Source organism: Aeromonas sp. FDAARGOS 1405, assembly GCF_019048265.1.
GTDB classification, from domain to species: Bacteria; Pseudomonadota; Gammaproteobacteria; order Enterobacterales; family Aeromonadaceae; genus Aeromonas; species Aeromonas veronii_A.
Map to the genome: position 1 here is coordinate 2,055,001 of NZ_CP077311.1, position 55,391 is coordinate 2,110,391.

54 protein-coding genes, 2 rRNA genes and 1 riboswitch (2 of these 57 only partly in view) are annotated in these 55,391 nt (G+C 59.0%); of the genes, 29 read left to right on the forward strand and 27 right to left on the reverse strand.

Annotated features, from left to right (window positions below; genetic code table 11):
* From I6L35_RS09750 to I6L35_RS09775, 6 genes are all read left to right on the forward strand, one after another.
* Nucleotides 1-568: ribosomal RNA gene (locus I6L35_RS09750) — 23S ribosomal RNA — on the forward strand; it begins 2,322 nt to the left of the window's first position.
* A gap of 109 nt (nt 569-677) precedes the next feature.
* Nucleotides 678-792 (forward strand): 5S ribosomal RNA (rrf, locus tag I6L35_RS09755).
* A 284-nt stretch (nt 793-1,076) separates the two neighbouring features.
* Nucleotides 1,077-1,529: a pullulanase gene (locus tag I6L35_RS09760; RefSeq protein ID WP_005349109.1), complete on the forward strand. Its 453-nt coding sequence runs from the start codon at nt 1,077-1,079 to the stop codon at nt 1,527-1,529.
* Between the two features lie 211 nt (nt 1,530-1,740).
* Complete coding sequence (locus I6L35_RS09765; protein WP_216980144.1) at nt 1,741-3,888, forward strand: adenosylcobalamin-dependent ribonucleoside-diphosphate reductase; 2,148 nt, start codon at nt 1,741-1,743, stop codon at nt 3,886-3,888.
* Between the two features lie 10 nt (nt 3,889-3,898).
* On the forward strand, nt 3,899-4,582 hold the full coding sequence (locus tag I6L35_RS09770) for an NrdJb (RefSeq protein ID WP_021231985.1): 684 nt from the start codon (nt 3,899-3,901) through the stop codon (nt 4,580-4,582).
* 220 nt (nt 4,583-4,802) lie between these two features.
* Complete coding sequence (locus I6L35_RS09775; protein ID WP_005358170.1) at nt 4,803-6,173, forward strand: PhoH family protein; 1,371 nt, start codon at nt 4,803-4,805, stop codon at nt 6,171-6,173.
* 85 nt (nt 6,174-6,258) lie between these two features.
* Here the strand turns inward: I6L35_RS09775 and thiQ are convergent, their stop codons facing one another.
* Genes thiQ through thiB form a run of 3 tightly spaced genes read right to left on the reverse strand, consistent with a single transcriptional unit; the run spans nt 6,259 to nt 9,534 of the window.
* Nucleotides 6,259-6,951 carry a thiamine ABC transporter ATP-binding protein gene (thiQ, locus tag I6L35_RS09780; RefSeq protein ID WP_216980145.1) on the reverse strand — a complete coding sequence of 231 codons (693 nt, stop codon included), beginning with the start codon at nt 6,949-6,951 and terminating at the stop codon, nt 6,259-6,261.
* The gene (thiP, locus tag I6L35_RS09785) at nt 6,938-8,557 is read right to left on the reverse strand and encodes a thiamine/thiamine pyrophosphate ABC transporter permease (protein ID WP_216980266.1); all 1,620 of its coding nucleotides are present in this window, start codon (nt 8,555-8,557) and stop codon (nt 6,938-6,940) included. The genes thiQ and thiP overlap by 14 nt, the downstream gene beginning before the upstream one ends.
* Complete coding sequence (gene thiB, locus I6L35_RS09790) at nt 8,554-9,534, reverse strand: thiamine ABC transporter substrate binding subunit (RefSeq protein WP_216980146.1); 981 nt, start codon at nt 9,532-9,534, stop codon at nt 8,554-8,556. The genes thiP and thiB overlap by 4 nt, the downstream gene beginning before the upstream one ends.
* A gap of 60 nt (nt 9,535-9,594) precedes the next feature.
* A riboswitch (TPP riboswitch) is annotated at nt 9,595-9,685 on the reverse strand.
* An 89-nt stretch (nt 9,686-9,774) separates the two neighbouring features.
* Here thiB and I6L35_RS09795 point away from each other — a divergent pair.
* On the forward strand, nt 9,775-10,065 hold the full coding sequence (locus I6L35_RS09795) for a PilZ domain-containing protein (RefSeq protein WP_216952900.1): 291 nt from the start codon (nt 9,775-9,777) through the stop codon (nt 10,063-10,065).
* A 28-nt stretch (nt 10,066-10,093) separates the two neighbouring features.
* On the opposite strand, the gene I6L35_RS09800 is transcribed toward I6L35_RS09795, so the two are convergent.
* From I6L35_RS09800 to leuA, 5 genes are all read right to left on the reverse strand, one after another.
* Entirely contained in the window at nt 10,094-11,023 is a 930-nt protein-coding gene (locus tag I6L35_RS09800) for a transglutaminase domain-containing protein (protein WP_128815265.1), read from the reverse strand.
* A 117-nt stretch (nt 11,024-11,140) separates the two neighbouring features.
* Nucleotides 11,141-11,740 carry a 3-isopropylmalate dehydratase small subunit gene (gene leuD / locus I6L35_RS09805; RefSeq protein WP_100654506.1) on the reverse strand — a complete coding sequence of 200 codons (600 nt, stop codon included), beginning with the start codon at nt 11,738-11,740 and terminating at the stop codon, nt 11,141-11,143.
* Nucleotides 11,741-11,752: 12 nt separating this feature from the next.
* Nucleotides 11,753-13,150: a 3-isopropylmalate dehydratase large subunit gene (leuC, locus tag I6L35_RS09810; RefSeq protein ID WP_216980147.1), complete on the reverse strand. Its 1,398-nt coding sequence runs from the start codon at nt 13,148-13,150 to the stop codon at nt 11,753-11,755.
* A gap of 33 nt (nt 13,151-13,183) precedes the next feature.
* The gene (leuB, locus tag I6L35_RS09815; protein ID WP_216980148.1) at nt 13,184-14,269 is read right to left on the reverse strand and encodes a 3-isopropylmalate dehydrogenase; all 1,086 of its coding nucleotides are present in this window, start codon (nt 14,267-14,269) and stop codon (nt 13,184-13,186) included.
* Between the two features lie 132 nt (nt 14,270-14,401).
* Nucleotides 14,402-15,964 (reverse strand): 2-isopropylmalate synthase, encoded by a 1,563-nt coding sequence (gene leuA, locus I6L35_RS09820; protein WP_123173743.1) that lies wholly within the window; start codon nt 15,962-15,964, stop codon nt 14,402-14,404.
* 408 nt (nt 15,965-16,372) lie between these two features.
* Here leuA and I6L35_RS09825 point away from each other — a divergent pair, with 408 nt between their 5' ends.
* The 8 genes from I6L35_RS09825 to I6L35_RS09860 all read left to right on the forward strand — a co-directional run bounded on the left by I6L35_RS09825 (nt 16,373) and on the right by I6L35_RS09860 (nt 23,349).
* Entirely contained in the window at nt 16,373-16,993 is a 621-nt protein-coding gene (locus I6L35_RS09825) for a TetR/AcrR family transcriptional regulator (RefSeq protein ID WP_216980149.1), read from the forward strand.
* Nucleotides 16,994-17,119: 126 nt separating this feature from the next.
* Entirely contained in the window at nt 17,120-17,623 is a 504-nt protein-coding gene (locus I6L35_RS09830) for a phosphatase PAP2 family protein (protein ID WP_005341190.1), read from the forward strand.
* Entirely contained in the window at nt 17,620-18,729 is a 1,110-nt protein-coding gene (locus I6L35_RS09835; RefSeq protein ID WP_216980150.1) for an MJ1255/VC2487 family glycosyltransferase, read from the forward strand. The genes I6L35_RS09830 and I6L35_RS09835 overlap by 4 nt, the downstream gene beginning before the upstream one ends.
* Nucleotides 18,730-18,766: 37 nt before the next feature.
* Nucleotides 18,767-18,919: a hypothetical protein gene (locus I6L35_RS09840; protein ID WP_005339147.1), complete on the forward strand. Its 153-nt coding sequence runs from the start codon at nt 18,767-18,769 to the stop codon at nt 18,917-18,919.
* Nucleotides 18,920-19,309: 390 nt separating this feature from the next.
* Nucleotides 19,310-21,028, forward strand: a complete 1,719-nt coding sequence (locus tag I6L35_RS09845; RefSeq protein WP_216980151.1) for an acetolactate synthase 3 large subunit — start codon at nt 19,310-19,312, stop codon at nt 21,026-21,028.
* Complete coding sequence (gene ilvN, locus I6L35_RS09850) at nt 21,028-21,522, forward strand: acetolactate synthase small subunit (RefSeq protein ID WP_005311605.1); 495 nt, start codon at nt 21,028-21,030, stop codon at nt 21,520-21,522. Before I6L35_RS09845 ends, ilvN begins: the two co-directional genes overlap by 1 nt.
* Before the next feature lie 105 nt (nt 21,523-21,627).
* Entirely contained in the window at nt 21,628-22,254 is a 627-nt protein-coding gene (locus tag I6L35_RS09855; RefSeq protein WP_216980267.1) for a LysE family translocator, read from the forward strand.
* Between the two features lie 135 nt (nt 22,255-22,389).
* A complete protein-coding gene (locus I6L35_RS09860) occupies nt 22,390-23,349 on the forward strand; it encodes a LysR substrate-binding domain-containing protein (protein WP_216980152.1) in 960 nt (319 codons plus the stop codon).
* 89 nt (nt 23,350-23,438) lie between these two features.
* Here the strand turns inward: I6L35_RS09860 and I6L35_RS09865 are convergent, their stop codons facing one another.
* The 6 genes from I6L35_RS09865 to dusB all read right to left on the reverse strand — a co-directional run bounded on the left by I6L35_RS09865 (nt 23,439) and on the right by dusB (nt 28,424).
* Nucleotides 23,439-24,620 (reverse strand): M20 family metallopeptidase, encoded by a 1,182-nt coding sequence (locus tag I6L35_RS09865; protein ID WP_216980153.1) that lies wholly within the window; start codon nt 24,618-24,620, stop codon nt 23,439-23,441.
* Nucleotides 24,620-25,069 carry a hypothetical protein gene (locus tag I6L35_RS09870; protein ID WP_139394083.1) on the reverse strand — a complete coding sequence of 150 codons (450 nt, stop codon included), beginning with the start codon at nt 25,067-25,069 and terminating at the stop codon, nt 24,620-24,622. The genes I6L35_RS09865 and I6L35_RS09870 overlap by 1 nt, the downstream gene beginning before the upstream one ends.
* A complete protein-coding gene (locus tag I6L35_RS09875; RefSeq protein WP_005341166.1) occupies nt 25,066-25,884 on the reverse strand; it encodes a DUF3100 domain-containing protein in 819 nt (272 codons plus the stop codon). Before I6L35_RS09875 ends, I6L35_RS09870 begins: the two co-directional genes overlap by 4 nt.
* Before the next feature lie 258 nt (nt 25,885-26,142).
* Nucleotides 26,143-27,024, reverse strand: coding sequence for a DMT family transporter (locus I6L35_RS09880; protein ID WP_216980154.1), 882 nt, complete (start codon nt 27,022-27,024; stop codon nt 26,143-26,145).
* A 111-nt stretch (nt 27,025-27,135) separates the two neighbouring features.
* Nucleotides 27,136-27,432: a DNA-binding transcriptional regulator Fis gene (gene fis, locus I6L35_RS09885; protein ID WP_005309538.1), complete on the reverse strand. Its 297-nt coding sequence runs from the start codon at nt 27,430-27,432 to the stop codon at nt 27,136-27,138.
* A gap of 26 nt (nt 27,433-27,458) precedes the next feature.
* Nucleotides 27,459-28,424 (reverse strand): tRNA dihydrouridine synthase DusB, encoded by a 966-nt coding sequence (gene dusB, locus I6L35_RS09890; protein ID WP_005341156.1) that lies wholly within the window; start codon nt 28,422-28,424, stop codon nt 27,459-27,461.
* Nucleotides 28,425-28,762: 338 nt separating this feature from the next.
* On the opposite strand from dusB, the gene I6L35_RS09895 reads away from it, so the two are divergent.
* The 4 genes from I6L35_RS09895 (at nt 28,763) to I6L35_RS09910 (ending at nt 33,540) form a co-directional block, all read left to right on the forward strand.
* Nucleotides 28,763-30,112 (forward strand): TolC family protein, encoded by a 1,350-nt coding sequence (locus tag I6L35_RS09895; protein WP_254204556.1) that lies wholly within the window; start codon nt 28,763-28,765, stop codon nt 30,110-30,112.
* A gap of 73 nt (nt 30,113-30,185) precedes the next feature.
* The gene (locus I6L35_RS09900) at nt 30,186-31,190 is read left to right on the forward strand and encodes an HlyD family secretion protein (RefSeq protein ID WP_206900476.1); all 1,005 of its coding nucleotides are present in this window, start codon (nt 30,186-30,188) and stop codon (nt 31,188-31,190) included.
* Nucleotides 31,190-32,344: an ABC transporter permease gene (locus I6L35_RS09905; RefSeq protein WP_216980156.1), complete on the forward strand. Its 1,155-nt coding sequence runs from the start codon at nt 31,190-31,192 to the stop codon at nt 32,342-32,344. Before I6L35_RS09900 ends, I6L35_RS09905 begins: the two co-directional genes overlap by 1 nt.
* A complete protein-coding gene (locus I6L35_RS09910; RefSeq protein WP_216980157.1) occupies nt 32,344-33,540 on the forward strand; it encodes an ABC transporter permease in 1,197 nt (398 codons plus the stop codon). Before I6L35_RS09905 ends, I6L35_RS09910 begins: the two co-directional genes overlap by 1 nt.
* Before the next feature lie 110 nt (nt 33,541-33,650).
* Here I6L35_RS09910 and I6L35_RS09915 read toward each other — a convergent pair whose 3' ends face one another.
* From I6L35_RS09915 to I6L35_RS09925, 3 genes are all read right to left on the reverse strand, one after another.
* Complete coding sequence (locus I6L35_RS09915) at nt 33,651-34,286, reverse strand: SDR family oxidoreductase (RefSeq protein ID WP_100646730.1); 636 nt, start codon at nt 34,284-34,286, stop codon at nt 33,651-33,653.
* A gap of 134 nt (nt 34,287-34,420) precedes the next feature.
* Nucleotides 34,421-35,275, reverse strand: coding sequence for a DnaA/Hda family protein (locus I6L35_RS09920; RefSeq protein ID WP_216980158.1), 855 nt, complete (start codon nt 35,273-35,275; stop codon nt 34,421-34,423).
* Between the two features lie 71 nt (nt 35,276-35,346).
* Nucleotides 35,347-36,045, reverse strand: a complete 699-nt coding sequence (locus I6L35_RS09925) for a DnaT-like ssDNA-binding domain-containing protein (RefSeq protein ID WP_167570528.1) — start codon at nt 36,043-36,045, stop codon at nt 35,347-35,349.
* A 290-nt stretch (nt 36,046-36,335) separates the two neighbouring features.
* Between I6L35_RS09925 and I6L35_RS09930 the strand changes: the two genes are divergently transcribed.
* Nucleotides 36,336-37,307: a response regulator gene (locus tag I6L35_RS09930; protein WP_216980159.1), complete on the forward strand. Its 972-nt coding sequence runs from the start codon at nt 36,336-36,338 to the stop codon at nt 37,305-37,307.
* Nucleotides 37,308-37,380: 73 nt separating this feature from the next.
* On the opposite strand, the gene I6L35_RS09935 is transcribed toward I6L35_RS09930, so the two are convergent.
* From I6L35_RS09935 to I6L35_RS09955, 5 genes are all read right to left on the reverse strand, one after another.
* Nucleotides 37,381-38,778, reverse strand: coding sequence for a peptide MFS transporter (locus tag I6L35_RS09935; RefSeq protein WP_005341137.1), 1,398 nt, complete (start codon nt 38,776-38,778; stop codon nt 37,381-37,383).
* 213 nt (nt 38,779-38,991) lie between these two features.
* Nucleotides 38,992-39,903: a UTP--glucose-1-phosphate uridylyltransferase GalU gene (gene galU, locus I6L35_RS09940; RefSeq protein ID WP_216980160.1), complete on the reverse strand. Its 912-nt coding sequence runs from the start codon at nt 39,901-39,903 to the stop codon at nt 38,992-38,994.
* Nucleotides 39,904-39,999: 96 nt separating this feature from the next.
* Nucleotides 40,000-40,320, reverse strand: a complete 321-nt coding sequence (locus I6L35_RS09945; RefSeq protein ID WP_216980161.1) for a helix-hairpin-helix domain-containing protein — start codon at nt 40,318-40,320, stop codon at nt 40,000-40,002.
* 337 nt (nt 40,321-40,657) lie between these two features.
* Nucleotides 40,658-42,838, reverse strand: a complete 2,181-nt coding sequence (gene pta, locus I6L35_RS09950; protein ID WP_005341131.1) for a phosphate acetyltransferase — start codon at nt 42,836-42,838, stop codon at nt 40,658-40,660.
* 55 nt (nt 42,839-42,893) lie between these two features.
* Nucleotides 42,894-44,096 (reverse strand): acetate kinase, encoded by a 1,203-nt coding sequence (locus I6L35_RS09955; protein WP_005341129.1) that lies wholly within the window; start codon nt 44,094-44,096, stop codon nt 42,894-42,896.
* Between the two features lie 304 nt (nt 44,097-44,400).
* On the opposite strand from I6L35_RS09955, the gene yfbV reads away from it, so the two are divergent.
* Nucleotides 44,401-44,841 (forward strand): terminus macrodomain insulation protein YfbV, encoded by a 441-nt coding sequence (gene yfbV, locus I6L35_RS09960; protein WP_043851809.1) that lies wholly within the window; start codon nt 44,401-44,403, stop codon nt 44,839-44,841.
* A gap of 58 nt (nt 44,842-44,899) precedes the next feature.
* Here yfbV and I6L35_RS09965 read toward each other — a convergent pair whose 3' ends face one another.
* The 3 genes from I6L35_RS09965 to I6L35_RS09975 all read right to left on the reverse strand — a co-directional run bounded on the left by I6L35_RS09965 (nt 44,900) and on the right by I6L35_RS09975 (nt 46,586).
* Nucleotides 44,900-45,400, reverse strand: coding sequence for a YfbU family protein (locus I6L35_RS09965; RefSeq protein ID WP_042059885.1), 501 nt, complete (start codon nt 45,398-45,400; stop codon nt 44,900-44,902).
* Between the two features lie 163 nt (nt 45,401-45,563).
* The gene (gene bcp, locus I6L35_RS09970; RefSeq protein WP_216980162.1) at nt 45,564-46,028 is read right to left on the reverse strand and encodes a thioredoxin-dependent thiol peroxidase; all 465 of its coding nucleotides are present in this window, start codon (nt 46,026-46,028) and stop codon (nt 45,564-45,566) included.
* Between the two features lie 24 nt (nt 46,029-46,052).
* Nucleotides 46,053-46,586 (reverse strand): glycine cleavage system protein R, encoded by a 534-nt coding sequence (locus I6L35_RS09975; RefSeq protein WP_005349229.1) that lies wholly within the window; start codon nt 46,584-46,586, stop codon nt 46,053-46,055.
* Between the two features lie 205 nt (nt 46,587-46,791).
* Between I6L35_RS09975 and dapA the strand changes: the two genes are divergently transcribed.
* From dapA to I6L35_RS09990, 3 genes are all read left to right on the forward strand, one after another.
* A complete protein-coding gene (dapA, locus tag I6L35_RS09980; RefSeq protein WP_139410839.1) occupies nt 46,792-47,679 on the forward strand; it encodes a 4-hydroxy-tetrahydrodipicolinate synthase in 888 nt (295 codons plus the stop codon).
* The gene (gene bamC, locus I6L35_RS09985) at nt 47,672-48,799 is read left to right on the forward strand and encodes an outer membrane protein assembly factor BamC (RefSeq protein ID WP_005349235.1); all 1,128 of its coding nucleotides are present in this window, start codon (nt 47,672-47,674) and stop codon (nt 48,797-48,799) included. The genes dapA and bamC overlap by 8 nt, the downstream gene beginning before the upstream one ends.
* A gap of 167 nt (nt 48,800-48,966) precedes the next feature.
* Nucleotides 48,967-50,070, forward strand: a complete 1,104-nt coding sequence (locus I6L35_RS09990) for a phosphoribosylaminoimidazolesuccinocarboxamide synthase (RefSeq protein ID WP_040065098.1) — start codon at nt 48,967-48,969, stop codon at nt 50,068-50,070.
* 126 nt (nt 50,071-50,196) lie between these two features.
* Here the strand turns inward: I6L35_RS09990 and I6L35_RS09995 are convergent, their stop codons facing one another.
* Nucleotides 50,197-50,799 carry a short chain dehydrogenase gene (locus tag I6L35_RS09995; RefSeq protein ID WP_216980163.1) on the reverse strand — a complete coding sequence of 201 codons (603 nt, stop codon included), beginning with the start codon at nt 50,797-50,799 and terminating at the stop codon, nt 50,197-50,199.
* Between the two features lie 97 nt (nt 50,800-50,896).
* Between I6L35_RS09995 and I6L35_RS10000 the strand changes: the two genes are divergently transcribed.
* The 4 genes from I6L35_RS10000 to I6L35_RS10015 all read left to right on the forward strand — a co-directional run bounded on the left by I6L35_RS10000 (nt 50,897) and on the right by I6L35_RS10015 (nt 53,821).
* The gene (locus tag I6L35_RS10000) at nt 50,897-51,796 is read left to right on the forward strand and encodes a LysR family transcriptional regulator (RefSeq protein WP_216980268.1); all 900 of its coding nucleotides are present in this window, start codon (nt 50,897-50,899) and stop codon (nt 51,794-51,796) included.
* Between the two features lie 71 nt (nt 51,797-51,867).
* On the forward strand, nt 51,868-52,509 hold the full coding sequence (locus I6L35_RS10005) for a DUF2057 domain-containing protein (RefSeq protein WP_216980164.1): 642 nt from the start codon (nt 51,868-51,870) through the stop codon (nt 52,507-52,509).
* 74 nt (nt 52,510-52,583) lie between these two features.
* Nucleotides 52,584-53,030, forward strand: coding sequence for an HIT domain-containing protein (locus I6L35_RS10010; RefSeq protein ID WP_216980165.1), 447 nt, complete (start codon nt 52,584-52,586; stop codon nt 53,028-53,030).
* 89 nt (nt 53,031-53,119) lie between these two features.
* Nucleotides 53,120-53,821 (forward strand): DUF3334 family protein, encoded by a 702-nt coding sequence (locus tag I6L35_RS10015; protein WP_216980166.1) that lies wholly within the window; start codon nt 53,120-53,122, stop codon nt 53,819-53,821.
* A gap of 65 nt (nt 53,822-53,886) precedes the next feature.
* Here I6L35_RS10015 and I6L35_RS10020 read toward each other — a convergent pair whose 3' ends face one another.
* Nucleotides 53,887-54,873: a DUF2860 family protein gene (locus tag I6L35_RS10020; protein WP_216980167.1), complete on the reverse strand. Its 987-nt coding sequence runs from the start codon at nt 54,871-54,873 to the stop codon at nt 53,887-53,889.
* A 204-nt stretch (nt 54,874-55,077) separates the two neighbouring features.
* Here I6L35_RS10020 and arcB point away from each other — a divergent pair, with 204 nt between their 5' ends.
* On the forward strand, nt 55,078-55,391 hold the start of the coding sequence (gene arcB / locus I6L35_RS10025; protein WP_216980168.1) for an aerobic respiration two-component sensor histidine kinase ArcB. The gene runs 1,999 nt beyond the window's last position; only the first 314 of its 2,313 coding nucleotides appear in the window; its start codon is at nt 55,078-55,080; its stop codon lies beyond the right edge, outside the window.

A 55,391-nucleotide genomic window follows, 5' to 3' on the forward strand; every position in this document is an offset into this window, starting at 1 on the left:
GCCAGCTTAACTGCGAGACGGACAGGTCGAGCAGGTACGAAAGTAGGTCATAGTGATCCGGTGGTTCTGAATGGAAGGGCCATCGCTCAACGGATAAAAGGTACTCCGGGGATAACAGGCTGATACCGCCCAAGAGTTCATATCGACGGCGGTGTTTGGCACCTCGATGTCGGCTCATCACATCCTGGGGCTGAAGTCGGTCCCAAGGGTATGGCTGTTCGCCATTTAAAGTGGTACGCGAGCTGGGTTCAGAACGTCGTGAGACAGTTCGGTCCCTATCTGCCGTGGGCGTTGGATGATTGAAGGGAGTTGCTCCTAGTACGAGAGGACCGGAGTGAACGAACCTCTGGTGTTCGGGTTGTCACGCCAGTGGCACTGCCCGGTAGCTAAGTTCGGAATCGATAACCGCTGAAAGCATCTAAGCGGGAAGCGAGCCCTGAGATGAGTCATCCCTGACCCCTTGAGGGTCCTAAAGGGCCGTTGGAGACCACAACGTTGATAGGTGGGGTGTGTAAGCGCGGCGACGTGTTGAGCTAACCCATACTAATTACCCGTGAGGCTTAACCATACAACACCCAAGAAGTGTTCTAAGGCTTGTAGCAAACCTAAGCGAACTACTAATTCAGTGATAATGACTCAGTCGTTATTCACGTCAGCTTTCTGGATTGAAGAATTTGCTTGGCGGCCATAGCGCCGTGGAACCACCTGATCCCATGCCGAACTCAGAAGTGAAACGCGGTAGCGCCGATGGTAGTGTGGCATTCGCCATGCGAGAGTAGGACACTGCCAGGCACCCAATACAAGAAACCCCGCTCATCGAGCGGGGTTTTTTATTGCCTGCAATTCATCACGTCGCCGGATTATTATACTTCCCCCTTCTTGTCATTCATTGATTACCCTTCTAAAGCCCCAAAAAGACCTCTTTTTCTGTTCGATATTTGCTCACCAATTCAATGTGTTGGATACAAAAAGTACAGAATGTGATGCCTCTACCTTTCTTGTTATGTCTCCTCTGGTTTAATTCTTCAGTCCATATTGATGGACCAAGGAATCACAATAATTTAAGGAATAGACTCATGTTCAAGAGAACAGTAACGATGATGCTGGCGGCGGGAACCCTGGTATTAGGCGGTTGCGCATCCAATGGTGGTGCAGAGCAGGCGGGGGCAGACAACAGCGACTTCGGTGGCAAGTCCATCTACCTGCGCGGGGAGATGAACGACTGGATGGCGACTGATGAAAGCAAGGTAGTCAAGGTAGCCGACAAGCTCTACATGGCCAAAGGTACCCTCAAGAAAGAGTGGGCCCCCTACAAGTTCAAGTTTGCTGATTCAGGCTGGAGCTGCGGTACCAACTTTGGCTACAAGAGCCCGAGTGATGGTGTTGCCGTACTGGGTGGTGAGGCTGTGCCGGTCAACCCCTGTTCCAAGTATGAGGACATGAAGTTCTCACCGGATGCCGATGGCGTCTACGAGTTCTATCTGAATATGGCGGGTGAAACACCGACGGTATACGTCAAGAAGCCCTGATCTATCTCTGAGTGTTAAATCTCTCAGTAAATTAATCAGTTAAGTGCCTCGGCCCAGAAATCTGCTGGCCGGGGCATTTTTTTAGGTTAGAATCGGCGCCCTCATGGCATCAGGTGTACTATATATTGTGTCATTAATTTTAGACGGCACCATTGGTTGTGTTTTCTGCTGTTGTCGTGATGTCGATGCATTCACATAAGGTTGATTGAAAATGGCTAAATCGAACCCGGTGCTGGAGAGTGAGCTTGGCTCCCGCCTTATCCCCATGCAGGAAACGTCCCTCGAGATCTGGGATAGCAAGTATCGCCTCAAGAGCAAGGATGGCACTCCCATCGACAGCTCTATCGATGAGACCTACCAGCGGGTAGCCCGTGCGTTGGCAGAGCAGGAGCTGGAGCCTGAGGCCTGGTATGAGCCGTTCCTGTGGGCGCTGCGCAATGGGGCCATTCCGGCGGGCCGCATCACCTCCAACGCCGGGGCGTTTGAGCACAAGCCTGCGACTTCGACCATCAACTGTACTGTTTCCGGCACCATCGAAGATTCGATGGACGATATCCTCGGCAAGGTGCACGAGGCTGGCCTGACCCTGAAAGCCGGTTGTGGTATCGGCTACGACTTCTCGACCCTGCGTCCACGTGGTGCCTTTGTCTCCGGTGCCGGTGCTTACACCTCCGGCCCGCTCTCCTTCATGGATATCTATGACAAGATGTGTTTCACCGTCTCGTCAGCCGGTGGCCGTCGCGGCGCCCAGATGGGCACCATGGATATCCGCCATCCCGATGTGATCGAGTTTATTCAGGCCAAGCGTGAAGATGGCCGCCTGCGTCAGTTCAACCTCTCCCTGCTCATCACCGAAGATTTCGTCAAGGCGGTGAAAGAGGATGCCCCCTGGTCGCTGATCTTCCCTTACACCGCCAAAGAGGTGGAGCAGGATGGCATTGCGCTGGACGATCCCGCTCAGGTGCTCTGGGCCGACTGGCCCAACAAGGAAGGGGTTGTATTCAACGAGTTGGGGCAGGTCGCTTGTAAGGTCTACAAGACCATGCCAGCCCGCAAGCTGTGGAATGTCATTATGACCTCCACCTATGACTATGCAGAGCCCGGCTTCATCCTGATCGACAAGGTCAACCAGATGAACAACAACTGGTTCTGTGAAGAGATCCGCGCGACCAACCCCTGTGGCGAGCAGCCGTTGCCGCCCTACGGTGCCTGTCTGCTGGGCTCGGTCAATCTGACCAAGTTTGTGCGCGACCCTTTTACTGAAAACGCGGCATTCGATTGGCAGGCGTTTCGCAAGGTGGTGGCCATCTTTACCCGCATGCTCGACAACGTGGTGGAGATCAACCAGCTGCCACTGGCTAAACAGCGCGAGGAGATCACAGCCAAGCGCCGGCATGGCATGGGTTTCCTGGGTCTTGGTTCGACCCTCACCATGCTGCAGATCAAGTACGGCTCTGCGGCATCCGTAGCCTTTACCGAGCAGGTATCCCAGGAGCTGGCGATGACCGGCTGGCAGGAGTCCCTGCGTCTTGCCAAGGAGAAGGGCCCAGCCCCCATCATGGAGCAGGAGTTTGAAGTGACCGGCAAGATGCTGCGTCTGCGCCCGGAAATGGCGGCTGATGGCATCAAGGTGGGCGACAAGGTGAAGGGCAAGGTGCTGCATGCGCGCTACAGCCGCTACATGCAGCAGGTTGCCGAAGTGGATCCTGCGCTGGTCGCCGAGCTGGCCGAAGTGGGTGGGCGTTTCACTCACCACAGCAGTATTGCGCCGACCGGCACCATCTCGCTGTCACTGGCCAACAACGCCAGCAACGGCATCGAGCCGAGTTTTGCCCACCACTACAGCCGCAACGTCATCAAGCCGGGCAAGAAGAGCAAGGAGAGCGTCGACGTCTACTCCTTCGAGCTGCTGGCCTACCGCGAGCTGGTGAATCCGGCCGCCATGCCCTATGCCGATGATGAGGCGAGCCGTCTGCCGGGCTATTTCATTACTGCCGACGACATCAGCCCGGCCCAGCACGTGGACATTCAGGCGGCGGCCCAGCGCTGGATTGACTCTTCCATCTCCAAGACTGCCAACGTGCCGACTGATTTCCCGTTCGAGAAGTTCAAGGACATCTACATGTATGCCTCGGACTCCGGTCTCAAGGGCTGCACCACCTTCCGTTTCAACCCGGAGGCCTTCCAGGGCGTGCTGGTGAAGGAGAAGGATCTGGAGAACACCCTGTACGATTTCACCCTGGAGGATGGCTCCGTCATCTCCGTCAAGGGGAACGAAGAGATTGAATACGATGGCGAGCTGCATACGGCCGCCAACCTCTACGACGCCTTGAAAGAAGGCTATTACGGTAAATTCTGAGAACGACATTATGGTCAAGAAGATCGACAAGAAAATCGTCGCCTACAAGGTGCGTACCAAGGATGAGCCGCAAGAAGATCTCTCTGCGCAGGATGACGTGGTGCATATGCACGAAACCGTGCTGCGCCCGGAGCGGCTGATGGGCACCACCTACAAGCTGAAGACGCCGGAGCATGTCTCCGAGCACTCGCTGTTCATCACCATCAACGACATTATTCTCAACGAAGGCACAGTGCACGAAACCCGCCGTCCGTTCGAGATCTTCATCAACTCCAAGAGTCTGGAACACTACCAGTGGATCGTGGCGTTGACCCGCATCATCTCGGCGGTATTCCGCAAGGGTGGGGATGTCACATTCCTGGTGGAGGAGCTGCGCTCGGTGTTTGATCCCAAGGGAGGTTACTGGAACAAGGGCAAGTATGTGCCGTCGCTGATCGCCGAAATTGGCAACGTGATCGAGAGCCATCTCACCGAGATCGGCATGCTCAAGGCGCCGGGGTTGGACGAGCATCAGCAGGCATTTCTGGCCGAGAAGCAGGCCGAGTTGAAAGCCGCTCAGGAGGCTGAAGAGCAGCAGGCGAGCAGTGGTTTTCCGGCCAATGCCGCGCTCTGCTACAAGTGCCATACCAAGGCGTTGGTGCTGAAGGATGGCTGCATGACCTGCCTCAACTGTGGCGACTCCAAGTGCGGCTGACAGGCATGCCCAAGTAGTTGAACGATAGAGAAAAGACCGGCCGCAGTGCCGGTCTTTGCATTGCTGTTTTTATGCGCAATCAAATCAGGCGGCCCAGTGATTTGTTGCGCGATAGTAAAATCGGGCGTAGCGTTGAAGGTAATAAAACTGTCACGGCCGTGTGGTTTCAATGACATCCGAGATTCACACACGTGGCCCTTCAGTGCCAAGGAGGATGCTTATGGACAATACGGACCGAAAGCTGTTTATCCTGGATACCAACGTTCTGCTTCACGAACCCCTCGCTATCTACTCCTTCAAAGAGCACGACGTGCTCATCCCCATGACGGTGCTGGAAGAGCTCGATAACATCAAGGATCGCAACAAGGATGTCAGCCGCGACGCGCGGGTGGCCATTCGTGCGCTGGAAGATGTGTTCCGCGATGCAACCCCGGATCAGATCACCCAGGGCGTGCCGCTGGCTGGCGAAGCGAGCGGCAATATCTGCATCTTTAGCGATCACCATCTGCCGCAGGATGCCGAGGTCTTTACCGACAAGGAGGCCGACAACCGTATCATCAACGCGGCCCTCTATCTGCAAAAGCATGAGTTGAAGCGTCAGGTGGTGCTGGTCACCAAAGATATCAACATGCGCCTCAAGGCCAAAGGGGCCGGGCTTGCTCACGTTGAAGATTACCGTAGTGACCAGCTGATCGACGATATCCGCCTGCTGGCCAAAGGCTTTCAGGTGGTGCCCGGCAGCTTCTGGGAGCGGGTTGGCGAGTGCGAGAGCGAGACCCATGGCCGCGACACCATCCATGTGATCGATGCCAATCTGCTGGAAGGGGTTCACGTAAACCAGTATCTGGTGGATGAAGAGAATTTCTTCGCCGCTCGGGTACTCAGCCACGATGGCAACAAGATCCGCATCAAGGATCTGGGGCGCGAGCGGCTGATGTCCCGCAAGGCGTGGGGTGTGCATCCCAAGAACGTCTATCAGGGGATGGCGCTGGATGCACTGCTCGATCCGCACATCGATCTGGTGATCCTGACCGGCCCGGCGGGTTGCGGCAAAACCTTGCTGGCCATGGCTGCTGCGCTGGAGCTGGTGATTGAGAAGGGCATTTACGAGAAGGTGATCGTCACCCGGAATACGCCGGAAATTGCCGAAAGCATCGGCTTCCTGCCCGGCACCGAAGAGGAGAAGATGATGCCCTGGTTGGCGGCGGTGACCGACACCCTGGAGGTGCTGCACAAGCAGGACGAGAACATGAGCGGCTCGCTCAGCTACATCATGGAGAAGGCCAATATCCAGTTCAAATCGGTCAACTTCATGCGCGGGCGCAGCATCCAGAACACCTTCGTATTGCTGGATGAATGCCAGAACCTGACCGCATCCCAGATCAAGACCATCATCACACGCTGCGGCGAAGGCACCAAGATCGTCTGCTCCGGTAACCTGGCCCAGATCGACTCCAACTATCTGAGCCCGGTGACCTCGGGTCTCACCTACATAGTCGAGCGTTTCAAGGATTTTGACGGCAGTGCCAACATCTTCCTCAATGGCGTGGTGCGTAGCAGATTGGCATCCTTTGCCGAGGAAAACCTCTGATTTAGCTGACTATCTTCATATGAAAAAGGGAAGCCACTTGGCTTCCCTTTTTTGATCCCGTCACCAGTTCAGTGTCCTTGGGTCACTATCCAAGGTAGCGCAGCAGCCCCGGGTGGTCGCTATTTTGCAGAATATCCGGCTTGCCTTGCAGGGCGATGCGCCCCTCGTCGACAAACAGCACCTGATCGGCAATCAGCTGGGCATCTTCAGGATTGTGGGAGACCATCAGTACGGTAATGCCTTGCTCGCAGGCTAGCCTCGCCACTTCCGCCAGCATCTCCCGGCGCAGGGCGGGATCGAGGGCAGAGAAGGGCTCATCCAGCAGCAGCAGCGGTTTGCCGCGCACCAGCGCGCGAGCCAGCGCGACCCGCTGCTGCTGGCCGCCGGAGAGCTGCTCCGGCAGACGGTTTAGCATCTCGCCAAGACCAACCCGCTCGGCTGCATCGATCACCTGTGCCCGCTGGGCGGCACTCAGGCGCAGACCCGGGTGCAAGCCGATGGCGATATTGTCGAACACCGACAGGTGCAGGAACAGGTTGTGATCCTGAAACAGGGTGGTGACTGGCCGCTCGGCCGGGCCCAGCGGCAACAGATCTTCGCCATCGAAGCTGAGGCTGCCCGACTCCACCGGCACGAATCCGGCGATCATCCCGAGCAGGGTCGATTTGCCTGCGCCGCTTGGGCCAATCAGCGCGGTGATCTCCCCTTTGGGCAGCTTCGCGCTGAAGCTGACGCGCCAGTCGGGGTAGCTGGTCACCAGCGTATCAATGTTCAGCATGTTTTCCTCCAAGTCCCCGTTCCACCAGCCAGAACAGGGAGAAACAGAGTGTCAGCAGCAGCAGGGCGGTGGCGGCCGCTTCGGTCAGCCGGTAACTGCCGAGCTGCTGGTAGAGCAGCCAGGGCAGGGTGGTGAGCTCCTGGCTGCCAAACATGGCGATGGCACCAAGATCCCCCAGCGAGAGGATCATCGACAGCGCCATCGCCAGTGCCAGCGGACGGCGCAGCAGCGGCCACTCCACCAGCCGCAGGCGATGCAGGCCACGTACCCCCAGGCTGTCCGCCAGCCGGTCATACTGGCGCACCACCAGCTGCATGGGGGCGGAGAGGGTGCGAAGCACATAGGGTAGCGCCATCAGGGCGTTGACCAGCACCACCAGCCAGGGGCCGAGGGCGAACACGTCGGCAAAGGGCATAAACAGGATGAACAGGCCGGTAGAGAGCACCACTGCCGGGATCATCAGGATCACCGAGCCGCTGGCTTCCCACAGGGCGGCAGCCCGTCGCTTGCGAACCCGTACCCGCAGATGACGGCTGGTGAGCAGCAGTGCGCCACCGAGCAGGGTGGCAAGGGTGCCCGCCGCCAGCGCAATCAACAGTGACTGGCCGCTCGCCTGCCACAGCTTGCTGGACGTGAGCGCCGTCAGCAGGTCGGGTTGAAGGCCTGCCACCACGATGGCCAGCAGCGGTGGCAGAAAGATGGCGAGCCCGATGCCGAGCGAGAGGAGATCCACCACGGCCGCGCCCGGCTGATGACGGTCCGGCCGCAGACTGGGGCGATGGGGAGTCACCCGACTAGCCGGGGTAGTCTGCAGCTTGTGCTGCAGGGCGAGCAGGGCGGCGGTCAGGATGAGCTGTACCAGCGCCAGTCCGCCCGCGGTGGCGAGATCGAAGTCAAAGCGCAGCGCTTGATAGACTGCCACCTCCAGGGTGGTCGATTTCGGCCCGCCCCCCAGTGCCAGCACTGTGGTGAAGCTGGTGAAGCAGAGCATAAAGATGAGGCTGGCCAGCCCGGGCAATATGCCGCGAATAAGCGGCCACTCCAGCAGCCAGAAGATATGGGATGAGCGCATGCCGAGCTGGCTGGCGAGGCGCCAGCTCGATTCGGGGATGCTCTCGATGCTCTGCAGGATGAGACGTGCCGCCAGCGGCATGTTGAAGAAGACATGGGCCAGCAGAATGCCGAACAGGCCGTAGAGATAGTTGCCGGGATCCAGCCCCAAGCTGCGCAGCAGTTGCGGCAGCCACCCCTGTTTGCCGTGTACCGCTACTATGCCGAAGATGGCGATGATGACCGGCAGTACCAGCGAGAGACCAAACAGCTTGATCAGCAGGGTTCGGCCAAGGAATCGCCGCCGCGCCAGCGCGCGGGCCACCGGAATGGCCAGCCCGAGACTCAGCAGGGTGGAGAGCAGTGCCTGTCCCAGACTGAAGCCCAGCACATGACGCAGATAAGGGTCTGCGAGCAGGGTGCGGGGTGCCAGCGAACCGGCCTGCCACAACAGGGCCGCGAGCGGCCCGAGGGATAACAGCAGGATCAACAGGGTGGCGGCACTGCCCGGCAGCCACCAGAGGGGACGAGCCTGTGGTTTCAGATAACGGCTCACTGGGTGACGGCTTGCAGCCACTCGCGGATCCACCCTTTGCGATTGGCGGCCACCTCATCGCTGCTGAAGGCGAGCGGCTTGGCTACGGTGATCATCTGCTCGAAGCCCTTGGGCAGCGGCGTGTCGATAACCGGATACATCCAGTTGCCGGTCGGGATTTCCTGCTGGAAGGCGGGGCTCACCATAAATTGCAGGAACTGGTCAGCCAGCTTCTCCTGTTTGGCGCTCTTCAGCTTGGCGGCCACTTCCACCTGACGGTAGTGGCCCTCTTCAAACGCCGCAGCCTGATACTGGGGCTTTTTCTCGGCAATCAGGTGATAGGCCGGAGAGGTGGTGTAGGAGAGCACCATGTCCGCTTCGCCATCGAGGAACATGCCATAGGCCTCTGACCACCCCTTGGTGACGGTGACCGTCTTCCTGGCCAGCTCGGCCCAGGCGGCAGGCGCCTTGTCGCCATAAACAGACTTCATCCACAGCATCAGCCCCTGCCCCGGGGTAGAGGTGCGGGGATCCTGATAGATCACTTTGAGGTCGGGGCGCTCCACCAGCTCTTTCAGGCTCTTGGGCGGCTGCTTGAGTTTGTCTTTGTCATAGACGAAGGCGAAGTAGCCGTAGTCGTAGGGGACGAAGGTGTCATCCTGCCAGCCGCCCGGCACCTTGATGCTTTCGAGCTTGGCGGGATGGGGGACGAACAGGCCGCTCTGCTTGGCTTCGCTGATGAGGGCATCGTCGAGCCCCAGCACCAGATCGGCCTTGCTGTGGTTGCCCTCCAGCCGCAGCCGGTTGAGGATGGCTACCCCATCTTCGAGGGGAACCAGATTGAGGGTGCAGTCGCACGCTTTCTCGAAGGCCTGTTTGATCTTGGGCCCCGGACCCCACTCGGCAGTGAAAGAGCTGTAGGTGTAGACGGTAAGGGTGTCGGCGGCGAACACATTGGCCGACAGCAGGCCGGTGGTGACCAGCAGCAGGGTCTTCATGGGTGGCACTCCCTATTACTTGTTAATAACGAGGTGCCAGCGGGTGAGGGCGCAAAAAATGAGCGCCATGCCTCAAATTCCTCCGCCAGCATTATCTGGATCAGGTACACGGGTATAATCTCAGCGGTAAACCGCACCCCGTTTGAGAAACGAACCGCATTGTATTAACGTTCTTTTGGGTAGACCAGCACAATTGTGCAATACCCATGAGATGACGCCCACCCAACAGAGGATGTTTGCGTGCTTACCAATACCAAGGAAAGGCGTGCCTTTGCGCGCATGGTCATCAATGCTCCGGTCACCGTCTATCAGCAGCAGCTGGAGCTGGAGGGGATCTGCCGGGATCTCAGTGCCAACGGCATGGGGATTGCGGTCTCTGAACACCAGCTCGACATCAATCAGCCCATCCGGATCAGTCTTGCCACCAACAACAACCTGTTGCCCCCCTTTGAAGCTCATGCGCGTATTATACGGGTACTGGAGGAGGAGAGCGGGTTGCTGCTGGCGGTAGAGTTTCTGCCTCAGGGTTAATCCTTGTTCTCCCTATCGGCAGAGGGAGTTAGCCTTTCTCCTGAACCGGCTGCACACTCAACTGCTTGCTATCGACCAGCGTTTTGCTGGTCGATGCTATTTGGCCAGCAGGCAAGGTGGCGGGACCGGTAGGTTCGAGCAGCAGGTAGTTCTGCCCCTGCCAGTTGAGGGTCACATCCCCCGGCTTGGCGGGCAGGTCAACAGCCAGCAGGGCATGGCCGGGGACGAACACCATGGCCTGTTTCAGCTCGGGAAAGAGCTGGGCCAGCATGGCGGCCATCAGGGTTACCTTGCTGTCGCAATCACCCCGGTTCTGCTCCAGCACCTGACGGGGAGATAGAAATCCCTTGCCCTGTCTTCCATTCAGGCTGTCGAGCTGCTGATAGGGGATGCTCTGGATAAAGGTGAGCATATGGGCCACGGTTTTCTGGCGCGCTTCTATTTCGGTACTGCCCTGCTGTTTGAGTTGATCCGCCAGTGGAGCCAGCCCGCTGCGACTCTCCAGCGCGATGCGCACATGATCCTGCTTCACCGCCAGCTGCCCGTCCGGGGTGTTGAAGTACTGGAAGTAGTGTTTGGTCAGCCACGCCTGCTCCTCTTTGCTCCGCTTGGACTGCAGAAAGGCCATCGCCTCGCGCGCCTTGTCCTGATTGCGGCTTTTCAGATGCAGCTCCAGCGAGGGACGGGCGAGGGTGAACTGCACCTCGGGGTAGTTCTGGCGCACCTCCCGCAGCAACACCTGCAACACCTCCTCCTGCATTCTCGCCGGGCGATAGGCGATAAGGGGCGGTAACTTGCCCTGTTCGAGCCGGTAGGTGAGCTGTTGGGATTTGCCTTCGCTATCCTGCCAGCCGACGCTGATCTGGCCGAGGCTGTTGTTGAAGCTGGTTTGGCTGGCCCCCGCAGGCAGGGCAAGCAGCAGGGCACAGAGCAGAGGAATTGCCGTCGGTCTCTTCATCATCCTTTCCTGTGGCACGGGCCAGTTCCGGTGGCCCAAAGTGGGAAGCGTAGCGGACAGTAAAACAGGGAGCCGAAGCTCCCTGTTGATTCTACTCGTTTTTTTGCAACTGGCGCGTTAAATCCAGCTGGGCTGCTTCGCCTCAAAAGCGCTGATGGCGGCCTCGTGCTGCAGGGTCAGACCGATGGCATCCAGCCCGTTGAGCAGGCAGTAACGGCGGAATTCATCGATCTCGAAACCGAAGCAGAGGCTACCTGCACGTACCTGATTGGCCTCCAGATCCACCTCGATCTCGATGCCCGGCTTGGCGGCCACCAGCTGGAACAGGGCATCGACCTCCTCTTCCTTCAGGCGTACCGGCACCATGCCGTTGTTGATGGCGTTGCCGTAGAAGATGTCGGCAAAGCTCGGGGCTATGATGGTTTTGAAGCCGTAGTCCGCCAGCGCCCAGGGGGCGTGCTCGCGGCTCGAGCCGCAGCCGAAGTTCTCGCGGGCCAGCAGAATGCTGGCACCGGCGAATTGCGGTTGGTTGAGCACGAACTCGGGGTTGGGCTGCTGGCCGGCATCGTCCAGGAAGCGCCAGTCGTGGAACAGGTGCTTGCCAAAACCGATGCGGTTTACTTTTTGCAAAAACTGTTTGGGAATGATGGCGTCGGTGTCGACGTTGGCGCTGTCGAGGGGGACGACGATCCCTTTGTGTTGTTTGAATCCTGTCATCTCTCTTCCCTCTTACAGTGCGCGAATGTCGGCGAAGCGGCCGGTAACGGCGGCGGCGGCGGCCATGGCCGGGCTCACCAGATGGGTGCGGCCGGCACGGCCCTGACGTCCTTCGAAGTTGCGGTTGCTGGTGGAGGCGCAGCGCTCCCCTGGTTGCAGCCGGTCGTTGTTCATTGCCAGACACATGGAGCAGCCGGGCAGGCGCCACTCAAAACCGGCCTCGATGAAGATCTTGTCGAGCCCCTCGGCTTCGGCTTGTGCCTTCACCTGCTCGGAGCCAGGCACCACCAGCGCCTGCACGCCAGCGGCCACCTTGCGACCGCGGGCGATGGCGGCGGCAGCACGCAGATCCTCGATGCGGCTGTTGGTGCACGATCCGATAAACACCTTGTCGATGGCGACGTCGGAGAGCTTCTGGCCCGGTTGCAAGTCCATGTAGGCGAGCGCCTTGCGGGCGGATTGCTGCTCCATCAGATCGCTGAAGGATTCTGGCGCCGGAATCGGTTCATTGACGGCGATCACCTGACCCGGGTTGGTGCCCCAGGTGACCTGAGGGGCGATGTCGGCGGCGTCGAGCACCACTTCGGCATCGAATTTGGCATCGGCATCGCTCTTGAGGCTCTGCCAGTAGGCGATGGCCTGCTCCAGCACCTCGCCCTTGGGGGCGAACTCCTTGCCGCGAATGTAGTCTATGGTGGTCTGGTCGGGGGCGATCATGCCCGCCTTGGCGCCGAGCTCGATGGCCATGTTGCACACCGTCATCCGCCCTTCCATGGAGAGGCTCGCAATGGCCTCGCCAGCGAACTCCACCACGTAGCCGGTACCACCGGCGTGGCCTACCTTGCCGATAATGGCCAGTACCACGTCTTTGGCGCTGATGCCCTCGGCCAGCTTGCCATTGACCGAAATGCGCATGGTCTTGGCGCGGCCCTGTTTCAGGGTCTGGGTCGCCATCACATGCTCCACTTCGGAGGTGCCGATACCGAACGCCAGCGAACCGAAGGCGCCGTGGGTGGCAGTGTGGGAGTCACCGCAGACGATGGTGGTGCCGGGCAGGGTAATACCGAGCTCGGGGCCCATCACATGGACTATGCCCTGATATTTGTGGTTGAGATCGTAGAGGCGAACCCCGAACTCTTTACAGTTGTCGGCCAGCGTCTCCATCTGGATGCGGGCCATCTCGCCGGAGGCGGCGATGTCCTTGGTGGTGGTGGAGACGTTGTGATCCATGGTAGCCCAAGTCAGATCCGGGCGGCGCAGCTGGCGATTCATGGCGCGCAGGCCGTCGAATGCCTGCGGGCTGGTCACTTCATGCACCAGATGGCGGTCGATGTAGATGAGGGGGGTCTCCCCTTCCACTTCCCGTACCACGTGGGCGTCGAATACTTTCTGATAGAGGGTCTTGGCCATTGCTTCTCTCTTCCTTGTTCTCTGTTATGCGGCTCAGATCCGGGCGGCGATCTGGCTACCCATCTCGGACGTGCTCTGCACCGGATGGCGGGCGCTGGCCTGATGCAGGTCGGCGGTGAAGTAACCCTCGGCCAGGGTCTGGGCCACGGCCTGCTCAATGGCCTGGGCGGCAGCCTCTTGACCCAGGCTGTAGCGCAGCATCAGGGCGGCGGAGAGGATCTGGGCGATGGGGTTGGCAATCCCTTTGCCGGCGATATCCGGGGCCGAACCACCGGCCGGTTCGAACAGGCCGAAACCCGATTCGTTGAGGCTGGCGGAGGGGAGAAGTCCCATGGAGCCGGTGATCATGGCGCACTCGTCGGAGAGGATGTCACCGAACAGGTTGGAGCAGAGCAGCACGTCGAACTGGGACGGATCCTTGATGAGCTGCATAGTGGCGTTGTCGATATACATATGGTTCAGTTCGACATCGGGATAATCCTTGGCAACTTGCGTCACCACCTCACGCCACAGAATGGAGGAGGCGAGCACGTTGGCCTTGTCGATGGAGGTGACCTTGGCCTTGCGCACGCGGGCGGATTCGAAGGCTATCTTGGCGATGCGCTCGATCTCGAAGCGATGGTATACCTCGGTGTCTAATGCCTTCTCGGTGGGGCCTTCCCCTTCACGCCCCTTGGGCTGACCGAAGTAGATGCCGCCGGTCAGCTCGCGCACGCAGGCGATGTCAAAACCGCGATCGGAGATGTCGGCACGCAGCGGGGAGAACTGTTCCAGACCGGTATAGATACGGGCCGGACGCAGGTTGCAGAACAGCTTGAAGTGGGCGCGCAGGGGCAGCAGGGCGCCACGCTCAGGCTGATCGTTGGGGGGCAGATGTTCCCATTTCGGGCCGCCCACCGAGCCGAACAGCACGGCGTCGGCCGCTTCACAGCCAGCGATGGTGCTCTGCGGCAGCGGGGTGCCGTGGTTGTCGATGGCGATGCCGCCCACGTCGTGGCGATCATATTCGAAGGCAAAGCCGAACCTAGCCTGCACCTTTTCCAGCACCTTGACGGCCTCGGCCATCACTTCCGGGCCAATGCCGTCACCCGGCAATACTGCGATCCGATAACTGCTCATACACTCTCCATCCTGATATTGTCGTTGAGATCCCTCTGTCCGGTTTCCCCGACGCTGCGCGCGGTTGCCGGTTCAGACGTTCCCCGTCCTGATGTTGTCATTCCATGCCGTCTGTGTGGCTGCGAGTCCTGCTCAGACGGTTTCTGATTTGATGCTGTTATTGCGTTCCATCTGCTCGGCCACCTGATCGGCGCGCCAGATACTGTTGATCACATGGAGCAGGGCGTGGGCCGAGGATTCGATGATGTCGGTGGCCAGCCCCATGCCGTGGAATTTGCGTCCTTTGTACTCGGCGACGATATCGACCTGACCGAGGGCATCTTCCCCTTCGCCCTTGCTCTTGAGGGCATATTTGTCGATGCGGATCTCATAGCCGGTGATGCGGTTGATGCACTGGTAGACAGCATCAACCGGACCATTGCCGGTGGCCGCTTCACAGATCAGATCCTGCCCCACCTTCAATTTGACCGAGGCGGTGGCCAGCACCGAACTGCCGCTCTGGACCCCGAGGTACTCCAGCTTGAAGTGCTCCGGCTCTTCGTGGATCTGGCTGAAGAAGGCCAGCGCTTCGAGGTCGTAGTCGAACACCTGCCCCTTCTTATCGGCCAGGGTCAGGAACTTGCCGTAGAGGTGGTCGAGGTCGTAGCTGCTCTCGGCATACCCCATGGACTCCATCCGGTGCTTGATGACGTGGCGGCCGGAGCGGGAGGTCATGTTGAGGTTGTTCTGGGTCAGGCCAATGCTCTCGGGAGTGATGATTTCGTAGGTATTTTTCGCCTTGAGCACCCCATCCTGATGGATGCCGGAGCTGTGGGAGAAGGCGTTGGCCCCGACGATCGCCTTGTTGGGCTGCACCGGCATATTGCACAGCTGGCTGACCAGCGTGCTGGTACGATGAATTTCGTTGTGGCGGATATTGGTTTGCACCCCGAGCAGGTCGGCGCGGGTTTTGAGGATCATCGCCACCTCTTCCAGCGAGCAGTTGCCCGCCCGCTCGCCGATGCCGTTGATGGTGCACTCGATCTGGCGGGCTCCCATTTGCACCGCGCCGATGGAGTTGGCCACCGAGAGCCCCAGATCGTCGTGGCAGTGGACCGAGATGATCGCCTTGTCGATATTGGGGACCCGGTTGAACAGGGTGTGGATGATGCCGGAGAACTCGGTCGGTACCGTGTAGCCCACGGTATCGGGGATATTGATGGTACGGGCCCCCGCCTTGATGGCGGCCTCCACCATGCGGCAGAGATTATCGATCGGCGTGCGGCCCGCATCCTCGCAGGAGAACTCCACATCATCGGTGTAGCGCAGGGCGTGCTTGATGGCGCCGATCCCCATCTCCAGCACATCCTCGAAGCTCTTTTTCAGCTTGCTCTCCACATGGATGGAGGAGGTGGAGATAAAGGTATGGATGCGAAACGCCTCGGCGACCCGCAAGGCTTCGCCAGCGGCGTCGATATCCTTGGGCAAGGCGCGGGCGAGGGCGCAGACCCGGCTGTTTTTGATGTGGCGGGCGATGGTCTGCACCGATTGAAAATCGCCGGGAGAGGAGACTGGGAAGCCCACCTCCATGACGTCGACACCGAGCCGCTCCAGTGCCTGGGCGATCTGCAGCTTCTCCTTGACTGTCAAACTGGCCGCCAGGGCCTGCTCACCATCACGCAAGGTGGTGTCGAATATGATGACCCGATCTGACATGTGACTTCCCTCTTCCTAAGTTCGGTAACGTGCATCCTGCGGCGGCATAAAAAAACCCGTGCAGGGTGCACGGGTTTTTGTAAATTCCGGCTATGCCTTAGCCCGGCTACAAGGATCCCGCGCGAGTTAACGCGATTAGGGAGATTAGTAGTAGCGGGGTGGCGATACGCATGACGTTGTTATTCCTTCCAGTCGATAACGCTTTTACCAATATCGAGATTTTTATGCTGTGTCAACACGGAAGGTCAGGGGCAATCTGCTGACGTATTTAATCGGATTGTAAAGGATTGCAAATTTCCTTGTCCCATATTCGGCCCATGACCGATTATCTGGTCATTCCTGCTGTGCTCTATTCTCTGCACAACCAGATCGACTTATCAGCATTGGCTGAATTATCTGAGGTGTTAAATGGAAAAACGTAGACCTGGTCGTCCGGTCGGACGTTCTGACATTCGTGACAAGTTGCTTGCTGCTGCCCGTGAGCGTTTTCTCAATACTCCCTATAGCAAGGTGACTACACGTGAAATCGCCGAGCTTGCCGGCTCCAATTTGGCGATGATCCACTACTACTTCGGCAGTAAAGAGGGTCTTTACAAAGCTGTGCTGGGTGATGTGGCCGAGCCTCTCGACCATGCTTGGCAAGATGAGCACAGCAATCACAGCTTGAACGAGCTGCTCAACACCTACTATCAGGTGATGGCGCCCAACAGCGAGTTGACCTCGGCTATCTCCAGCGCATTGTCGACCGAGAAGAGCCCGGGCCGGGATTTTGTGCTGAGCCGTCTGCTGGAGCGTCAGCTGCCGCAGTTTGATGCCCTGCTGGAAACCATGAAGTCCAACGGCGAGCTGGGGGACGATCTGGACCCCGAGATGTTGAAGATCTCCTTCCTCAGCATGATGTGGCAGCCGTTTGTGATGAAAGATCTCTACGAGCAGGTGTTTGGCCTGAAAGTGGATGAGCACTTCATGGCCCGTCTGGCGGATCACAACTGTCGTCTGATGGAGACCGGCCTGCGCGGCAACCACTGATTTTGTCGCTACATCGAAATTAAAAAGGGCCATTAGGCCCTTTTTTCATAAATCTGTTATCCCTTGTTCAACGTCCTGTCATCCCGCCTTCCTACTCTGCAAGCAGAATTCAGGGAAGGAGGAGATATGAACAAGATCCAGCAATGGGACCTGCAGGTGTGCCGGGTCTGCCTGCTTCACGGTTACAACCGGCAGCAGGCGAGGGTGAGTCGTCTCATTTCCCGCACCGGTGATGGCCCGCTTTACGCCGTGCTGGCCGCCTTGCTCTGGTGGCTGGGGGAGGCAGAGCGTGAACTGGTTCGACTGGCGCTGCTTGCCTTCGCCATCGAACTGCCCCTCTATCTGCTGCTGAAAAACAGCCTGAAACGGCAACGGCCAGTCGGTTTGCCGGTCTTTATCACCCCTTCCGATCGCTACAGCCTTCCCTCCGGCCATACCGCCGCAGCCTTTCTGATGGCCACCATACTGGCCGCCGGTTTTCCGCTCTGGGCACCCCTGCTGTTTGGCTGGGCGGCACTGGTGGGGGCATCCCGGTTGCTGCTCGGGGTACACTACCTGAGCGATCTGGTAGCCGGGGCTCTGCTGGGTGGTGGTTGCGCCGTGCTGGCGCTCGGCTGGAGCCATTCATGAGGATACTCTTCGGGGTGCAGGGCACCGGCAACGGCCACATCAGTCGCAGTCGCACCCTGGCGCGGGCGTTGCGCACGGCAGGGGTCGAGGTGGATTATCTCTTTAGCGGCCGCTCCGCCGACTGCTACTTCGACATGGAGGAGTTTGGCGCCTACCGCGCCTTTCCCGGCCTCACTTTTGTCAGTTACGAGGGGCGAGTTTCTCCGTGGCGCACCCTGCAAGCCGCCTCGCCGCTCACCTTTTGGCGGGATCTGCGGTCTCTCGACTGCAGCGAATACGATCTGGTGGTGAGCGACTTTGAGCCGCTGACCGCCTACGCCGCCCGCCGCTATGGCAAGCCAAGCCTCACCGTTAGCCATCAGGCCAGCTTCAACTGGCCCATCCCGCGCTGGGGGGAGAATGGGATCAGCCGTCAGCTGATGCGCCACTTTGCCCCAGTGGATCAGCCGCTCGGGCTGCACTGGTTTCACTTCGGCCACCCCTTGCTACCACCGGTGATCGACCCCATCGCCGCCGCGCCGGATAACTGCGAGATCCTGGTCTATCTGCCGTTTGAGCAGACCGAGGCGATCGCTGCCCTGTTGTCGCGCTTTGGTCAGCAGCGCTTCGTCTGCTTTCATCCCGCCATTCGCACCCCGAGCCAGTGGCGCAACCTGTGCTTCGAACCGCCGTCGCGGCACGGATTTATCGCCGTGCTGGCCGGTTGTCGCGGCGTCATCTCCAACGCGGGTTTCGAGCTCGCTTCCGAGGCGCTCACCCTTGGCAAGAAGCTGCTGGTCAAGCCCCTCGGCGGCCAGTTCGAGCAGCTGACCAACGGCAAGACCCTCGAGATGATGGGGCTGGCGACCCTGATGGATGTGCTCGATGCCAATCTGGTGCGCACCTGGCTCGACAGCGCCTCGCCGGGGGCGGTTTGCTACCCCGATGTGGCGGGGGAGTTGGCCCGCTGGCTGGCTGCGGGTGCTGACGAGAGCGTGGCCTCTCTGTCTCGTCGGCTCTGGGCGCGCACCCTGTTTCCGGAGGAGGTGAGTGATCGCCTGAGCGAGCTGGATGGGGGAGAGCGTTTATCCGCTGGCTGGTTATCGCAAGTGAGCGTTGTTGACTAGACTGAAAGGCGACCCCACCAAGGAGAGGATGGAGCAAATGCGCTTTACCAATGAAAACGGCGAAGTCATGAACCTGGCTGACAATCTAACCCTGCACGAACTGCTCGATATGGGCGTCAGCATTTCTGTCAGTGAAGAGACCGATCCGGATCAGCAGATCTGGCTGGCGGAGCCGGATCAGGAGAACTGAGCCATCATTCGGCATCAAGCCCACCGCTGAGCGGTGGGCTTTTTTGTGGCTGTTTTTCTCCTCTGCGGAATGATCCACTGGCCATTCCCCGACATCCTTCCCTTTTGTCTCATGGTCGCAGTGGCAAGTCATTGAATGTTAATAGCTGGTTGAAATGTATGACTGTTCTGGTCAGATAAAGCCGTGGACAAGCGTTATGAAGCGGGTTAAGTTGTTTTTTCACCCGATTTTCGGGTCAATGATGGAAAAATCCTTTTTTTCTACTGTCGACGGGGCTGAATTGGGCCGATCTGCATTCAGATAACAACAAGAAACGGATCGGGCCGTGCCGGGAAGCACGGCATCGTCGGCGGGATTCGCTAAACGGAGCAAAGCCTGGAGGGCTTTATCATGGAGATGTTATCAGGCGCCCAGATGGTGGTTAGAGCGCTGGAAGATCAGGGAGTTGAGCACGTCTTCGGCTACCCTGGTGGCTCAGTACTCGACATCTATGACGCTCTCTTCGAAAACGGCAAGATGGAGCACGTCTTGGTGCGTCACGAGCAAGCCGCGGTTCACATGGCGGACGGTTACGCCCGTTCCACCGGCAAGGTGGGGACTGTGCTGGTGACCTCGGGCCCGGGAGCGACCAACTGCATTACCGGTATTGCCACCGCCTATATGGATTCCATTCCGCTGGTGATCCTCTCCGGCCAAGTGCCGACCAGCATGATCGGGGAGGATGCGTTTCAGGAGACCGACATGATCGGTATCTCCCGTCCGGTGGTCAAGCACAGCTTCCTGTGCAAGAAGGCGAGCGATATTCCCGAGGCCATCAAGAAGGCCTACTACATTGCCGCCAGCGGCCGCCCGGGGCCGGTGGTGGTGGATCTGCCCAAAGATGTGCAGAACCCGAAAGAGAAATTCCCCTACCAGTATCCCGAGACGGTCTCTCTGCGCTCCTACAATCCGACCAAATCCGGTCACAAGGGTCAGATCAAGCGAGCTGCCAAGCTGCTGGTGGATGCCCAGCGCCCGGTGATGTACGTGGGCGGCGGTGCCATCAATGCCAACGCGGATCATCTGGTGACCAAGCTGGCGGAGCTGCTGAATCTGCCGGTGACCACCACCCTGATGGGGTTGGGGGCCTTCCCCGGCACCCATCCGCAATTTATCGGCATGCTGGGGATGCACGGTACCTTCGAAGCCAACAAGACCATGCACAATGCGGATCTTATCTTCGCCGTGGGGGCCCGCTTCGATGACCGCGTAACCAACAACGTGGCCAAGTTCTGCCCCGATGCCACCGTGGTCCATATCGACATCGATCCCACCTCCATCTCCAAGACGGTACAGGCCCATGTGCCCATCGTCGGTTCGGTGGAAACCGTGCTTGAGCAGATGCTGGAAGTGGTCCGCGAGTGTGGCTTCGATAACGACAAGGAGGCGCTGGCGGACTGGTGGAACCAGATCAACCAGTGGCGCTCCCGTCACTGCCTGGCTTACGAAAAATCGTCCACCCAGATCAAGCCACAGCAGGTGATCGAGACTCTCTACAAGGTGACTCAGGGGCAGGCGTTCGTCGCCTCCGACGTCGGCCAGCATCAGATGTTTGCCGCTCTCTACTACCCGTTTGCCAAACCGCGCCAGTGGATCAACTCAGGGGGGCTCGGCACCATGGGCTTCGGTATTCCGGCCGCCATGGGGGCCCAGTTTGCCAACCCGGATGCGGTGGTCTGCTGCGTCACCGGCGACGGCTCGGTGCAGATGAATATTCAGGAGCTCTCTACCTGCATGCAGTACGGGGTGCCCATCAAGATCATCTCCATCAACAACCGTGCGCTGGGCATGGTCAAGCAGTGGCAGAAGATGTTCTACGGCGGTCGTCACAGCCACTCCTACATGGAGTCCCTGCCGGACTTCGTCAAACTGGCGGAAGCCTACGGCCACGTCGGTATCGCGGTGAGCGATCCGGCCGAGCTGGAGAGCGCCATGGAGAAAGCCTTCGCCATGAAGGATCGGCTGGTGTTCATGGATATCTCGGTCGACCCGGATGAGCACGTCTATCCGATGCAGATCAAGTTTGGTGCCATGGATGAGATGTGGCTGAGCAAGACGGAGAGAACCTGATGAGACACATCATTTCAGTACTGCTGGAGAACGAATCCGGCGCCCTGAGCCGCGTGGTGGGTCTCTTCTCCCAGCGCGGCTACAACATCGAGACCCTGACGGTGGCGCCGACCGAGGATCCCACCCTGTCGCGCATGACTATCGTCACCATGGGGGACGAGCGGGTGCTGGAGCAGATCCAGAAGCAGCTGCACAAGCTGGTGGATGTGCTCAAGGTGTGCGACCTGAGCGAAGGGGAGCATATCGAGCGGGAGATCGCGCTGGTCAAGGCGCGCGCCGCCGGTGGGGCCCGTGACGAGCTGAAACGGCTGGCGGATATCTTCCGTGGCCAGATCGTCGACGTCACCCCCGAGCAGTACACGGTACAGCTGGTGGGCACCAGCGAGAAGCTGGATGCCTTTATCAAGACTGCCGCCCAGACCAACGAGATCATCGAAGTGGTGCGCTCCGGTGTCTGCGGCATCTCTCGGGCGGACAAGGCGCTGCGCCCCTGATGGCTGGCGGGACAGCTGATGATGCGTCAGCTGCCGCAGAGTGAAGGAAAAGAGGGCTCTGCGGAGCCCCTTTTTGTTTGGTTCTTCTTTACGAGGGTAGGGATGATGTTCGGTATTCATGATCTTGCACTGTTTATGGTCTCGGGGCTGCTGCTCAATATCATGCCGGGACCGGACTCCTTGCTGGTCATGCTGCGCAGTGGCTCGCAAGGGTGGCGTGCCGGTTCGGTCGCGGCCCTTGGCATTGGCACCGGCGTCATGGTGCATGTGCTGGCGGCGGCCCTCGGTCTGTCAGCCCTGCTCAGTGCATCTGCCGAGTTGTTTGCCCTCATCAAGTTGGTTGGCGCCATCTACCTCATCTATCTGGGGTTCTCCCTGCTGCGCCAGCAGGCTACGGGTGCCATGGAGAGAGGGGCCACCCTGCCAGCCCTCTCCTATGGCCAGATTTACCGGCAGGGGGTGCTGACCAATGTGCTCAACCCCAAGGTGGCGCTCTTTTTCCTCGCCTTCGTGCCCCAGTTCATCGCACCGGATGCCCCCGACAAGGCGCTCGCTTTTATTCTGCTCGGCTGCATTTTCAATCTGGGCGGTATCATCTGGTGTCACCTGCTGGTCTTTACCACCGTCTATGCCAGCCACAGGGTACGGCTGTCACAGCGTCTCGGTCGCTGGCTCAACCGGGGCATCGGCACCCTGTTTGTCGGACTCGGGATCAAGCTCGCCAGCGACTAGCTCGCCGCTTTCTGACCTGGGGCAGATTATCGTGCGCCGCGCTGTGCTATGGTCGGCAGTCAGCTGCGGGGCCAGCCCCGCTCTCTCTTTTTCTGGTCAGCCCCACTGGCCGCAGCAGCGAGATCCCTTGCCCAGATGAACATCGTCCGGCTCAAGAACTTTACCGAGATCGTGAAGAACAACTTCAACATCTCGGCGACGGCGGAGAAGCTCTACACCTCCCAGCCCACCCTCAGCAAGCAGATGAAGATGCTGGAAGATGAGCTGGGGCTCGCCCTCTTTACTCGCAAGGGGAAAAATCTGGTCGGCTTGACCAGCGCAGGCGAGCAGGTGATGGAGCTGGCCAAGGGGGTTGTGGCGCAGGTGGAGCAGATCAACCAGCTGTCGCTCGGGGAGCAACTGGCCACCAGCGGGGTGCTGCGTATTGCCACCACCCACACCCAGGCGCGCTACAAGCTGCCAGCGGTGATCACCGAGTTCACTCGCCGTTATCCCGAGGTTGCGATCAATCTGCATCAGGGGGCGCCCGCCCAGTTGGCCCAGATGGTGCAAAGCGGCGATGTGGATATGGCGATCGCCACCGAATCGATGTATCTGTTCGATGAGTTGGCAGCGATTCCCTGCCATCGTTGGGGACGCAGCGTAGTGGTGCCCCACGGTCATCCGCTGATCGACTGTCAGCCGCTGTCGATGGCGGATCTGGCCCGCTACCCCCTCATCACCTATGTGTTCGGCTTTACCGGCCGATCCAAGATGGACAAGGCCTTCAGCCGTCACGGCCTCTCGCCGAAAACCGTGCTGACCGCCACCGACACCGACGTGATCAAGCACTACGTCCGGCTCGGCATGGGGGTCGGGGTGATTGCAAGCGTAGCCTTTGACGAGGGGGATAGGGAGGCTCTGGTGAGCCTCAACATCGACCACCTGATCGCCTCGAGCGCCACCCACATCTGCCTGCGCAAGCATGCCCATCTGCGCGACTACATGTACGACTTTATCCACCTCTACGCCCCCCATATCAGCCGGGAGACGGTGCAGCTGCACCTTATCAACCAGCCGCCCGCCGCCAATATGGCGGAGTTGCCGTGGCTCTAGCCGCAGGTTGTTTGTCGTACACAGAGCAAACATGCAGAGATAAAAAAGAGAGGCCTTGGCCTCTCTTCTGGTTTTATCGAGATGCGGAATTAAGCGCTGCGGGTCGCCAGATTGATAAAGATCTGGGCTCCGACCAGCAGGCAGTCGTCATCGAGGTAGTAGGGGTTTGCATGGAGATAGTTGCAGATCCCCTTGGCCTGACAGCCGCTGCCGAGGAAGAACATGGCCCCCTTGCGGCCACGGCAGGCGTTGACCATGTAGCTGAAATCTTCGCTGCCGGTCATCGGCTGACCCTGAGCGTTGATCCCCTCAGAGGGCAAGACATCGGTGGCCGCTTGCAGCAGGCGGGCACAGGCATCGGCGTGGTTCTCGACCGCCGGATACCCGGCATAGACCATCTTGGTTTTGAAGCCGCGCAGTTCGCTCTGGGCCACGATCTCCTTGAAGCTGTTCTTCAGGATCTGGTCGGTCTCGGCATCCATGGCACGGATGGTACCGCGCGCCTGCACATGGTCGGCGATGGCGTTGGGGATGGTGCCGCCGTTGATCATGCCGCAGCCAAACACCGCCGGGCTGAACGGACTGGTGCGCTTGGCGACGATGTAGTCCATGTCCTCGATGATCCGCACCGCTTCGCGGATGGCATCCAGCCCCTTGTGGGGGGTGGAGCCGTGGGCGGAGATACCGTGCACATCCAACGTCCAGGCGGAGCCCCAGGAGGACATGACACCGTGGTTGAACTTGATGGTGCCGGTCTCCATGGCGCCGTCGTTATGGAGGGCATAGACCTCGTCCACCCCCTTCATACAGCCCAGTTCGACCATCTTCTCGGCGCCCGGCACCCGCATATCCTCTTCCGCCATCTGGAAGATAAAGCGGACGTTGTACTGCAAGCGATCGCGGTTGGCGGCCAGAAATTTGGCCGCAGTCAGGGCGATCGCCATATGGGAGTCGTGACCACAGTTGTGAGCCATTCCATCGTGGGTCGACTTGAACGCAACGTCGCTCATGTCGTGCATCTCGAGGCCATCCATGTCGGCACGGAAGGCGATGGTCGGCAGCACAGGGTCAACCACCAGATCGCCGTGAAAACCGGTGAAGCCCGGGTAGTCGGTGAGGCGGTAGCCAAAGCCTGCCATCAGCTCGCGGCAGTAGGCCGAGGTCTTGAACTCGACGCCGGAGGCTTCCGGAATGGTGTGCAGGTGGTGGCGCACTTCCTGACTGAAGTCGCGCAGGGCTAGCAGGGCCGGTTCAATGTGGATGTTGTTCATCAGATGATCCCTTGAATGGAGAAGCCGAGTTGGGCCACCAGCGAGGCGCCGAAGAAGCAGCAGGTGGAGACGATCATGAAGATCAGGATCACTTTCCAGGACATCTTCTTCAGCTCTTCCAGCTGACCGCCCACCGAGAGACCGGCGAAGGCCAGCAGCGGTACGCAGCAGGAGAGGAAGGAGATCTTGGCGACGGCGTCAATGAAGAGGCTGCGCACCGGGGTCTCCGGCAGGCAGATGAGAATGCCGATGATGGTGGCATAGGCAAACGCCGGCAGGGAGGAGGGCAGATAGCGCTTGGCAATCAGCGAAGCGAACACCACCAGCGACATGGCGATAAAGCTGTCACCCATCAGCCAGAGCGGGGTGCCGGTGGTCAGGGTTTGGGTAAACATGGCCAGCAGGATCGCCAGAAAGACGAACCGCATATCCATTACGATGCTTTTCATGCTTTCTCTCCTTTGGCAGTCAGGGCATAGATTTTTTCAGCGAGCGGCAGACCCAGATAGGTGAGGGAGAGGGCGCCGAGGGCAGACGAGAGCAGGTTCGATGCCGCGGCGATACTCAGCACCTGCTGAGCCAGCGCTTCGTCGAGACCGTTGATCAGGGCGCCGGAGGCTGCACTCAGCATGGAGCCTGAGCCCACACCGGAGCCGGCAGCCAGCGCCAGCGGGTGCAGACCGGTGAGCGGGGCGATGCTGCCCAGCACGCTGAACCAGAGGGTGCCGATGACGGAGCCGCACAGGTAGATGGCCAGCACACCGATGTACTCCTGGGAGCCGGTGCCGAACTTGCCCTGAATTACCGCGACGGACGGCTCACGGCTGATGGAGGAGCAGGCCCCGATGGCGCGACGGCCAAAGCCGAACTTCACCGCCAGCGGAATGGCGATCAGGATCGGCAGCAGGTTGCCAATCTCCTGCAAGAACAGCGGCACGCCGACGCTCAGGATCATCTTCAGGTTAGGGATGATCATCCCCGCGTACTGGGTACCCAGGATCAGCAGGCTGAAGCCCACCATCTTGCCGCAGAAGCCCTCTTCTTTTTCGGTGAAGAGCTGCTTCCAGCCGGGGATGCGATCCTTGACCGGTTTGGCGGAGACAATCATGCCGATGATGACGGCAAAGAGCATCGGCAGGATCGGGATGATGGCGATGCCGATCCTGATCTCCTGTTTGCCTATCAGGTACTGGGCCACAAAGATCAGCATGGCGGTTGCCAATATGCTGACTGTGACCGTCTTGAGGGGGCTGGTTTGCTGCATAGTTTTTTCTCTTGTTATTCCCATGTGTGGCCATCGTCAGGATTGTCCAGACCGATGATGGGGGCATCATAAGGAGCGAAGAGGGGCAGGTATGTGACCTTCATCAAGCTGGCCATATGGCATTTTTTCATGGGGTATGCCCTTTAACCCTCTGGATACCAAGGGTTAAAGGCCGTTAACAGAACGTCAGCATTGGCAGGACAAGATAAGCAAACAGGAGGGAAATGGTGACACCGCCCCGCAGGGCGGTGACGCGGATCAGACGGGCGTTTTGAGCCGTGCCCTGCGCAGCAACAGGGGGAGCTGGTAGAGCACCAGGGCGCCGAGTACCAGTCCGGCACCGGCCAGTTTGGCGCCGCCTAGGGGTTCGTTGTAGAAGAGGGTGCTCAGCAGCAGAGTCCAGACCGGTTCCAGCAGCATCATCAGGGCGGCATGGGCGGTGGTCATCTTGCTCAACGCATGGGTGAGCAGCCAGTAGCGCAGGGTGGTGGCGATCAAGACGCTCGCCGCAAACCAGCCCCAGATGCCGTGGCTGACTCCAGCCTCGGGCCACTGTTCGGTCAGCAGGGAGAGCAGGGTGCCGAGCAGGCCGGTCATCGCCAGCTGGATGCAGGTGAGCCAGCTGGGGGCAATGGATTGGGCGAAGTGGCGATGGACGGCAAGCTGGATACCGAGGGTGGTGGCCGCCGCCAGAAACCAGAACAGCGAGAGCGACACGCCCCAGTGGGTACTGCTGGAGAGCAGCAGCAAACCGGCGATGGCGATGGGCAGGGTGAGCCAGTAGTGGCGGCCTGGCTTGGCCCGAAAGGCTCCCCATGCGGCCAGCGGGGCCATCAGGGTGGCGACGCTCATGATAAAGGCGCCGCTGCCGAGCGCATCGCTCTGGCTGATGGCGGTGACCCACAGCAGCAGGCTGGCGCCGAGGAGGGTGCCGCAACCGGCGGCGCGCACCATCTGGGGTCGGCTCGGCGGTGGCTCGCGCAACCAGGCCAGGGGGAGCAACAGCAGGGCTGCCAGCAGAAAGCGGCTGCCGATAAAGGCGGCAGGGGGCAGTTCGCGGATCGCCTCTTTCGAGAAGAGCCAGCCAGCGGCGGCCAGCAGGGTGACCAGTACCATCAGCAGCAGGGGCGTGCGGTTCATAGCGTTTGTAGTAGGGAAGTGGGAAGGGGAGCATAAAGAAAGGCGCCGGGTATTGCTACCCGGCGCCTTTCATCTTTGCCCTGTTCCGCTTGTGCGGCATCAGGCCAGCAATCAGTTCATGCCGTAACGCTTGAGCTTCTTGCGCAGGGTGCCACGGTTGATACCCATCATCACGGCTGCGCGAGTCTGGTTACCACGGGTGTACTGCATGATCACGTCCAGCATCGGCGCTTCGACTTCGGAGAGAACCATATCGTACAGATCAATCACTTCCTGACCGTTCAACTGGGCCAAGTAGTTACGCAGGGCCTGTTGCACAGAGTCACGCAGGGGGCGCTGGGTCGGCTCGGCAGCGTGATTGTGAGTAGTTGTTACCAATGCATCAGAAGTCAGGGTTTGTTCGAACATATTCGGTCGGCTCTTTAGTTATCTTGTTAACCTAATCCATCGAAATACGCTTCGAGTGCTTCTAGTTGTGCGTCAGCACAATCCAGGGCATTGAAGTGCTTACGGAATTCTCGGCCCGTCTCTTCTTCATCCAGATACCAGCCCACGTGTTTACGGGCGATGCGCGCTCCCAGATATGCACCATAAAACCGGTGCAGGTTGGTGACATGCTCGTTCATCAGGGTGCGAACCTCTTCCCTCTCGGGAGGTGGCAGCTTGGTGCCCGTCTCAAGAAAATGACGGATTTCCCGGAAAATCCAGGGTCGTCCTTGCGCAGCGCGGCCGATCATCACGGCGTCCACACCGGTATAGTCGAGGACATACCGGGCTTTCTCCGGGCTGTTGATGTCGCCATTGGCGACAACAGGAATCGATACGGCCTGCTTAATCGCCTTAATCGTGTCGTACTCCGCTTCGCCCTTGTAGAGGCAGGCACGGGTACGACCGTGCACGGCAAGGGCCGCGATACCGCAATCTTCGGCGATTCGGGCGATCTCCACGCCATTGCGGTTATCCGGATCCCATCCTGTGCGGATCTTCAAGGTGACAGGTACTTCCACTGCATCCACCACGGTCCGGCAAATTGCTTTGACCTGATCGGGGTAACGCAGCAGGGCTGAACCTGCCAGCTTCTTATTCACTTTTTTTGCCGGGCAGCCCATGTTGATGTCGACGATCTGTGCGCCCTGCTCCACGTTGTAGCGGGCAGCAAACGCCATCATCTCCGGGTCGGCCCCGGCAATCTGGACCGATCGCAAACCGCCTTCTGCAGAGTGATCCATCCTCATCCTGGTTTTCTGGGTATCCCAGACATCCGGGTTGGCCAGCAGCATCTCGGAAACGGCCATGCCGGCACCCAGCCGCAAACAAAGTTCACGGAATGGTCGGTCTGTTACACCGGCCATGGGCGCCACAATCAGGGGAGTTTCAAGCGTGTGGGGACCTATCTGCATTCCACGGTTACCATCGGCTTAGGGCGGCGTATATTACGCATTTTTTAGGCAGGAGAAAAGGTTAGTATTTGAGCGTCAGCCATTTTTTTCTGAAAAAAACGTCGAGCCAAGGCTTGCAAATTCAGGAGTTATTGAAAAACAGCCAGATTGACCGGTCAGGAGTGCTGTACCATTCGGGTCACCTCCTTGCTCAATTGTCAGTCCACTTGTCAGTCCCGTTTGCGTTATGATGGCTGGCTTATGTGAGCAAAAGCTCCAAACATTTTTGCAACAGTGCGAATCGGGGTTCTATGACGTCAAGGTTCATTACATCACTCTGGCCGTGTCTGCTGGGGGTCATGTTGGGGTCTGCGCAGGCGCAGACCATCAGCTTCGGCGAGGCCTGGACCCGGGTCATCCAGCAGGATGAGGAGCTGGCTGCCGAGCAGGCCGGGGTCGATCGGGCCAAGCAACTGCGTGAGGCCGCCAAATCCATGTATCTGCCCAAGGTTGATGTGGGAGCCAGTTATACCCATCTTGATCAGCCGATTGAACTCGATGCCCTCGATCTCAATCCGCTGGCCAAGCAGAAAGATCTGATCCTGGCGCTCGGCAGTCTGTTTGGGGTCGGGGCCAACGCATTTGTCACTCCCCTGACCAAGCAGAATGTGGTGACCAGCTCGGTCAAGATGCTCTGGCCGCTGTTTGCCGGTGGCCGCATTGATGCGGCTCAGGATATCCGTCAGGCGCAGGTGAGCGAAGCCCAGCAACTGCTGGTGCTCAAACAGCAGTCTGCCTTCGAGAGCCTCTCCCAGACCTATTTCGGCGTGGTACTGGCTGCTCAGGTGGTGCAGACCAGGCAGGAGATTGAGGACGGGCTGGCCCACCATCTGGATCATGCCAAGAAGCTCGAAGCGCAGGGTCAGATTGCCCGGGTGGAGCGTCTCTCCGCCCAGTCGGCCTATGACAGAGCGCGCATCGATACCCAGAAGGCCCGTCGCAGCCTCGAGATCGCCGAGCTGGCCCTCGGCCGCATGCTGAAGCTGCCGGATGCCCAGCCGGGCAATGGTCTGTTCGTCAACAAGGAGCTACCGCGTCTTGAGGGGTTGGTAAGCCAGACCCTGGAAGTGCACCCCGGCCTCAAGTTGCTAAACGCCAAGAAGGAGCAGGCCAAGGGGCTGATCCGGGTCGAACAGGGCAAATATGCCCCCGAGGTATTCCTGTTCGGTAATTACAACCTCTATGAAGATGATTCGATCGCTTCCAAGACCACGCCGGACTGGCTGGTGGGGGTGGGGGTCAGCATGCCGTTGGTGAGCCGTGACGGTCGCTCCGAGACGGTGCAGGCGGCCAAGAGCGCCGAACTTCAGGTTAATCTGCTGCAGGCCAAGACCCGCGAGGATCTGAAACTGTTGGTCGAGAAGACCTGGCGCGAAGCAGCACAGGGGCTTGAAGAGTATCAATCACTCTCCTCCACCCAGGCGCTGGCCGAGGAGAATGTGCGGCTGCGTGACAAGGCGTTCGGGCAAGGGCTTTCTACCTCCCTTGATGTGGTGGATGCCCAGAACCAACTGGCAGGAGTCAAGACCCAACGTGCGGCGGCGGCTTATCAATATGTGGTGTCGCTGGCCCGCCTGCTGGCCCTCTCCGGCCAGATGAACAGTTTCAATCAATATCAGCACGGTCAGGTGATCGAGGTGAACTCATGATCACCATCCGGTTCGTGCCTTTTTCTATCTCTGTTTCGACCGCCAAGGGTCGCCCGTTTGTCGAGGTGAAGTGATGAGCCATCCCCCCATCAAAAAGAAGATGAGCCAGGGTAAACCGCTGTTGTTGCCGCTGGTGCTGGTGATCCTGGTGGTCTGGCTCGGCTGGCGCTTTTGGCTCGCCTATCAACCGGAGCCGGTGCATCTGCAAGGGCAGATTGAGGCTCAGCAGTATTCAGTCTCTTCCAAGGTGCCGGGCCGTATCGACGAAGTGCTGGTGAAAAAGGGCGATCAGCTGACCAAGGATCAGCTGGTCTTTACGCTGGCAAGCCCCGAGATTGAAGCCAAGCTGAGCCAGGCCAAGGCGGGTGAAGCCGCTGCGGGGGCGCTGGCGCAAGAGGCGGAGAAAGGGGCTCGTGCCCAACAGATCGCTGCCGCCAAGGATCAATGGCAAAAAGCCAAGGCTGCCGCCCAGCTGCGTGGCAAGACCTATGAGCGGGTTGCCAGCCTGCACCGAGATGGCGTGATGCCGCTGCAAAAACGCGACGAGGCCTGGACTGCCTGGCAAGCCGCCCGCTACAGCGAAGGGATGGCGTGGCAGCAGTACCAGATGGCGTTGGAAGGGGCGCGGGAAGAGACCAAGATCGCCGCTCGCGAGAAGGCCAAGATGGCGGCCGGTTCCGTGGCCGAAGTAGAGGCCTATCTGGCCGACACCCGCATCACCAGCCCCCACTCAGGCGAGGTAAGCCAGGTGCTGCTGCGCAGCGGCGAGCTGGCGCCGCAAGGCTTCCCTGTCGTGACCCTGCTCGATATGAGCGATGCCTGGGCCCAGTTCCATGTGCGCGAGGATCTGCTGCCCCGCTTCCCGGTTGGCACCGAGTTCGATGCCCGCATCCCCGGCCTTGGCGATCAGATGGTGCGCTTCAAGGTGACCCATGTGGCCGTGATGGGGGATTTTGCCACCTGGCGTGCCACCGATACCCGTCAAGGCTTCGACATGAAGAGCTTCCAAGTGGAGGCTCGCCCGCTGCAACCGGTTGAGGGGCTACGGGTTGGCATGAGTGTGCTGGTTGAACTCTGATGGGACGTGAATTTCGGCTGCTGTGGCAGGATCCGTTCAGCCGTGCCCTGATGAGCTGGGTACCGCTGCTGCTGATGGGGATCCTCTGCTGGATCTTCTCGGCAGGGTTGGCCCGCGACCTCAAGGTGGGGCTGGTGGATCTCGATCACAGCATGCTCTCGCGCCAGCTCGCCTTTTCGCTGGATGGCTCTGCGGGACTCAAGGTCGCGCAACAGTTTGACTCCATCGATGCCGGTGCCCACGCCCTGCGCGGTGGCGATATCTATGCGCTGGTGGTGATCCCCAACCATCTGGAGCGGGATGCCCGTCAGGGTACCCAGCCGCAGGTGACGGTGTTCAACAACGGCCAGTTCATCCTGATCGCCAAGCTGGTCAACTCGGCGCTAGCGCAGGTGGTAGGCACCCTCAATGGTCAGGTGGGCGTGCTGGAGGCGATGGCTGACGGTAAGGCACTGCCCGGCGCACTCGGGCAGTCGGTACCCATCAGCAGTCAGGTGACGGCGCTCTATAACCTCAACTCCAGCTACGCCCAATTTCTGCTGAGCGCTATTCTGCCCGCGGTGTGGCAGATCCTGGTGGTGCTGTTTGGCCTCAATGCGCTGGCCCGTACCGATCGGCTGGGGCTGGACTGGACCACTCGCGGGGTCTGGTTTGGCCTCTGGCGCACCCTGCTGCCCCACGTACTGATTGGCTGGGGCTGGGGGATTGTCTGGACACTGCTGCTGTTCAAGGGGTTCTCCTACCCCATGCACGGCAGCTGGCTGGTGCTGGTGGTGGGTCTGGGGCTCGCCTCGGCGGCCTGCGTCACCATGGGTGCCTTTTTCTACGGCATCATTCGGGATCCGGCGCGCGCCCTGTCGCTGGCGGGGGCTTACACGGCGCCCGGTTTCGCCTTTATGGGAGTCACCTTTCCGGTGAGTGCCATGGGGGATTTCGCCCGCTTCTGGCGCAGCCTGTTGCCGGTCTCCCACTATGTCGAGTTGCAGATTGGTCAGAGCAACTACGGTTTGCCCCTCTCATCGGCGCTGCCGCAACTGGGGGCCTTGCTGCTGTTTCTTCTCCCTTTGCTGCTGGTGGTTCGCCGCTACAAGCAGCAGGCCGAGCTGGCTCGTCAATCCGCCGTAGTGGCCGTCGCCGAGAAGGAGCCTGAGTGATGCTGGGATTTGTCGATCTGTTGCGCCTCGAGTTGCGCACCCTGCTGGCGGATCGCGCCATCATGCTGACCCTGTTTGGCGGGGTGATCTTCTACTCGTTTCTCTACCCCCAGCCCTATCTGCATCAGCTGCCGCGGGAAGAGGCAGTGGTGGTGGTCAACGAGGATGGCAGCCAGCTGTCCCGTCAGTTGGAGTTTATGGCCGATGCCACGCCGCAGGTGAAGCTGGTGGCGCGGGCCAATTCGCTGGATGACGCGCGGCAGCTGATGATGGCCGGGGAGGCGAGCGGGATCCTGCACATTCCCAACCACTTCTATCGGGATCTGATGTTGGGCAAGAGCGTCACCCTGAGCTACGCCGGTGATGCCTCCTACTTCCTGGTCTACGGCACCATTGCCGAAGGACTGGCGCAGGCCGGTGGCACCCTCGCCGCGCAGGTGAAGGTGGCGAGGCTGCTGAGCCACGGCGAGGCGCTGCCACAAGCGGCTATGGGCTGGAATGCGGTGGCTCTCAACGTGGTGCCGGTGTTCAACCCCACCATGGGCTATGTGAACTACGTGGTGCCGGCGGTGTTCGTGCTGATCCTCCATCAGGTGCTGCTGATGGGGGCGGGGATCCTGGGGGCGACCCAGAACCAGCGCAGTTGCCGCGGCGAGCACGGTTACTGGCAAAGCGCGCCGGTACTGCCGCTGCTGCTGGCCAGAACTCTGGTGCTGGCGGGGTTGTTCCTGCTGCCGGTGAGCTACTTCCTCGGCTTTTGCTTTGATCACTACAACATCGCTCGCCATGCCGACCCGGTGCAGCTTTGGCTATTCGCCCTGCCGTTCCTGCTGGCAACCTGCTGGTTCGGTATTTTGCTGGGGGCCATCTTTACCCGGCGGGATCTGCCCACTCAGGTGGTACTCATCTCCTCCCTGCCGCTGGTCTTTCTGGCGGGCTTTATCTGGCCGCTCGAGCTGATCCCGGCGCCCCTCAATTGGCTGGCTCAGTGGGTGCCCACTATCCCCGCCATCGAGGGTTTTCTGCGCCTTAACCAGATGGGGGCCGACTTCGCCCAGGTTTCCCGTTACTGGTGGCAGTTGTGGGGGCTTGCGTTGCTCTACGGCGTGCTGGCCTGCCTGCTGCTGCGCTGGCGGCAGCAGTCGCTGCCAGTTGCTCGCCCGTCAGTCGTGCAGGGTGAAACCACCGCCGGTTAAACGGGATAGGGCAAGCGCCCGTGAGATGGCGTGTGCGGTAAAGCGAAAACGGTCAGCCCTTGGGCTGACCGTTTTGCTATGTGGTGGGGTTAAGCGGTTTTACTGCTGCTTTAGCCGCGCTGGAGCGTGGGATCCCCGATGGCGTAGATCTGCCCCACCGCTGTCTCATCTGCCAGTAGACGCAGCCCTTGGGTGGCCACATCGGCGCGGCGAACCAGTCCGTGTACCTCCTTGCCCTGACTCAGCTCGGCGCGGCCGGTGGCGTCGCCATCCTGCAGGCCCGCAGGGCGCAGAATGGTCCACGCGAGGGCGCTGGTCTGCAGCCAGCTCTCCGCCAGACTCTTGAGGCGCACCTCGTGACCGAAGGCGGCGCGGGCACGTTCAGGCAGATACTGCCAGCTGTCGCCACAGCCGAGGGAGGTGACCAGTAGCAGTCGTTTCAGGCCTGCCTGCTCCATGGCATCGATCACATGGCGGTTGCCCTGATAGTCCACCGGCGCCGTCTGGCGAAAGCTGCCGAGGGTGGAGACGACTTGGGCATCTTGCCCCGCTCGGGCGCACGCCTGCTGCACCGCAGCCGGATCCAGCGCATCCCCTTCGATGACGTCTACTCCCAGCGCCTCCAGTTCCGTGGCCATCTCGGGGCTGCGCACCAGCGCGACTACGCGGTGACCCTCAGCGAGAGCGTGGTGGGTAAAGGCACGGCCCAGCCCTCGGCTGGCTCCGAAAATCAGTGTGGTTGGCATAGCTGAGCTCCCTTGGCAAAAGGGACTAGCCTAGTGACTTGTTTGTGCGCTGTAAATGAGAGTTGTTTCTATTTGTGGGCGGGCAGGGAGGAGAGAGTGCGAGCCGCCAGCGACTCGCACTCGCTGAGAGGGGATCAGCCGTTGTAGTTGCCGATGCTGGGGCGACGGCTGGGGCCGCTCAGATGGATATCCACCGGATTGAACGCCTTGATCGCCTCATAGCTGAAATCACCGATCGCCTGATGCAGGCTCTGGGGCGTGTGGTTGGTGATGATGATGACGCTCTTTGACAGGTTGCGACGGCGGCGCAGCAGGTGGCCGAGGAAGCTGGACTGGCTCTCCGCCATCTTGGCACGGTTGGCCGATACCTCGTCGATGATCAGCAGATCCACCTCTTCCAGCGCGCGGCGGTACTGGTTGCGCTCATCCTGGTCGGGGATGACGTTGAAGAACAGCCGATCGACGATGGAGGCCCACTGCTGGAAGATCACCGATTTCTGGTGACGGGCGATCAGCTCATGCGCCACCGCCCCCGCCAGGGTCGACTTGCCGGTGCCGTAGTCGCCGTAGATCAGCATGCAACCGCCACCGCTCTTCTCCCAGTGCTCGAAGCCGCTGATAAAGTAACGGGCGGTTTCGATAGGGTATTGCAGCGCCGGATCTGTGGCATCCATTTTGTCGAACACCCAGTCGGGGTTGAGGTCGGCCTGGGCGATCAGCTTCTGGATCCGCTCCTGACGGGCCGCTTTCTGCAGCTCGCGCACCTCGGCGTTGGCCTTGGCGTCATACTCCTTGCGCAGGGTCTCGTAGTCATACTGGCCGCCGCCGGTCTCTTGCTGCAGGCGACGAATGCGCTCCAGCAGGCCACCCACATGGCGGCTTAATTCCGGGTCGTGAACACGGTGATCCTGCTTGGCCTTGGCGATCTTCTGGCGCTTGGCTTCGATCTCTTCCAGCTCCTGGCGCAGGGGATCTTGCGGGTCAGTCATGGAATGCTCCTTCTGCTCGATCAGGGATGGGTAGACAAGGGGTTGATTCTGCCTGCAGGCGGGGGCCGCTATCAATCATTATCCGGCTCCTGCTGCGCTGCGGGTTCTTGCATCTGCTGTTCGGCCAGTCGCTTGGCCTCTTCAATCATCTGTTGGGCCCGTTTGCTCGGGCCCGACTCTGCCGGGGCCGGCGTCACCTGCTGGTAGCCCTGCACCTCCATCGGTTTGCGACGGGTATAGCGGCGGGTCTTGAGGGCGCGAATAAACTTGAGCATCCATTGATGCTGGGAGTCGAACACCTCGGGGCGCCCCAGCCAGTAGGCGATAAACTCCCCCAGATCCTCTTCGCTGTAGCTGGCATCGATCACTCCGCACAGACGGGCGAGGGCGGGCAGCTCTTCGTCCGGGCGCCACTGCAGATGCATCTGGAAGGGGCGTTCCGGCAGCGGGCTGCGCAATTTCTGGGTCAGCAGTGGCAACTGGAACGGGCACTGATGGTAGTGCTCACTCTCGGGCTGAGCCTCGACTTGCAGCAGGCCCGCCTCCATCAGTTCATCGAACAGCTCGGTGAGCTGGCGGGCATTGACCTGAAACGAAAAGCCGCAGGGATCACCCGGATCGACCACCGCCAGCGCCCGACCCAGCTCGGGATAGTTGAGCCGGGCAGCCTGATTTTCCAGCACCAGTCGGCGCAGCTGCAGGGTATAGAGACTGCGAGCCGGATGGGACAATCTTGGGTGGGCAAGGGCGCTGTATTCGGCTGGGGTCATGGTCTTCTTCACGAGCTGGAGTGGGGGGCATTATCCCTTATGGCGCCCACTTGCACAATTCGTCACACTGCAAGTGAGTGCACTGCATGGTCGGGGGAGTGAAAATAGAGCGTACCGCGGGGTGTTGAGCAGGGGGCGCGGGATTATGTCGACAATCCAGCAGCTTGCACTACTTTGGTATGCAGATTAGCCAATCCGGCTGTTTTTGACGCAAGGTGCGCGGCATTTCTGCTGATTTGGGCTAGTCTTATTACTTAAATAAACAATTGACTCATAAGGTTTTTGTCAACATGCCAAAACCCGGACTGCGGATCCTGGTGGTGGAAGACGAAGCGGTTTTTCGCCACTCGTTAGTGAGTTACCTCGCGCGGGACGGGGCAACGGTGTTTCAGGCTGAGGATGGAATTGAAGGGTTGTCAGCCGCAGCTATTTATCATCCCGACGTGGTTCTGTGCGATCTGAATATGCCCAATATGGATGGCCGCGAGGTAATTGCCTGCCTCTCTGCCCGTTACCCCCATATGCCGGTTATCGTCATTTCGGCACAGAACTCCATGGAGGCGGTCGCCAGTGCCTTGCGTGCCGGTGCACGGGACTACCTGCTCAAGCCCCTCGAGAACTTCGCACTGGTCGATCGCAGTATTGACCAGTGCCTTAACGGTGGGAGCACTCGAGCCCAGCAGCTGGAATTGATGGCGCATATGGATTACTTCAGTGCCCATGATCGAGCTGCCAGCCGTTTGCTGGCTGGGCTGAAGCCGCCGGGATTGCAGGAGTGGGGCCCCTGGCAGGTCACTTTCAAGGGGCTGGGCCATCTCTTTATTCCCGATACCTTCAAAGTGGAAGAAAAGCTGCTGGTGTTGGTGATGGAGCTACCCATCATGGGGACAGATGCGGCATTTTGCGGGGCACTGGTGCGCTCCCTGATGAACGTCCCCTACCGACAGTTCCAGCAGAACGAGAGCCGGTTACTGAGCCAGCCACACCGGTTGCTCGACTACCTCAACCATCAGCTGATGGCGTCCGGGCTTCGCCACTCTTTTGCCATGGCGGCGCTGCTTTTTGATCAGCACGATGGGTTGGTATTTGCAAATGCTGGACTCACGTCTCCCCACTGGTTGATGCGTTCCGGCGGTTTACCTCTGGGGTTGATGCGCAATAGTCACTATGCTCTGCACAAGCGCAGTTGGCATGAACCATTCGATCTGCAGTTTCGCAGTGACAGTGGCTGTGCGCTCGATGTGCAGGTGCGTCATCATTGATGCTGCCTACGGAAGGCAAAAGCAAACAGGGCACCCATAGGGTGCCCTGTTTGCTTTTGACAATCCTGACCGTTTAAACGGCAGCGGACTGCAACTTCTTGTCTTGCACGTGTGGCTCTTTGGCAGGGCCTTCGGCACCGTGCATCCAGTAGACCAGGCGGTTGGCCATGGCCAGCAGGATCAGGGCGCAGATGACTGCAGACAGTGCGATACCGCCGAAGATGGCGATTGGGCCAGCTTCACCCACGAAGGAGCCAATCAAGCCGGCGACATAGTTGGCCACGGCAGTGAAACCGAACCAGGCGCCCATCATCAGGGATACCAGACGCAGCGGAGCCAGTTTGGTTACCATGGACATACCGATGGGCGAGAGGCAGAGTTCGCCCAGGGTGTGGAACAGGTAAGCGCCAACCAGCCAGAACATGGAGGTCTTGACGGTCTGATCTCCGCCCTGTTGCAGCACAGCACCCACCATGAACAGGAAGCCTACGGCCAGGAACAGCAGACCCATGGCGAATTTCACCGGAGAGTTCGGCTCTTTCTTGCCGAGCTTGATCCAGATGGCGGCGACGATCGGGGCCAGGGTGATGATAAAGAAGGGGTTCAGAGACTGGAACCAGGCAGTCGGTACCTCGAAGTCACCGATCATGCGGTCAGTATACTGCTGGGCATACAGATTCATCAGACCACCGGCTTGTTCAAAGCCAGCCCAGAAGATGATGGTGAACAGACCCAGCATCAGGATAACTTTGATGCGATCCACTTCCTGCTTGGTCAACGGAGCCTTCTGCTCCTTGTTGCGCTGTTCGGCGGCGCGCTGAGCTGCCGGTACGCGGCCGATGTCACCGAGGAAACGCTGGGCCATGGTGGCTTGAACTACCAGGGAGAGCAGCATACCAATACCGGCACTGACGAAGGCGGCTTGCCAGCCGTATGCCGTGGCAGCTGCGCCACAGATCACGCCGGCTAGCAGGGAACCCAGGTTGATACCCATGTAGAAGATGGTGAAGGCACCATCACGGCGGTGATCGCCCTCTTGATAGAGGTCACCCACCATGGTGGAGATGTTCGGTTTGAACAGGCCGTTACCCAGGATCAGCAAGCCGAGACCCGCATAGAAGACGTTAATGACCATATCAGGGAACATGGCGTGGGGCAGGGCAAGAGTGAACTGGCCTGCAGCCATGAGGATCGCACCAAACAGCACGGCACGGCGTTGGCCGAGGAAATTGTCAGCCAGCCAGCCGCCGATCAGCGGTGTGATATAAACCAGACCGGTATAAATACCGTAGAGTTTGAGGGCATCTGCCTGAGTCCAGCCCAGACCGCCGTTGGCAGTCAGGTCGGTCAGATAGAGCACCAGTACGGCACGCATGCCGTAATAGGAGAATCGCTCCCAGAGTTCGGTACTAAAGAGCAAAAAAAGCCCTTTAGGGTGACCTAGAAAGGTCCCTTTTGACGGGTTATTCATTGGAACTTCCACCTGTGTCTTATATTTTTTTGAGTTTTTTATGCAAGGGCGAGAAACACGCCTCAATCCTTATAGAGCATGTGTGAATAAATTACAACATTATGATTTGCTGAGGATTTATTTATTCTTGATTGATTTTTTGTTGCAAAAATGAAAAAGGAGCATCATTTGATGCTCCTCGAATACCTCTATAAAAAACAGATTTTTTAGCGATTACAACTGTTTGACGAACTGCTTCAACCAACCGATAAATTCGCCGTTCAGCTCGCGGTGACGTACGGCATACTCCACATTGGCTTTCATATAACCGAGTTTGCTGCCGCAATCGTGGCTCTTGCCTTTCATAAAGTAGGCGTTGACCTGCTCCTGCTCCATCAGCATGGCGATGGCATCGGTCAGCTGGATTTCGTCACCGGCACCGGCCGGGGTTTTTTCCAGCAGCGGCCAGATATTGGAGGAGAGCACGTAACGACCCACCACCGCCAGATTGGAGGGCGCTTCGTCACGAGGCGGTTTCTCGACAATGGCCTGCATCGGCAGGGACATCCCCTCGGTCAGCGCCTCACCCTTGATGTCGGCGATGCCGTACTTGTCTACTTCGCTCTCGGGTACCGCTTCTACCATGATCTGGCTGATCTGCTCCTCTTCAAACAGATGCACCATTTCGGCCAGGTTGTCTTTTTTCGGGTCGCTGGCTACGTCATCGATCAGTACGTCCGGCAGCAGCACGGCGAAGGGGTTGTCACCGATCAGCGGTCGTGCGCAGAGGACTGCATGGCCCAGCCCTTTGGCCTCCCCCTGGCGGACGTGCATGATGGTGACGTCTTTCGGGCAGATCTGTTGCACCTCTTCCAGCAGTTGGCGCTTGACCCGCTTCTCGAGGGTCGCTTCCAGCTCGAAGCTCTTGTCGAAGTGGTTTTCGATGGAGTTTTTACTGGAGTGGGTGACCAGAATGATCTCCTTGATCCCGGCGGCGATAGCTTCGCGCACTACATACTGGATCAGAGGCTTGTCGACCACCGGCAGCATCTCTTTCGGGATGGCCTTGGTGGCGGGCAGCATACGGGTACCCAGACCGGCTACCGGAAGCACGGCCTTGCGAACAATGAGAGGGGTCTTTTTCATGGAAAACTATCCAGCGGGATTGAAGTGCGGCCATGATACTCCAAGAAAAACGGGGCAGCCACAGCCAGCCCCGTTTGCATATGCAGTGCTCGGACGTTATTTGACGATGATCATGTCACGGTTTGCCTCCAGAGTGGCCGGGCCAATGCCACTCACATCTGCCAGCTGGTCGACCGAGGTGAATTTGCCCTGTTTCTCGCGATAGTCGACGATGGCTTGTGCCTTTTTGTCACCAATCCCCTTGAGGTTAGTGAGCTCGGCAAGGGTTGCCGTATTGATATCCACTTTGCCACTCTCCTGCTTGGCGGCAACCGTGGTGACCTGCTTGGGGGCGACCTTGTCTGCAGCCTGCGAGGGCAGGGTGAACAATGGGAGGGCGGACAGCAACATGATGATGGACAAGCTGTTTTTACGCATTTCACACTTCCTTGTGGTAGGGGATTCGTATGGATGATTAACCAGATTTGGAAGATGTGACGGCTGTCATTTTTTACAGGTATTGAGTGCGATTTGCTTTGCTATAAGAGATGGCAATTTTCGAATAACAATAAGATATATAAAGACTTTTATTGCCAAATACCAAATGGAAAGTCTTGTGTGACAGGGAGCATAGCCTCATAACGCACTCACACTTTTATCTGTCTGATCCTGAATCTTCGGCTGCTTATGCTGCCTGCAGAAAAATTCCCAACAAAAAAGGCTGCTCACCTGGGGTGAGCAGCCTTTGTGATCGGTTTTTTCAGGCGGATGCTGATTAAGCTTGTGCGTCAGCCTGAGCAGCCTGGATACCGGTCAGGGCGATGGTGTAGACGATGTCGTCAACCAGAGCGCCACGGGAGAGGTCGTTGACCGGCTTGCGCATGCCTTGCAGCATCGGGCCGATGGAGACCAGGTCAGCGGAACGCTGCACCGCTTTGTAAGTGGTGTTACCGGTGTTCAGGTCAGGGAAGACGAACACGGTGGCTTTACCGGCAACCGGTGAGTTCGGTGCCTTGGACTTGGCCACGTTCTCCATGATGGCCGCGTCGTACTGCAGCGGGCCATCGATTATGAGGTCGGGGCGCTTGGCCTTGGCCAGCTCGGTCGCTTCACGCACTTTCTCTACATCGGCACCGGCGCCGGAGGTGCCGGTAGAGTAGGAGATCATGGCGACGCGCGGCTCGATGCCGAAAGCGGCTGCGGAGTCGGCTGACTGGATGGCGATCTCGGCCAGCTGCTCGGCAGTCGGATCCGGGTTGATCGCGCAGTCACCGTAGACCAGCACCTGGTCAGGCAGCAGCATGAAGAAGATGGAGGAGATCAGGGAAGAGCCTGGAGCAGTCTTGATGATCTGCATCGGCGGACGGATGGTGTTGGCAGTGGTGTGTACCGCGCCGGATACCAGGCCGTCAACTTCATTGCGCTCCAGCATCATGGTACCCAGTACCACGTTATCTTCCAGCTGCTCGCGGGCAACCACTTCGGTCATGCCCTTGTTCTTGCGCAGCTCGACCAGACGCGGCACATAGCGCTCGCGCACAACGGCCGGATCGATGATCTCGACGCGATCGGTCAGAACAACACCCTGCTGTTCGGCAACGCGACGGATCTCTTCCGGGTTACCCAGCAGCACCGGACGGGCAATGCCACGCTCGGCACAGATTGCGGCAGCCTTGATGGTGCGCGGCTCGTCGCCTTCCGGCAGCACGACACGCTTGTTGGCCTGACGGGCCAGCTCGGTCAGCTGATAACGGAATGCCGGCGGGCTCAGACGACGGGAACGGGTAGAGCTGACAGTCAGCGACTCGATCCAGTGTTTGTCGATGTGGCCAGCCACATAGTCCTGTACCAGCTCGATACGCTCGCGGTCATCTTCCGGAATATCGACGTTGAAGTTCTGCAGGCTGACGGCGGTCTGCCAGGTGTTGGTACCGGTCATCATGATCGGCAGGCCGGTGGCCATGGCCTGTTGGCACAGCGCCATGACCTGCGGCTCCGGATGATAGTTACCGGTCAGCAGCAGGGCACCCAGCTTGACGCCGTTCATGGCGGAGAGGCAGGCGGAGACGATGACGTCAGAGCGGTCGCCAGAGGTGACCAGCAGGCTGCCCGGACGGAAGTGCTCGACCATGTTGTGGATGGAGCGGGCGCAGAAGGTCACGGTCTGCAGGCGACGGCTGTCCAGCTCACCCTTGTGCAGGATCTTGGCGGCCAGATGCTTGGCGAGATCCTTGGCGCGCGGGGCGATCAGCTGGGTGTTCCAGGGGATGCAACCCAGGATGCGCAGCGGGCTCTTGCCGAACACTTGCAGCACTTCCAGGTTGTGGGCCGCGTCAGAAGCGTGGTGATGGGCTTCGAACATCTCGGTCAGGTCAGGGCGGGTTACGCCATGCTCGTCAACCGGCGCGCCAACCTTGTTGATCACGCAACCAACGATGCGGGGGTTGTTGACACCACCGAAGTTGGAGCAGGCCAGTTCGATGCGCTCTTTCAGCTTCTGGCTGGAGTCATGGCCCGGGTGGGTCACGAATACCATGTCGGCATCCAGCGCCTTGGCAACGTCGTAGTTCAGCTTGTTGGCAAAGGGCTGCTTGTCGGTCGGCACCATACCTTCGACAACCAGCACTTCGGCACCGCTGGATTTCACGTGCTCTTCGAAGCGGGCAACGATCTCTTCCAGCAGGATGTCGGTGTTGCTGGAGCTGATCATGTTCTCGGCGTAGGAGAGGGTGAAGGGCTCGGGCGGATTGATGTTGGCAGCTGCGCGGATAACGGCGGTTGAGCGCTCGGCACCGGTTTCACCCGGACGCGGCTGGGCAACCGGTTTGAAGAAGCTGACATTGACACCGTGACGTTCCATGGCGCGGACAACGCCAAGGCTTACGGAAGTTACGCCGACACCAGTGCCGACCGGGATAAGCATAATAGTGCGTGCCACTTTATACCCCTTGTTCATTTTTTGGGATCAGGAAAAGGCCGCCCTGGTGGGCGGCCTCGAGTTACTGCGTTAATTAAGCGCCGACCAGTTCCAGCGCGTCGTGGGCGATAACCCACTCTTCGTTGGTCGGGATTACCAAGGCCTTGGTAGAACCAGCCTTGGTGATCTCGCCACCCTTGCCGAAACGAGCCTTCAGGTTGGCGTCGTGATCGACGTCAAAGCCCAGCAGACCCAGCTTGTTCAGGGTGATTTCACGGATCGGGGCGGAGTTTTCACCGATACCACCGGTGAAAACAACGGCGTCCAGACGACCGTCCATGGCGGCAGCGTAGGCGCCGATGTACTTGGCCAGGCGATAGCAGTAAACGTCCATAGCACGCTTGGCTTCTTCTTTGCTGTCGTAGTTGTCTTCAACGAAACGGCAGTCGGAGGTGACTTCGGTCAGACCCAGCAGGCCGGACTCTTTGGTCAGCATGGTGTTGATATCGGCCACGCTCATGCCCAGCTTGTCGTGCAGGAAGAAGATGATGGCCGGGTCCAGATCGCCGGAGCGGGTACCCATGACCAGACCTTCCAGCGGAGTCAGACCCATGGAGGTATCAACAGATTTGCCGTTCTTGATGGCGCAGACGGAACCGCCGTTGCCCAGGTGGCAGTTGATGATGTTCAGCTCTTCAACCGGCTTGTTCAGCTGCTTGGCAGCTTCCAGGCTGATGTAGTAGTGGCTGGTGCCGTGAGCGCCGTAGCGACGGATGCCGTTCTCTTTGTAGAGCTTGTACGGCAGCGCATACAGGAAGGCTTCTTCCGGCATGGACTGGTGGAACGCGGTATCGAATACGGCCACGTTCTTGTCAGCCAGCGCCGGGAATACGCGGCGGGCTTCACGGATACCGATCAGGTGAGCCGGGTTGTGCAGCGGTGCGTACGGAACGGCGGCTTCGATGCCGGCGATCACGTCGTCACAGATAACGACGGAAGAGGTGAAGCGCTCACCGCCGTGAACAACACGGTGACCGATGGCGATCAGGTTCTTGGACAGTTCCGGATTGAGCGGCAGGATCTTGTTGACGATGAAGTCCAGCGCTTCCTGGTGAGCGGCACCCGCGCCCAGATCGGCACTGCCTTTCTCGCCATTCAGTTTCCACTTGATGCGGGCGTCGTCGAGGTTGAAGCACTCGGCCAGGCCGGACAGCAGGTCATCACCGGTGGTTGCGTCAATGACGGCAAACTTCAGGGAAGAGCTGCCACAGTTAAGAACAAGAACCAGCTTACTCATGAATAAATCCTATCGCAGATTGGGTTGTGTAGGCGGATGCGTTGGACGCGGTGCGACCAAAAACTTTCAACTTATCCTTATGAGGGTTGGCAATCTGTTGCTTGCCCCTTGTATAGTGATACAAGACCCGAAATCCAGACGTCCCTGACAGGTCAATAGCAAGAAGCTTTTGACGCAAAAATGGGCGTACAAAGGATAACCCGATTGTTGAAAAATAACAAAGTCATCCTCAACCTTTGTTACTTTGCATCAAATTTTGTCGAGGTTTTGCCGTTAGTACGTTCAAAAAGCGCTCGGAGGTAGTATGAGCATGAACATTTTTGGAACTAAGTTACAGCAAGGCCGCCATTATATGACGCTTTGGCCGCGCCGTCCCGAGCTCAATTCGATGTTTCCTGAAAATCGGGTGATCAAGGCGACCGAGTTCGCCCTCAAGGTGATCCCCGCGCTGGCGGTGCTGAGCGTGATGTTGCAGTTCCAGTTTGGGGAGCAGCACTACTGGCCTTCAGTCATCACTTCCGTGCTGTTTCTGCTCAGTTTGCCGCTGCAAGGTTATTACTGGCTCGGCCAGCGCGCCGACACCCGCTTGCCCCCGTCGCTGGCGAGCTGGTATCGGGAGATCAACGGCAAGATGAACGAGCAGGGTGGCCGTCGTCAGCTGGTGTCACAGCCGCGCTATGAAGAGCTGGCCGATACCCTCAAGGCCGCCTTCCAGCAGCTCGATAAATCCTTTCTCTACGAATAACCCGTATCAGATGCAAAAAGGCGCCAGTGGCGCCTTTTTGTTGCGGTCGGTGTGTGGATCAGGCCGCCAGCACCTTGCGGATCTCCTGGATGGAGAGCTTGTACTGACGTGGACACTGACGCCACACCTGCAGCATCCGCTGGTACTTGTCGCGCATGGCGATGTCGCTGGAGAGCTCGTCGCACGGGCACTTGAGCTCGGGGAAGCGCTTGTCCACCTCCAGCAGGAAGCAGACGTAGTCAGCCAGCTCACGCTCTTGGCTGCGGCTGTAGCCGTTGAACTCCAGACGGCTGGCGTTGATCTCGCCCTGATCGGCGGCATCCAGATTACCCCATGAGATGGCCAGTGCGTGATGCAGCTCCAGGGTGTCGATCACCTCCTGGCAGGTCGCCAGATCCAGATGGCCGAAGCTCTTCTCCAGCTCGAGGATCTGCAGGCAGTAGCCGCGCTCGATGATGGTGCTGGCGCGCTGGTAGATGTCCGCCTTCTCCGGGTTGAGTTTCGCCAGAATTTCGTACTGGTTGCTCAGGATCAAACGTTCTGTGTTGCTCATGTTCATGGGATATCTCGCTGGAAGATGATTCTGGGGTCACGTTAACCCATATATAAAATGAATTTTTTGATCTGGGCGGGGGAGTTGGTGAGAAAAATCCACTGGCAAGGGCTTGCTGGCCAGACAAAAAAGGCCTGCATGGCAGGCCTTTCAATGACGCAGGGGAGGGTTATCCCTTGAGGAAATCCAGTACCACCTGATGGTGATCGCTGGTTTTGAACTTGTCGAAGTGGTGGGCAATCTTGCCCTCTTCATCGATCAGGAAGCTCTGACGGTGAATGCCGTCATACTCTTTGCCCATGAATTTCTTCGGGCCCCAGACGCCAAAAGCATCGGCGACGGCGTGGTCTTCATCGGCCAGCAGGGTGAAGTTGAGCTGGTCCCGCTCTTCGAACTTTTTCAGCCGTTTGGCCGGATCCGGGCTGATGCCAAGCACCACCACATTGAGGGCGGCCAGCTCGGCGTTCACATCGCGCATGCCGCAGGCCTGGGTGGTGCAGCCGGGGGTCATTGCCTTGGGATAGAAATAGACCAGCACCTTCCTGCCGCGCAGGCCAGCGAGGCTGACCTGATTACCATTCTGGTCGGGCAGGGAGAAATCGGGGGCGGGGCTGCCAGCTTGTAGTGGTTGCATGGGGTCTCCTCGGGTAAAACGCCCTCAGGCGTGTTTGCGATTGACGATAAACTCGAACGATTCGGCACCCAGTTGACGACAGAATTCGGCGAAGGCGGTTTGCGAACCTTCCACTTCACCCTCTCTGGCCAGATTGAGCTGAAAACTGATCTTCAGCAGGTTGAATGGCTGCTGCTCCAGGGTCATGGATTGCATCGCCTGAATGTTCCAGCCATGTTCGCTGAAGAACTGGGTGCACTGGCTTACGATGCCGGGCTCGTCGCGGATCAACAGGTCGGCACTGGCGCGGACGTCATACTGCAGGGACTGGTGGCGCTCGGTGCGTTTCATCATGGTGATGAGATCCCACTCCTGGCTACGCAGGGGCAGGCTGATTTCGAGTTGCATCATGCTGTTCCAGTCGCCCGAGAGCAGCATGATAAAGGTAAATTCATTGCCGAAGATGCCAAGGCGGCTGTCTACAATGTTGCAACCACAGCCACTGACGTGGCGGGTCACTTCATTGACGATGCCAGGCCTGTCCGTGCCGATGGCCGTTACGACCAGGTAGTGAGTCATAAATCTTCTCTCGTCCGTTATTTCGTTGCGAAAGCCGCGCTGGCAAGCCAACCCTCCGGCCCTGATGACCACTCCCTGAGGGACGCTGCCGACTTTCGTCCATTACTTTTTGTTCCGGATGGTATCACGGCTTGCCCCCTCTCTCCCTTGTTTTTCAAAGGGGTCAGCTTTACCATTACGCCCCTGAAAATCGGGAGAAAAGTCCATGTTACGCGGTAGTATTGTTGCGCTCGTTACCCCCATGCTGGCTTCAGGTGAAGTCGATTGGGCCAGTCTGGCCAAACTGGTCGACTATCATGTCAGCGCCGGGACCTGCGCCATTGTTGCGGTGGGTACCACAGGGGAATCGGTGACCCTGAGCGAGCAGGAGCATATCGCCGTCGTTGAAAAGACCGTTGAGTATGCCGCCGGACGCATTCCCGTCATCGCCGGTTGCGGCTCCAACAATACTGCCCATGCCATTGAATTGGCAAAGCGATTGGCCAAAACCGGCGTGGTGGCGGGTCTCTCGGTGACTCCTTACTACAACAAGCCCACTCAGGAAGGTCTCTATCGCCACTATTGTGCGATCGCCGAGGCTAGTGGTCTGCCCCAAATTCTTTATAATGTGCCCGGTCGCACCTGTTGCGATCTCAAACCGGAGACCGTGGCCCGTCTGGCCAAGGTTCCCGGCATTATCGGTTTGAAAGAGGCAACCGGCGATTTGAGCCGCACCCCGCTGCTGCGCGAGCTGTGCGGGCCGGAGTTTGCTCTCTACAGTGGCGACGATGCCACTGGTTGTGATTTTATGCTGCAAGGTGGCGATGGCGTGATTTCGGTCACCACCAATATTGCAGCGGCCCAGATGGCCGACATGTGTCGTGCTGCGCTGGCCGGTGATGCCGGGCAGGCGCATGACATCAACAATCTCTTGATGCCGTTGCACAAGACTCTGTTCTGCGAACCGAGCCCCACCCCGGTGAAATGGGCCTGTGCCCAACTGGGGTTGATTGCAACAGCCACCTTGCGCCTGCCGCTGGTTGACCTCACCCCCGAGGGCGAGCAGCTGATGGCGCGAGCACTGACCACAGCGGAGTTGATGGCGAGTGTTTAAATCTAATGGAAAGGGAAATAGAGCCCGTCTGGTGCTGAGCGTTGCGACTGTGGCCGTCTTGGCCGGTTGCAGCACCCCCCAGGATCGCAAAATGGCCAACCGCGACTTCGGTTATGAAGATGCCCGCCTCGAGGGCCGCGCGTTCTTGATCCCCGCAGGATTGAGTGCCCCCACCTTCAACAGCCAGTACGATATTCCGCCACTTCCCGAGAGCAGCCGTGAAGGTGCCCTCGGCGCCCAGGTCGATGTGCGTCCACCCGCCCAGCTGCTGACCGTGGTACCGGGCAGTCAGGTGGTGCAGAGTGCAACCGAACCGACCGTTGCCTTCTATGCCCTGAGCACCAGCCAGAGCGTGGAGCGCGATACCTGGTCGTTCCTGATGAACTTCCTGGCCAAATACAAGGTCACCACCGAGAAGCTGGATCAGCAGGATGGCGTATTGCAGACCGGCTGGTTTGACAACACTGTTGCCCTCGATGGCTGGGGTGAAGATGACGAAGACTTCAAAATCCGTCAGCGTTACCAGTTCACCGTGCGCAACGATGCCCAGCGCCACGCCGTCAACATGTCGGTCCGGGTACTGGATCACGAAGAGACCATCGACGGCGAGACCAGCAACAAGCTGACCCCTGCCGATGCCCAGCGCTATGCCGCGCGAGTGCTGAACCAGTTCTCTCTCTATTACGACAGCCAGCTGAAAGCCCGCGAGCAGCACAAGTCCAACGATGGCATGGGTCTGCAACTGGGTCTGGACAACAACGAGCTGAGCGCCTGGATTGCCGAAGGTTCCTTTGATCAGGTGTGGCGTCGCCTTAATCAGGTACTGCCTGCTTACGGTTTCACCATCAAGGATACCCAGCAGTCTCTGGGCTGGATCGACGTCGAGTACGAAGAGCCGGGTGCCGAGTTCTGGAAGGCGAAAGGGAGCGAGCCGTTCAAACTGGAGGAGGAGAAATACCGCTTCCAGCTTGGCGAAATGGCGGGAGGCAAGACCTCCATCACCCTGTTCGACAAGGACAAGAAGCCGGTATCGTCCGGGGTTATCTCCCAGATGTATATCAGCCTGTCCGAGGCGTTCGCCAAGGGGCTGGCCGATCAGGCAGCAGCAAAAGCAGAATAAATACAGGGGCCTTGTGCCCCTGTTTTGTTATCAAAATCCCCCTGAAAACGCGGGGATTCCGAGCGGTTTTCGATGATGCGAGCCCCCTTGCCAGTCCGTTGCAAACAGAGCGCGCGGGTGAGGGACTCGCGATGTTTACCCCCCACAAACAGGAAGTGTTATTAGCCATGAGTCTTGCAGATCAAGTATTGGCGGTGAATGACGATTTGCCGATCCGTACCGATAAACCTGTCCATTCCGGCAAAGTGCGCAGCGTCTACTGGTTGACCCCCGAAGACAGTGCCCGGCTCATAAAAGAGAAAGGCTATGATGTGCCGGCCGATGCGCCCCTCGCCCTCATGGTGATCAGCGATCGCATCTCGGCCTTCGATTGCATCTGGCAAGGTGTGGATGGCCTGAACGGCGTACCGGGCAAAGGGGCTGCGCTTAATGCCATCTCTAGCCACTGGTTCAAGCTGTTCAAGGAGAAGGGACTGGCCGACAGCCACATTCTGGATATTCCGCACCCCTTCGTTTGGATCGTGCAAAAAGCTCGTCCGGTGATGATCGAGGCGATTGCCCGTCAGTACATCACCGGCTCCATGTGGCGTGCCTACAAGGATGGCGAGCGCGAGTTCTGCGGCATCACCCTGCCGGAAGGGCTCAAAAAGGATCAGAAGCTGCCGGAAATTCTCATCACTCCCTCCACCAAGGGCGTGCTGAAAGGGCTGGATGGCGTGCCGGAAGCTGATGACGTCAACGTTTCCCGTGCCGATATCGAGCGCCACTACAAGGGCTTCAACTTCAGCAAACCGGCTGACATCGACCGTTACGAAGTGCTGCTCAAAGAGGGCTTCAACGTCATCAGCGACGCGCTGGCCGGGCTGGATCAGATCTTCGTCGATACCAAGTTCGAGTTTGGCTACGTCCACGATGCCGCCGGCAACGAAAAGCTCATCTACATGGATGAAGTGGGCACCCCCGACAGCTCCCGTATCTGGGATGGCGCGGCCCTGCGCGACGGTCAGATTGTCGAGAAGTCGAAAGAGGGTTTCCGTCAGTGGCTGCTCAACCACTTCCCGGATCCGGACATCCTGCTCAACAAGAACCGCATGCCGGAACGTTTCGCCCTGGCCCGCGACAACAAGCTGCCGACCGAAGTAATGATGGACATATCCAACACCTACGTCGGGATCGCCGAGAAGATCATCGGCCACAAGCTGGCGCGTTCTGCCAATCCCAAGCAGGAGATCATCGAGGTGCTGCGTGATCAGTACGGTCTGATCGACTAAGGGTTGCTCTTTTTTTGTCGCCTATAAACAAACGTTTGCTGGTGGTGAAAGATAGAGGCAAATAAACAGACGGGCCCCATTGCGGGGCCCGTTTTTATTGCTGGTCTGGCGGCAAGCGAGCGGCGATCAGCCGTTGACCCTGAACACCTGACCGGTCTGGATGCCCAACACCGACTTCTTGTAAGCCTGCGCTACCTTGGCGGCAGGCACCGGCACGAACCCCGGGAAGAAGTCAGCGTATTTGTCCATCGACTCCGCCAGCACGGTGGGGCTCACCACGTTGATGCGAAGGCCCCTTGGCAGCTCGCAGGCGGCCGCTTTCACAAAGTGCTCGATGGCGCCGTTGACTGTGCTGGCGCTCACGCCCCAGTTGATCGGCTCCTCGCTCAGGATGCCGCTGATCAGGGTGATGGAACCTTTGTCGCTCAGGTGGGGGATAGCGGCACGGGTCAGGTTGATCTGGCCCATCAGCTTGCTCTCCAGTCCCACCTGCCACTGTTCGTCGGTCATCTCGGTCAGGCCGTTGAAGGCCACGCTGCCGCTGGCGACAACCAGTGCATCAAACTGGCCCAGCTTGGCGAACAGCGCCTTGATGGAGGCGGGATCGCGCATGTCGACCGTGGCATCGCCACGACTGTGGCCGACCCGGATCACCTGATGATCTTTGGCAAGCAGTTCACTGACTGCGGAACCGACGGTGCCGGAGGCACCCACAATCACAATTTTCATCTGCATCACTCCTGGTTGGAATGTATCGATTCTAGCGCAACAGAAAATGTGAAAAAGCGCGTAAAATAAACCCATTGTTTCCATATTGGAGCTAATGATGGATATCGCCCATCTGGCCAGCTTTTATGAGGTGGTGCTGCGCGGCAGTTTCTCGGCTGCGGCCGATACGCTGGGGGTCAGCAAGGGGATGCTGAGCCGCCACGTCAGCGCGCTGGAGTCCTCCCTCAATGCGCAACTGTTGCAGCGCACCACCCGCCGCCTCAGTCTGACCGAGGCGGGCAAGACCCTCTACCAGCAGGCGGGGGAGATCTTCGCGCTGGCTCGGCAGGCGGAGCAGGATATTCAGGCGCTGACCGAAGAGGATTGCGGACGACTGCGTTTTACCTGCCCGGTCAGCACCGGCGATCGCATGGTGAGCGAGCTGCTGACCAGCTTTGCCGCGCTCTGCCCGGGAGTGGAGGTGGAGCTCAACTTCACCAACCAGATGGTCGACATGAGCCAGGGAGAGAACGACATCGCCCTGCGCGCCATGAGCGAAGTGCCGGATAATCTGGTGGCCCTGCCGCTGGGGCGGCTCAAGGATGTGGTGGTGGCGAGCCCCGCACTGGTGGCGCGAGAGGGGCGTCTTGCCACTCCCTATGAGCTGAGCGGGCGCAGCTGCCTGTTGCAGGGGCACAATCCGGCCTGGGAGCAGTGGCACTTTATCCATGAGGGGGAAGAGGCCCACATTCTGGTGCAGGGCAAGGTGCGGGCCAACCACTACAGCACAGTGTTGCAACTGGCGCGCGCTGGTATGGGCTATGCCAAGTGCCCGTTGATGCTGGTGGAATCGCTGCTGATGGCGGGGGAGCTGGTGACCGTGCTTGACGAGTGGCAGAGCGGTCTGCATCAGCTTCATGTGCTGCATGCCCAGCAGCGACGGGTGCCGCGCAAGATCCGGCTGTTCAAGCAGGTGTTGGCCCAGTGGTTTGCCGAGCGACCCCACTACCTGCTCTGAGCGGCGTTATTTTTCTGTCATCTTCGGCTGCTACCCTGCGCCCATCATCGGCATCAGGAAGATCAGCGGGAATGAAGAATAATAGAGGGTTGACCGGGTTTGTGCTGCTCTGTGCAGTGTTGGGGGCAGGCAGTGTGCAGGCCATGGTGGACGTGAAGGTGCCGGAGAATTTCCGCATCCTCGCGGTGAGCAACGGCACCTTGCAAGACGAGCAGCATGCCACCCTGGCGGATGGCGAGCAGCAACTGCTGGTGCGCTTCGAGGGGGTGATCCCCAGTCGCAGCAGCAGCGAGAATGATCGGCAGGTACGCTCCGAGCCGCAGGTGGTGCGCTATCAGGGCAGCAATCAGCATTTGCAGCTGACGGCCAGCGTACCGGGAGACGAGCGGGGGATGCAGGCGTATGCCAAGGCTCCTGTGGTAGCGCTGCAGGAGAATGGCCGCGCGCTTGCCATCCTGCAGGATGTGCTGGTGACCAGCGGCATGCTGCTTGGGGTGGATTGGAACGGCAAACTGGCTGAATACAACCGCAGCGGCGGCAAGGCGGCGCTGACGGCCGTTGCTGTGACTACACAACCAACAGCTACGCTATCCGGTGGGGGGCAACCCGTTGTGGCAGCCAGCGAGCTGGAAGGGCAGTTGCAGCAGCTGTTCCTCAAGGCAGATCCGGCCCTGCGCAAGCGCTTTATCGGTTGGGCCGTGCCACAGCTTTAAGTTTTCTGCCCGTTGCAGTAACGTGGACACTCCTTTTTTCAGGCGCTCTGTTCATCGTACTCAACGAGGTTTTCATGTTTGAATTGCATTCACGCCTGCAGGCAGATACCCAGTGGCTCGGTGATCTGCCGCTTTGTCGAGTCCTGCTGGCCAAAGATAGTCAGTACCCCTGGCTCATTCTGGTGCCGCGTGTGGTCAATTTGCGCGAGATCCATCACCTGGCACCGGAGCAGCAGCAGCAGCTGATGCAGGAGTCTTGTGCCATCGCAGCCCTGATGGAACACTCCCTCAGCCCGGACAAGATCAACATAGGGGCGCTGGGTAATCAGGTACCGCAGTTGCATATTCACCATGTTGCCCGTTTCGCCACAGACCCCGCTTGGCCCGGTCCCATCTGGGGGGCTCATCCAGCCGTACCTTATGAATTAGACCTCCTGGTGCAGCAGGCCGACAGATGGCGTGATCGGCTCGCCAAGCTGAGTGGTTTCACCCCTGCGGCTACTGACAACGGCGTCAACTGAGAGCTGTGTCGCTATTTCAGTCTGTGGGCCGCGCCATCTGTTAGAGTTATGGTATAGATCATCCCATTTTCGATGTGCAGGAAGGTCCCATGATAGTGACAAGAGCCGACGATGATGCCGTATTGACCACAGAGGATGTATTACTGAGTCTGTGTCATTCGGTAACGGATGTATTGAGTGCGGCCACCCAGAGTCAGGTGCGTTTTTCCGGTATGGTGCAGCGGATCAGCAAGACCTGCCTCAAGCCGGATATCGGTTGTTTCGTGCTGTTCGATGGCGGCTTCTCGGGGTTGGTGGTGATCAATTTCTCTGCCGCAGCCGCCATGGAGCTTTATGAGAGCTACATGCTGAGCATGGGACTCTCCAAGGAGGATCTTGCCATCTCCCATACTTCTGACGAGGTGAGCAACGTGATGGGCGAGCTGATGAACCAGATCGTTGGCAGCTTTACCGTCAAGGTGGGCCGTGATCTGCAGACTCACATCACCCAGAACCAGCCCAAGATGCTGGCCCTCAACAAGCAGGTGATGCTGAGCGTCGATACCAATCTCGACAGTCCGGAGTCCCGACGCGTGACCTTCTTCACCGCCCGCAACAACATCTTCTATCTGGAGCTGGCGATGGACAAGACCGAGTTCATCCGCATCCACAATGAGGGGATGGAGCATGAGGAGCTGGATCCTGATGCCCTGATCGCTCAGGCCAAACAGGATGCGACCAAACCGGCACCGGCAGCCGCTGCACCTGCCAGTAATGATCACGATGATCTGCTCGACTCCCTCGGGATCTGACGGGCGACAAGCAGATAGCAACAAGGCCACTCAGGTGGCCTTGTTCTTTTCCAGTGGGTGGCGGGTTAGAAGTTGTAGAGCAGACCGGTATTGAACACCATGGATTCGGAGTCGTAGAAGTCGATATCTGAATCGGATTTGGCATAGCCAGCGGTAAAGGTTGCCGAGAGCGGCGCGATACCGAACAGGCGGTGCCAGAAGAAGGTGCCGGTCAGGGCAAACTCGTCGGAGTCGGCATTTTGGCCAAAGATCGGGTTGGCCTCATCATATTTGGTCTGACCCAGATAGAGGTTGCTGACGAAGGACCATTGGGATGCCCGCTTGCCGTAGGTCAACTGGAGGCCGTTGCTCTTGTAGCTCTGGGCGCTGCCGTCCAGATCGGCCTGACGGTGAATGAAAGCCGGTTCCAGCACCTGGCCGGGTGCCAGCTGCCATTTGTAGGAGAAATCCAGGGCGTGGATCTTGCCGTTGCGATCCAGCTTGGCCGCTGTGTCGGCGCCATACTGGCTGCCACTGCGTTCCTCATCGACTTCGATGTTGCGGGTGGTCAGGCTGCCATTGAAGTTGCTACCCCAGATGTTGTCCCAGGCGAAGCGAACCCCTTTTGACTTGATATCGGTGGATTGGCGATCGACGCCTACGGCGAAAGGATCGCTCCACTGTTCGGTTGGCATGGCATTGAAGACCACGGAGCCAGCCACGATACCCTTGTCGCTCATCTCCTGGCGGATACCGAGCTGCTGGGTGAAGTCGAAACGGATGGCATCCTGGATCAGGTTACCGAGGAAGACCTGGGTGCGGGTATCGGCAAAGGTATAACGGATATCAGCGTTGAGCAGCGGGGCGACGGCGGAACTGCTCTCGGCACTGCCCAGCCCGCCCAGTCGACGGTTTTCGTCATCACCGCTGTAAAAGTTAGATTCGTAATTGATGACATTGACTCCGCCAAGCAGGAAACCAGACCAGCCCGATTCGTTGGGAATGGTTCCCAAATCCGCATATGCACTATTTGCAGCCAGCAGGCCCAGACCAAGCAGGGTGGTGTTGCGCATCAGATAACTCCTGAATTAAACGTGTTTAAATTGACGGGTGGATGATTATAGGGGGCCACCCTTAATGGCAACTGACAGAATTTCATCAAATATCCTAACTCACTCATTTTACACGGCGAATCGTTAATTAATTGTGCGAGATAAGAAGAGTTCAATTCTCTGTGCTGGTATTCTGTTCGCGAATATCGGGGAGAAAATAACAAGATGAAGCAGATTAAATCCTGGGCGCAATATTACGTCGACCTGATGACCAAGCTGGGACTGGTGCGATTCAGCATGTTTCTGGCGGCCGGCATCATAGTGCTGGCGGTCGCCATCCAGATGGGGGTAACCCTGTTTCTGCGCGGCAATATCGATGTGATCGACTTCGTGCGTTCGGTCTTCTTTGGCCTGTTGGTGACCCCCTGGGCGGTCTATTTTCTCTCCATCGTGGTGGATCAGCTGGAGGATTCCCGTCAGCGACTGAGCCGGATGGTGCGCAAGCTGCAAGATATGCGTGAGCGGGATCTGGAGCTTAA

What these genes read in the sequence shown, in the direction of transcription:
- I6L35_RS09845 (WP_216980151.1), top strand. Translation starts at nt 19,310, where the DNA reads ATGGAGATGTTATCAGGCGCCCAGATGGTGGTTAGAGCGCTGGAAGAT.
- bcp (WP_216980162.1), bottom strand. Translation starts at nt 46,028, where the DNA reads ATGCAACCACTACAAGCTGGCAGCCCCGCCCCCGATTTCTCCCTGCCC.
- leuD (WP_100654506.1), bottom strand. Translation starts at nt 11,740, where the DNA reads ATGACAGGATTCAAACAACACAAAGGGATCGTCGTCCCCCTCGACAGC.
- I6L35_RS09955 (WP_005341129.1), bottom strand. Translation starts at nt 44,096, where the DNA reads ATGAGTAAGCTGGTTCTTGTTCTTAACTGTGGCAGCTCTTCCCTGAAG.
- I6L35_RS09990 (WP_040065098.1), top strand. Translation starts at nt 48,967, where the DNA reads ATGAGTCTTGCAGATCAAGTATTGGCGGTGAATGACGATTTGCCGATC.
- I6L35_RS09855 (WP_216980267.1), top strand. Translation starts at nt 21,628, where the DNA reads ATGTTCGGTATTCATGATCTTGCACTGTTTATGGTCTCGGGGCTGCTG.
- leuA (WP_123173743.1), bottom strand. Translation starts at nt 15,964, where the DNA reads ATGTCAGATCGGGTCATCATATTCGACACCACCTTGCGTGATGGTGAG.
- I6L35_RS09935 (WP_005341137.1), bottom strand. Translation starts at nt 38,778, where the DNA reads ATGAATAACCCGTCAAAAGGGACCTTTCTAGGTCACCCTAAAGGGCTT.
- ilvN (WP_005311605.1), top strand. Translation starts at nt 21,028, where the DNA reads ATGAGACACATCATTTCAGTACTGCTGGAGAACGAATCCGGCGCCCTG.
- dapA (WP_139410839.1), top strand. Translation starts at nt 46,792, where the DNA reads ATGTTACGCGGTAGTATTGTTGCGCTCGTTACCCCCATGCTGGCTTCA.
- I6L35_RS09830 (WP_005341190.1), top strand. Translation starts at nt 17,120, where the DNA reads ATGAACAAGATCCAGCAATGGGACCTGCAGGTGTGCCGGGTCTGCCTG.
- I6L35_RS09770 (WP_021231985.1), top strand. Translation starts at nt 3,899, where the DNA reads ATGGTCAAGAAGATCGACAAGAAAATCGTCGCCTACAAGGTGCGTACC.
- I6L35_RS09870 (WP_139394083.1), bottom strand. Translation starts at nt 25,069, where the DNA reads ATGAAAAGCATCGTAATGGATATGCGGTTCGTCTTTCTGGCGATCCTG.
- I6L35_RS09975 (WP_005349229.1), bottom strand. Translation starts at nt 46,586, where the DNA reads ATGACTCACTACCTGGTCGTAACGGCCATCGGCACGGACAGGCCTGGC.
- leuC (WP_216980147.1), bottom strand. Translation starts at nt 13,150, where the DNA reads ATGGCCAAGACCCTCTATCAGAAAGTATTCGACGCCCACGTGGTACGG.
- I6L35_RS09835 (WP_216980150.1), top strand. Translation starts at nt 17,620, where the DNA reads ATGAGGATACTCTTCGGGGTGCAGGGCACCGGCAACGGCCACATCAGT.
- I6L35_RS09775 (WP_005358170.1), top strand. Translation starts at nt 4,803, where the DNA reads ATGGACAATACGGACCGAAAGCTGTTTATCCTGGATACCAACGTTCTG.
- I6L35_RS09800 (WP_128815265.1), bottom strand. Translation starts at nt 11,023, where the DNA reads ATGAAGAGACCGACGGCAATTCCTCTGCTCTGTGCCCTGCTGCTTGCC.
- I6L35_RS09825 (WP_216980149.1), top strand. Translation starts at nt 16,373, where the DNA reads ATGGAAAAACGTAGACCTGGTCGTCCGGTCGGACGTTCTGACATTCGT.
- galU (WP_216980160.1), bottom strand. Translation starts at nt 39,903, where the DNA reads ATGAAAAAGACCCCTCTCATTGTTCGCAAGGCCGTGCTTCCGGTAGCC.
- I6L35_RS09865 (WP_216980153.1), bottom strand. Translation starts at nt 24,620, where the DNA reads ATGAACAACATCCACATTGAACCGGCCCTGCTAGCCCTGCGCGACTTC.
- pta (WP_005341131.1), bottom strand. Translation starts at nt 42,838, where the DNA reads ATGAACAAGGGGTATAAAGTGGCACGCACTATTATGCTTATCCCGGTC.
- I6L35_RS09875 (WP_005341166.1), bottom strand. Translation starts at nt 25,884, where the DNA reads ATGCAGCAAACCAGCCCCCTCAAGACGGTCACAGTCAGCATATTGGCA.
- I6L35_RS09925 (WP_167570528.1), bottom strand. Translation starts at nt 36,045, where the DNA reads ATGACCCCAGCCGAATACAGCGCCCTTGCCCACCCAAGATTGTCCCAT.
- I6L35_RS10010 (WP_216980165.1), top strand. Translation starts at nt 52,584, where the DNA reads ATGTTTGAATTGCATTCACGCCTGCAGGCAGATACCCAGTGGCTCGGT.
- thiQ (WP_216980145.1), bottom strand. Translation starts at nt 6,951, where the DNA reads ATGCTGAACATTGATACGCTGGTGACCAGCTACCCCGACTGGCGCGTC.
- I6L35_RS09860 (WP_216980152.1), top strand. Translation starts at nt 22,390, where the DNA reads ATGAACATCGTCCGGCTCAAGAACTTTACCGAGATCGTGAAGAACAAC.
- I6L35_RS09765 (WP_216980144.1), top strand. Translation starts at nt 1,741, where the DNA reads ATGGCTAAATCGAACCCGGTGCTGGAGAGTGAGCTTGGCTCCCGCCTT.
- I6L35_RS09900 (WP_206900476.1), top strand. Translation starts at nt 30,186, where the DNA reads ATGAGCCATCCCCCCATCAAAAAGAAGATGAGCCAGGGTAAACCGCTG.
- I6L35_RS09920 (WP_216980158.1), bottom strand. Translation starts at nt 35,275, where the DNA reads ATGACTGACCCGCAAGATCCCCTGCGCCAGGAGCTGGAAGAGATCGAA.
- I6L35_RS09840 (WP_005339147.1), top strand. Translation starts at nt 18,767, where the DNA reads ATGCGCTTTACCAATGAAAACGGCGAAGTCATGAACCTGGCTGACAAT.
- I6L35_RS10020 (WP_216980167.1), bottom strand. Translation starts at nt 54,873, where the DNA reads ATGCGCAACACCACCCTGCTTGGTCTGGGCCTGCTGGCTGCAAATAGT.
- leuB (WP_216980148.1), bottom strand. Translation starts at nt 14,269, where the DNA reads ATGAGCAGTTATCGGATCGCAGTATTGCCGGGTGACGGCATTGGCCCG.
- thiB (WP_216980146.1), bottom strand. Translation starts at nt 9,534, where the DNA reads ATGAAGACCCTGCTGCTGGTCACCACCGGCCTGCTGTCGGCCAATGTG.
- I6L35_RS10005 (WP_216980164.1), top strand. Translation starts at nt 51,868, where the DNA reads ATGAAGAATAATAGAGGGTTGACCGGGTTTGTGCTGCTCTGTGCAGTG.
- I6L35_RS10000 (WP_216980268.1), top strand. Translation starts at nt 50,897, where the DNA reads ATGGATATCGCCCATCTGGCCAGCTTTTATGAGGTGGTGCTGCGCGGC.
- I6L35_RS10015 (WP_216980166.1), top strand. Translation starts at nt 53,120, where the DNA reads ATGATAGTGACAAGAGCCGACGATGATGCCGTATTGACCACAGAGGAT.
- fis (WP_005309538.1), bottom strand. Translation starts at nt 27,432, where the DNA reads ATGTTCGAACAAACCCTGACTTCTGATGCATTGGTAACAACTACTCAC.
- I6L35_RS09905 (WP_216980156.1), top strand. Translation starts at nt 31,190, where the DNA reads ATGGGACGTGAATTTCGGCTGCTGTGGCAGGATCCGTTCAGCCGTGCC.
- dusB (WP_005341156.1), bottom strand. Translation starts at nt 28,424, where the DNA reads ATGCAGATAGGTCCCCACACGCTTGAAACTCCCCTGATTGTGGCGCCC.
- I6L35_RS09965 (WP_042059885.1), bottom strand. Translation starts at nt 45,400, where the DNA reads ATGAACATGAGCAACACAGAACGTTTGATCCTGAGCAACCAGTACGAA.
- I6L35_RS09930 (WP_216980159.1), top strand. Translation starts at nt 36,336, where the DNA reads ATGCCAAAACCCGGACTGCGGATCCTGGTGGTGGAAGACGAAGCGGTT.
- I6L35_RS09945 (WP_216980161.1), bottom strand. Translation starts at nt 40,320, where the DNA reads ATGCGTAAAAACAGCTTGTCCATCATCATGTTGCTGTCCGCCCTCCCA.
- I6L35_RS09995 (WP_216980163.1), bottom strand. Translation starts at nt 50,799, where the DNA reads ATGAAAATTGTGATTGTGGGTGCCTCCGGCACCGTCGGTTCCGCAGTC.
- yfbV (WP_043851809.1), top strand. Translation starts at nt 44,401, where the DNA reads ATGAGCATGAACATTTTTGGAACTAAGTTACAGCAAGGCCGCCATTAT.
- I6L35_RS09760 (WP_005349109.1), top strand. Translation starts at nt 1,077, where the DNA reads ATGTTCAAGAGAACAGTAACGATGATGCTGGCGGCGGGAACCCTGGTA.
- I6L35_RS09880 (WP_216980154.1), bottom strand. Translation starts at nt 27,024, where the DNA reads ATGAACCGCACGCCCCTGCTGCTGATGGTACTGGTCACCCTGCTGGCC.
- I6L35_RS09915 (WP_100646730.1), bottom strand. Translation starts at nt 34,286, where the DNA reads ATGCCAACCACACTGATTTTCGGAGCCAGCCGAGGGCTGGGCCGTGCC.
- I6L35_RS09910 (WP_216980157.1), top strand. Translation starts at nt 32,344, where the DNA reads ATGCTGGGATTTGTCGATCTGTTGCGCCTCGAGTTGCGCACCCTGCTG.
- I6L35_RS09895 (WP_254204556.1), top strand. Translation starts at nt 28,763, where the DNA reads ATGTTGGGGTCTGCGCAGGCGCAGACCATCAGCTTCGGCGAGGCCTGG.